Origin of the sequence: Pseudomonas sp. WS 5059 (assembly GCF_012985525.1) — a bacterium.
GTDB lineage: Bacteria > Pseudomonadota > Gammaproteobacteria > Pseudomonadales > Pseudomonadaceae > Aquipseudomonas.
Window position 1 is genome coordinate 1,031,372 of the sequence record NZ_JAAQWO010000001.1, and the last position, 57,357, is coordinate 1,088,728.

Annotated in this window: 50 protein-coding genes and 1 pseudogene (1 of these 51 running past the window's edge); 23 read left to right on the forward strand and 28 right to left on the reverse strand. The window is 62.9% G+C overall.

Going from position 1 to position 57,357, the window contains the following annotated elements:
- The 4 genes from HBO12_RS04395 to HBO12_RS04410 form a co-directional block, all read right to left on the reverse strand.
- Window positions 1-88: the beginning of an MFS transporter gene (locus HBO12_RS04395; protein ID WP_170041555.1), read on the reverse strand. 1,136 nt of this gene lie to the left of the window's left edge; the window shows 88 of its 1,224 coding nt (coding positions 1-88); it begins with the start codon at window positions 86-88; its stop codon lies beyond the left edge, outside the window.
- 99 nt (window positions 89-187) lie between these two features.
- Entirely contained in the window at window positions 188-811 is a 624-nt protein-coding gene (locus tag HBO12_RS04400; RefSeq protein ID WP_170041556.1) for a malonic semialdehyde reductase, read from the reverse strand.
- 11 nt (window positions 812-822) lie between these two features.
- Window positions 823-1,818: a VOC family protein gene (locus HBO12_RS04405; protein ID WP_170041557.1), complete on the reverse strand. Its 996-nt coding sequence runs from the start codon at window positions 1,816-1,818 to the stop codon at window positions 823-825.
- Window positions 1,819-1,940: 122 nt separating this feature from the next.
- Window positions 1,941-2,807, reverse strand: a complete 867-nt coding sequence (locus HBO12_RS04410) for a fumarylacetoacetate hydrolase family protein (protein ID WP_170041558.1) — start codon at window positions 2,805-2,807, stop codon at window positions 1,941-1,943.
- A 226-nt stretch (window positions 2,808-3,033) separates the two neighbouring features.
- On the opposite strand from HBO12_RS04410, the gene HBO12_RS04415 reads away from it, so the two are divergent.
- Window positions 3,034-3,657, forward strand: a complete 624-nt coding sequence (locus HBO12_RS04415; protein WP_170041559.1) for a TetR/AcrR family transcriptional regulator — start codon at window positions 3,034-3,036, stop codon at window positions 3,655-3,657.
- Window positions 3,658-3,676: 19 nt separating this feature from the next.
- Here the strand turns inward: HBO12_RS04415 and HBO12_RS04420 are convergent, their stop codons facing one another.
- From HBO12_RS04420 to HBO12_RS04460, 9 genes are all read right to left on the reverse strand, one after another.
- The gene (locus tag HBO12_RS04420) at window positions 3,677-3,970 is read right to left on the reverse strand and encodes a hypothetical protein (protein WP_170041560.1); all 294 of its coding nucleotides are present in this window, start codon (window positions 3,968-3,970) and stop codon (window positions 3,677-3,679) included.
- A gap of 54 nt (window positions 3,971-4,024) precedes the next feature.
- Entirely contained in the window at window positions 4,025-5,410 is a 1,386-nt protein-coding gene (locus HBO12_RS04425; protein ID WP_463671601.1) for an OprD family outer membrane porin, read from the reverse strand.
- A gap of 35 nt (window positions 5,411-5,445) precedes the next feature.
- Window positions 5,446-6,408: an HlyD family efflux transporter periplasmic adaptor subunit gene (locus HBO12_RS04430; RefSeq protein ID WP_432755646.1), complete on the reverse strand. Its 963-nt coding sequence runs from the start codon at window positions 6,406-6,408 to the stop codon at window positions 5,446-5,448.
- Window positions 6,405-6,608 carry a DUF1656 domain-containing protein gene (locus HBO12_RS04435; RefSeq protein ID WP_170041562.1) on the reverse strand — a complete coding sequence of 68 codons (204 nt, stop codon included), beginning with the start codon at window positions 6,606-6,608 and terminating at the stop codon, window positions 6,405-6,407. The genes HBO12_RS04430 and HBO12_RS04435 overlap by 4 nt, the downstream gene beginning before the upstream one ends.
- Complete coding sequence (locus HBO12_RS04440) at window positions 6,598-8,745, reverse strand: FUSC family protein (RefSeq protein ID WP_170041563.1); 2,148 nt, start codon at window positions 8,743-8,745, stop codon at window positions 6,598-6,600. Before HBO12_RS04440 ends, HBO12_RS04435 begins: the two co-directional genes overlap by 11 nt.
- Before the next feature lie 7 nt (window positions 8,746-8,752).
- Window positions 8,753-9,700, reverse strand: a complete 948-nt coding sequence (locus HBO12_RS04445; RefSeq protein ID WP_170041564.1) for a pirin family protein — start codon at window positions 9,698-9,700, stop codon at window positions 8,753-8,755.
- A gap of 180 nt (window positions 9,701-9,880) precedes the next feature.
- Complete coding sequence (locus HBO12_RS04450; RefSeq protein WP_170041565.1) at window positions 9,881-10,534, reverse strand: hydrolase; 654 nt, start codon at window positions 10,532-10,534, stop codon at window positions 9,881-9,883.
- Between the two features lie 66 nt (window positions 10,535-10,600).
- Complete coding sequence (gene ycaC / locus HBO12_RS04455; RefSeq protein WP_032861405.1) at window positions 10,601-11,227, reverse strand: isochorismate family cysteine hydrolase YcaC; 627 nt, start codon at window positions 11,225-11,227, stop codon at window positions 10,601-10,603.
- Window positions 11,228-11,291: 64 nt separating this feature from the next.
- On the reverse strand, window positions 11,292-11,981 hold the full coding sequence (locus tag HBO12_RS04460) for an isochorismatase family protein (protein ID WP_170041566.1): 690 nt from the start codon (window positions 11,979-11,981) through the stop codon (window positions 11,292-11,294).
- A gap of 432 nt (window positions 11,982-12,413) precedes the next feature.
- On the opposite strand from HBO12_RS04460, the gene HBO12_RS04465 reads away from it, so the two are divergent.
- The 6 genes from HBO12_RS04465 to HBO12_RS04490 all read left to right on the forward strand — a co-directional run bounded on the left by HBO12_RS04465 (window position 12,414) and on the right by HBO12_RS04490 (window position 18,959).
- Window positions 12,414-13,325, forward strand: coding sequence for a LysR substrate-binding domain-containing protein (locus tag HBO12_RS04465; RefSeq protein WP_170041567.1), 912 nt, complete (start codon window positions 12,414-12,416; stop codon window positions 13,323-13,325).
- A gap of 340 nt (window positions 13,326-13,665) precedes the next feature.
- A complete protein-coding gene (locus tag HBO12_RS04470; RefSeq protein WP_170041568.1) occupies window positions 13,666-14,340 on the forward strand; it encodes a class I SAM-dependent DNA methyltransferase in 675 nt (224 codons plus the stop codon).
- Between the two features lie 13 nt (window positions 14,341-14,353).
- Entirely contained in the window at window positions 14,354-15,283 is a 930-nt protein-coding gene (locus HBO12_RS04475) for an isopenicillin N synthase family dioxygenase (protein ID WP_169955269.1), read from the forward strand.
- A gap of 23 nt (window positions 15,284-15,306) precedes the next feature.
- Window positions 15,307-16,677, forward strand: coding sequence for an NAD(P)-dependent oxidoreductase (locus tag HBO12_RS04480; protein WP_170041569.1), 1,371 nt, complete (start codon window positions 15,307-15,309; stop codon window positions 16,675-16,677).
- Window positions 16,674-17,777 (forward strand): mandelate racemase/muconate lactonizing enzyme family protein, encoded by a 1,104-nt coding sequence (locus tag HBO12_RS04485; RefSeq protein WP_170041570.1) that lies wholly within the window; start codon window positions 16,674-16,676, stop codon window positions 17,775-17,777. Before HBO12_RS04480 ends, HBO12_RS04485 begins: the two co-directional genes overlap by 4 nt.
- A 39-nt stretch (window positions 17,778-17,816) precedes the next feature.
- On the forward strand, window positions 17,817-18,959 hold the full coding sequence (locus tag HBO12_RS04490; protein ID WP_170041571.1) for an aromatic ring-hydroxylating oxygenase subunit alpha: 1,143 nt from the start codon (window positions 17,817-17,819) through the stop codon (window positions 18,957-18,959).
- 91 nt (window positions 18,960-19,050) lie between these two features.
- Here HBO12_RS04490 and HBO12_RS04495 read toward each other — a convergent pair whose 3' ends face one another.
- Window positions 19,051-19,956, reverse strand: coding sequence for a LysR substrate-binding domain-containing protein (locus HBO12_RS04495; protein WP_170041572.1), 906 nt, complete (start codon window positions 19,954-19,956; stop codon window positions 19,051-19,053).
- Window positions 19,957-20,047: 91 nt separating this feature from the next.
- Between HBO12_RS04495 and HBO12_RS04500 the strand changes: the two genes are divergently transcribed.
- The 4 genes from HBO12_RS04500 to cysC are packed head-to-tail and all read left to right on the forward strand — an operon-like array spanning window position 20,048 to window position 26,788.
- Entirely contained in the window at window positions 20,048-20,983 is a 936-nt protein-coding gene (locus tag HBO12_RS04500; protein WP_169955274.1) for a DMT family transporter, read from the forward strand.
- 37 nt (window positions 20,984-21,020) lie between these two features.
- The gene (locus tag HBO12_RS04505) at window positions 21,021-25,124 is read left to right on the forward strand and encodes an SDR family oxidoreductase (protein WP_170041573.1); all 4,104 of its coding nucleotides are present in this window, start codon (window positions 21,021-21,023) and stop codon (window positions 25,122-25,124) included.
- Window positions 25,125-25,128: 4 nt separating this feature from the next.
- Window positions 25,129-26,136, forward strand: coding sequence for an NAD(P)-dependent alcohol dehydrogenase (locus HBO12_RS04510; protein ID WP_169955276.1), 1,008 nt, complete (start codon window positions 25,129-25,131; stop codon window positions 26,134-26,136).
- A gap of 31 nt (window positions 26,137-26,167) precedes the next feature.
- Complete coding sequence (cysC, locus tag HBO12_RS04515) at window positions 26,168-26,788, forward strand: adenylyl-sulfate kinase (protein WP_170041574.1); 621 nt, start codon at window positions 26,168-26,170, stop codon at window positions 26,786-26,788.
- A 314-nt stretch (window positions 26,789-27,102) separates the two neighbouring features.
- Here cysC and HBO12_RS04520 read toward each other — a convergent pair whose 3' ends face one another.
- Window positions 27,103-27,981 carry a LysR family transcriptional regulator gene (locus HBO12_RS04520; RefSeq protein ID WP_170041575.1) on the reverse strand — a complete coding sequence of 293 codons (879 nt, stop codon included), beginning with the start codon at window positions 27,979-27,981 and terminating at the stop codon, window positions 27,103-27,105.
- Window positions 27,982-28,113: 132 nt separating this feature from the next.
- On the opposite strand from HBO12_RS04520, the gene ampC reads away from it, so the two are divergent.
- Complete coding sequence (ampC, locus tag HBO12_RS04525) at window positions 28,114-29,256, forward strand: class C beta-lactamase (protein ID WP_170041576.1); 1,143 nt, start codon at window positions 28,114-28,116, stop codon at window positions 29,254-29,256.
- A 147-nt stretch (window positions 29,257-29,403) separates the two neighbouring features.
- Here ampC and ubiT read toward each other — a convergent pair whose 3' ends face one another.
- The 7 genes from ubiT to norR form a co-directional block, all read right to left on the reverse strand.
- Window positions 29,404-29,871 carry a ubiquinone anaerobic biosynthesis accessory factor UbiT gene (gene ubiT, locus HBO12_RS04530; RefSeq protein WP_169955280.1) on the reverse strand — a complete coding sequence of 156 codons (468 nt, stop codon included), beginning with the start codon at window positions 29,869-29,871 and terminating at the stop codon, window positions 29,404-29,406.
- On the reverse strand, window positions 29,865-30,755 hold the full coding sequence (locus HBO12_RS04535; RefSeq protein ID WP_169955281.1) for a U32 family peptidase: 891 nt from the start codon (window positions 30,753-30,755) through the stop codon (window positions 29,865-29,867). Before HBO12_RS04535 ends, ubiT begins: the two co-directional genes overlap by 7 nt.
- 10 nt (window positions 30,756-30,765) lie before the next feature.
- Window positions 30,766-31,761 carry a ubiquinone anaerobic biosynthesis protein UbiU gene (ubiU, locus tag HBO12_RS04540; RefSeq protein WP_076960737.1) on the reverse strand — a complete coding sequence of 332 codons (996 nt, stop codon included), beginning with the start codon at window positions 31,759-31,761 and terminating at the stop codon, window positions 30,766-30,768.
- A 155-nt stretch (window positions 31,762-31,916) separates the two neighbouring features.
- Window positions 31,917-33,152: a molybdopterin molybdotransferase MoeA gene (locus tag HBO12_RS04545; RefSeq protein WP_170041577.1), complete on the reverse strand. Its 1,236-nt coding sequence runs from the start codon at window positions 33,150-33,152 to the stop codon at window positions 31,917-31,919.
- Complete coding sequence (moaB, locus tag HBO12_RS04550) at window positions 33,149-33,703, reverse strand: molybdenum cofactor biosynthesis protein B (protein WP_170041578.1); 555 nt, start codon at window positions 33,701-33,703, stop codon at window positions 33,149-33,151. The genes HBO12_RS04545 and moaB overlap by 4 nt, the downstream gene beginning before the upstream one ends.
- 92 nt (window positions 33,704-33,795) lie before the next feature.
- Window positions 33,796-34,443, reverse strand: coding sequence for a pyridoxamine 5'-phosphate oxidase (gene pdxH, locus HBO12_RS04555; protein ID WP_170041579.1), 648 nt, complete (start codon window positions 34,441-34,443; stop codon window positions 33,796-33,798).
- 100 nt (window positions 34,444-34,543) lie between these two features.
- Entirely contained in the window at window positions 34,544-36,061 is a 1,518-nt protein-coding gene (gene norR / locus HBO12_RS04560) for a nitric oxide reductase transcriptional regulator NorR (protein WP_170041580.1), read from the reverse strand.
- A 178-nt stretch (window positions 36,062-36,239) separates the two neighbouring features.
- Here norR and HBO12_RS04565 point away from each other — a divergent pair.
- Window positions 36,240-36,689, forward strand: a pseudogene (locus HBO12_RS04565) (hemerythrin domain-containing protein); the annotation flags it as partial.
- A 40-nt stretch (window positions 36,690-36,729) separates the two neighbouring features.
- Here the strand turns inward: HBO12_RS04565 and HBO12_RS04570 are convergent.
- Both HBO12_RS04570 and HBO12_RS04575 read right to left on the reverse strand, forming a co-directional pair.
- Window positions 36,730-37,161, reverse strand: coding sequence for a hypothetical protein (locus tag HBO12_RS04570; RefSeq protein ID WP_170041581.1), 432 nt, complete (start codon window positions 37,159-37,161; stop codon window positions 36,730-36,732).
- A gap of 10 nt (window positions 37,162-37,171) precedes the next feature.
- Window positions 37,172-38,359, reverse strand: a complete 1,188-nt coding sequence (locus HBO12_RS04575; protein WP_170041582.1) for an NnrS family protein — start codon at window positions 38,357-38,359, stop codon at window positions 37,172-37,174.
- Between the two features lie 513 nt (window positions 38,360-38,872).
- Between HBO12_RS04575 and HBO12_RS04580 the strand changes: the two genes are divergently transcribed.
- The gene (locus HBO12_RS04580) at window positions 38,873-39,574 is read left to right on the forward strand and encodes a Crp/Fnr family transcriptional regulator (protein WP_170041583.1); all 702 of its coding nucleotides are present in this window, start codon (window positions 38,873-38,875) and stop codon (window positions 39,572-39,574) included.
- On the forward strand, window positions 39,571-39,771 hold the full coding sequence (locus HBO12_RS04585) for a protein DnrP (protein ID WP_170041584.1): 201 nt from the start codon (window positions 39,571-39,573) through the stop codon (window positions 39,769-39,771). Before HBO12_RS04580 ends, HBO12_RS04585 begins: the two co-directional genes overlap by 4 nt.
- Here HBO12_RS04585 and HBO12_RS04590 read toward each other — a convergent pair.
- The 3 genes from HBO12_RS04590 to HBO12_RS04600 form a co-directional block, all read right to left on the reverse strand.
- On the reverse strand, window positions 39,765-41,606 hold the full coding sequence (locus HBO12_RS04590) for a nitric oxide reductase activation protein NorD (protein ID WP_170041585.1): 1,842 nt from the start codon (window positions 41,604-41,606) through the stop codon (window positions 39,765-39,767). The two genes, HBO12_RS04585 and HBO12_RS04590, sit on opposite strands and share 7 nt — an antisense overlap.
- A 72-nt stretch (window positions 41,607-41,678) precedes the next feature.
- Window positions 41,679-43,100: a cbb3-type cytochrome c oxidase subunit I gene (locus HBO12_RS04595; RefSeq protein ID WP_169955291.1), complete on the reverse strand. Its 1,422-nt coding sequence runs from the start codon at window positions 43,098-43,100 to the stop codon at window positions 41,679-41,681.
- A 3-nt stretch (window positions 43,101-43,103) separates the two neighbouring features.
- Window positions 43,104-43,544, reverse strand: a complete 441-nt coding sequence (locus HBO12_RS04600; protein WP_154842703.1) for a c-type cytochrome — start codon at window positions 43,542-43,544, stop codon at window positions 43,104-43,106.
- Window positions 43,545-43,956: 412 nt separating this feature from the next.
- Between HBO12_RS04600 and HBO12_RS04605 the strand changes: the two genes are divergently transcribed.
- The 8 genes from HBO12_RS04605 to HBO12_RS04640 all read left to right on the forward strand — a co-directional run bounded on the left by HBO12_RS04605 (window position 43,957) and on the right by HBO12_RS04640 (window position 54,968).
- Window positions 43,957-45,108, forward strand: coding sequence for an LLM class flavin-dependent oxidoreductase (locus tag HBO12_RS04605; RefSeq protein WP_170041586.1), 1,152 nt, complete (start codon window positions 43,957-43,959; stop codon window positions 45,106-45,108).
- A 19-nt stretch (window positions 45,109-45,127) separates the two neighbouring features.
- The gene (locus tag HBO12_RS04610) at window positions 45,128-46,192 is read left to right on the forward strand and encodes an ABC transporter substrate-binding protein (protein ID WP_170041587.1); all 1,065 of its coding nucleotides are present in this window, start codon (window positions 45,128-45,130) and stop codon (window positions 46,190-46,192) included.
- A gap of 20 nt (window positions 46,193-46,212) precedes the next feature.
- The gene (locus HBO12_RS04615) at window positions 46,213-47,271 is read left to right on the forward strand and encodes an ABC transporter substrate-binding protein (RefSeq protein ID WP_169955294.1); all 1,059 of its coding nucleotides are present in this window, start codon (window positions 46,213-46,215) and stop codon (window positions 47,269-47,271) included.
- 306 nt (window positions 47,272-47,577) lie between these two features.
- Complete coding sequence (locus HBO12_RS04620) at window positions 47,578-49,815, forward strand: TonB-dependent receptor (protein WP_170041588.1); 2,238 nt, start codon at window positions 47,578-47,580, stop codon at window positions 49,813-49,815.
- Window positions 49,816-49,967: 152 nt separating this feature from the next.
- Window positions 49,968-52,430 carry a TonB-dependent receptor plug domain-containing protein gene (locus HBO12_RS04625; RefSeq protein WP_170041589.1) on the forward strand — a complete coding sequence of 821 codons (2,463 nt, stop codon included), beginning with the start codon at window positions 49,968-49,970 and terminating at the stop codon, window positions 52,428-52,430.
- A gap of 205 nt (window positions 52,431-52,635) precedes the next feature.
- Window positions 52,636-53,397 carry an ABC transporter permease gene (locus tag HBO12_RS04630; RefSeq protein ID WP_169955297.1) on the forward strand — a complete coding sequence of 254 codons (762 nt, stop codon included), beginning with the start codon at window positions 52,636-52,638 and terminating at the stop codon, window positions 53,395-53,397.
- A 9-nt stretch (window positions 53,398-53,406) separates the two neighbouring features.
- Window positions 53,407-54,168 (forward strand): ABC transporter permease, encoded by a 762-nt coding sequence (locus HBO12_RS04635; RefSeq protein ID WP_170041590.1) that lies wholly within the window; start codon window positions 53,407-53,409, stop codon window positions 54,166-54,168.
- A gap of 11 nt (window positions 54,169-54,179) precedes the next feature.
- Window positions 54,180-54,968: an ABC transporter ATP-binding protein gene (locus HBO12_RS04640; protein ID WP_169955299.1), complete on the forward strand. Its 789-nt coding sequence runs from the start codon at window positions 54,180-54,182 to the stop codon at window positions 54,966-54,968.
- Between the two features lie 2 nt (window positions 54,969-54,970).
- Here the strand turns inward: HBO12_RS04640 and HBO12_RS04645 are convergent, their stop codons facing one another.
- Complete coding sequence (locus HBO12_RS04645; RefSeq protein WP_170041591.1) at window positions 54,971-57,286, reverse strand: hypothetical protein; 2,316 nt, start codon at window positions 57,284-57,286, stop codon at window positions 54,971-54,973.
- Window positions 57,287-57,357: the final 71 nt, after the last annotated feature.

Genomic DNA, 57,357 nt, shown 5'->3' on the forward strand with positions numbered 1-57,357 from the left:
CGATGGTGAGCAAGATGATTTCCATCGCGTCAAACAGGTACGCGAGGAAACCGCCGACAAGCACATGCCATTTGGAAAGAGGTCTCATTGCAGGATTTTCCTTATTGTTGTTGTTTTGCCAGGCCGATCGACAGGCGTGACGCGTCGCAGCACGCTCGATCGGTCTGGAGGATTTACAGGTCGTCAGTTACAGCAGCGCGCAGGCTTCGTCGAAATCCAGGCGCGGACTACGGGCAAAGAGTTTCTCGGGGTCGCCATAGCCGAGGTTGCACAGGAAGTTCGACTTGATCTGCATACCGCCAAACGCCTGCATGCCATCGGCGCCGGGGGCGAAAAACGCCTGGTCGACCTGTGCGTGGTCAAACCCGGACATCGGGCCGCAGTCAAGGCCCAGGGCACGGGCCGCGAGGATGAAGTAGCCGCCCTGCAGCGAGCTGTTGCGAAAGGCGGTGGATTCGAGCAGCTCCGGCTGGCCGGCAAACCAGTCGCGGACCGTGGGGTTGTGTGCAAACAACCTGGGCAACTGGGTGTGGAACTGCGTGTCGTAGCCGATGATCGCCGTCACCGGGGCGCTCAGGGTTTTCTCGACATTGCCTGCGCTCAGGGCCGGCAGCAGGCGTTGCCGGGCTTGGGTACTGCGCAAGAACACAATACGCGCCGGGCAGCCGTTGGCGCTGGTCGGGCCCCAGCGCACCAGATCGTATAGTTCCCTCAAGGTGTGATCATCCACCGGTTTGTCCAGCCAGCCATTCTGGCTGCGGGCCTGGCGGAACAACCTATCGAGTACCTGCTCGCTGATTACTTGACTCATGGCATCGGTCCTCAACTGCGTCGCTGACGGTCTGAAGTCGACCGGGGTACGGTCTGTTCGGCGGCACACTCCCCGCCCAGGAAAAACTCCACCGACATCGGCGGGCCCCATTGGTAGAGGCTGGCGTCGCACGCCTGGGTGTAGCCCGAGGGCGAGTCCTGGTTGAACAGGTCGCCATCGGTGAAGTGCTCGATCAGGTTGCCGGACGGGTCGCGCCAGTAGTCGAAGATCTGGCTGCCCAGCATGTGCCGGCCAACCCCCCAGAACGGCGACCAGCCTTGCAGGGTCATCCACTCGTGACCCAGGCACTGCGCATCAAAATCCTGGACTTCAAAGGACACGTGGTGGACGAAGTCCCGTGGCGCCTGGAACAGCGCGATGGTGTGATGGTCGGTCCAGGCGCTGCCACGGTTCAAGCGCAGGAAGGCCGCGCTCGGGCGGTCGCGATGCGGCTCCTCGACCACCAGGTCCGAAGGCAGCATGCCGAGCATCTGCTGGTACCAGGCCAGGTGCAGGGGCATGTCCTGCACGCCAATCGCCGCATGGCCCAGGCGCAGGACCTGGGCTGCGCCCTTGGCGGGGCGCTGCACGTCGCCAAAGCGCTGCTTGTGTTGGGCCGAGTTGAGGGTCAGCGCGGCGCGATGGGGCAGCGCGCCAACGGTTTCGATACCGTATACCAGCTCGATGCGGCGCCCCGAGGGATCCTGCAAGGCGACGTACTGCCCGCCTCCCGGGCCTTGCAGCGCCTGGATCGGCGAGGCGCCCGGCAATTGGGCGGCCTGGTGCAGGTCATCAAGGCTTTCGACGGCAAACGCGATGGCACCAAAGCTGGCGGCTGCGGCCTTCTCGGCGATGTACACATAGGGCAGCGAACAGGTACCGCGAAAATACAGGCGCTGTTCAGTCCGGTGCATGACCACCAGGCCGAAATCGGTCAGGAAACGCTCGACCACCCCAAGGTCGGGATGACGGTAGAGCACGTGGTTGATGTCTTTGATCTGCAGCACGGTAGTTGCTCCTGGGCATTCAATGGGCCGCACAACCGCGGGTCAAAACCAGGGCAGCCGGGATCGCTGCCCACCGTGGTGACGGTCGGTTGTTCGACGCTGGTGAAACCTGACGCGTGGACTCAGGCCGCTGGCGGCTCGTCGGCGATCAGGTTGCTCAAGGTGCCAAGGCCTTCGATCTCCACGGTGCAGAGATCGCCGGGCTTCATGAACAGGGGTGGGCGTCGCGCCCAGCCAATCCCGGCGGGGGTACCGGTGACGATCACGTCACCGGGCTCCAGGGTCACCGCTTCACTGAGCGCCGCAATCAGTTCGGCGACGCCAAAGATCATGTCGACGGTGTTGCCCTGCTGCACCACCGTGCCGTTGAGGCGTGTCACCAGGCTCAGGCCCACCGCGCCCGGTGGCAACTCATCGGCACTGACAAAGGTCGGGCCAAATGCGCCGGTGGCGTCGAAGTTCTTGCCAATGGTCCATTGCGGCGACTTGAATTGGTAATCGCGCACCGACGCCTCATTGAAGATCGCGTAGCCCGCGACATGCGCCAGGGCCTGCTCGCGGCCGATATGCCGGCCACCGGTGCCGATCACCACCGCCAACTCCCCCTCGTAATCCAGTTGTTCGGAGACCCGTGGACGCAGGATGGGTTCGCCATGGCCGATCAGGCTGGTGCAAAAGCGCGGGAAAAAGGTTGGGTAAGTCGGCTGTTCGTACGGGCTCTCCTTGGTGTGATCGGCGTAGTTCAAGCCGACACATACAATCTTGCCCGGACGCTCCAGCGGTGGCAGGTAACGCAGCTTCGAGGTATCCAGCAAGCGCGCGTCGCTCAAGCGCCGATGGGCCGCTTGCAACGCCTCGGGGCCGGCGTTGAGCAGGTCTTCCAGGGTGCCTGGGTAACCGCTTTCCTGTTCGCTCAAGCCCCGCAGGACGCCCGCTTGCTCAATCGCCAGCCCTTTGTGGGAGCCTTCCAGAAAATGCACGAAACGCATGATCAGTACCTCTGTTGTTTTTATGGAATGGTACGGTACGTTACCGTACCCTTTCGCCAAAAATGCGCCCAAAACAAACACGCGTCAAGGGTGATGCGCGGGCTTTTTACAAAAAATATCGCAGGATGACTGGGTGATTCTTCCCGCCGTGTGGCTGGAAGGCTTATGCAGAGCGGCGTAGGCTATGGCTTCTTTCACCGTGTTCTTTCAGGAATATCCGATTCACATGCAAACCCCTACCCCGAGGCAAGCAGCAAAACGTCAAAGTATTCTCCAGGTTGCGACTGAGATGTTTCTCGCAGAAGGCTATTCCGGGGTCAGCGTCGACGGGATCATCGCCAGCATTGGCGGCTCCAAGCGCACGCTGTACGCCTATTTCGGTGGCAAGGAGGGGCTGTTCGCGGCGATTATCGAGCAGCTGTGCGCAGAGAACGTCAGCCCGCTTACCCACATGAATCTGGCCCAGAAGCCGCTACAGGAAGCGTTGACCACCATTGCCCGGGTCTTTCTCGACGTGGTGTTATCACCCCGCACCCTTGCCCTGCATCGCCTGATCGTGTCCGAAGCCCTGCGCGCGCCGGAGGCTGCAAAGTCGTTTTTCGAAGCGGCGCCCGCCACGGCCTACACCTGCCTGGCCGAGTACTTCACCTGGGCCGAGGAAGCCGGCCTGATTATCCCGGGCGACCCGCAGACCCGCGCCAAGATCTTCCTCGATGCACTGACTGGCGACATGCAGTTGCGTTGCCTGCTGGGGCTTTGCAAAAGCCCCGGAAAACCGGCACGCGAACAACTGATCAAAGAGACCATATCTATATTTATCAATGGCTTGTCAGCTGATAAGGCCCAGTAAGACGCCTATGGGGGCGCCTTCATTTGTGGCAGATCAGCGCCGCACCCGTAATCTCGGCACCGTCGGGAGTTTCCTTACCGTCAGCCACCGCCATGCTGTCGGCCCCCAAAGCGCCAGCTTCGTTAAAGGCCATGCGCAACGTTTCATCAGCACTCGCCCCCCTGACGGTGAACACCCTGACCAGGTTGCATTGATTGGATGATGTTGCGGTGACCAGATTAACGTTGAGACCTTGCTCAGTCAGTTGGGTAGAGCACGCGCAGAGCGTGGCCATCGCCAAAAAGGTCAGAAACGCTTTGGACGGAGTCTTCATAACGGATGCTTCCCTGGGTTTGCGCGACTGATTCAACCGGCGTTTGCAAAGCCGCTAAAAAACGCTGAACGGATAATCGACAATCACCCGGTATTCATCAGCGTTGGAATTGCCACGGGTATTGCCCGGTGCGGTATACCCCTGCCCCGTGCGGTGGGCCGCCCAGCGCAGTGTGACGTTCAAGCCCTTGGCCTTGCCGCCCGGCACGGCGTAGCGCAGGGCAATGTCCCGCTCCCAGTGATGGGCATCCTTGCCGGCGGCGTTGTAGATGTAGCCGTAGCCTTTGCTGTCGGGATCGACCCGGGTCAGGTCCGCTTCGCCACGGGTATAGGAGGTACTGAGCTGGAAGTCGGGCGCGTCGATGAACGCCAGGCTGGTCTGGTACTGGATCTTCCAGGAGCGTTCCCCTGGCGCGTTGAAGTCTGCGTACTGCTGGGAGTTGTTCAGGTAGAGGAAGGTCCGGTCGTCCTGCACCACGTAGTCGAACGGCGTGTCGCCATCAACCTTCTGCAGCCCCAGGGTCAGGCTCTGGCCGGCGCCGGACAGGGTCAGGCCGCCGGTGTAGGTGTGGTTGTCAATACGCCCCAACTGGCGCTGGCCCTGGTCGCGGGTGTTGAAGTAATGCACATACGGCGTCAGCGTGACCCCTTGAGCCAGGATGAACGGTTGGCTCACACCGGCGTAGTACTGATTCCAGATATCGCTGAGTTGCCCGCCATACACCGTCAGTGTCATCCCGCCCGGCGCACCGTAGACACCCCCCAGCCAGGCCATGTGCGGGCTTTCACGATCGGCGGCCAGCCCGGCCTTGTTGCCGTTGCCATAACTGGTACCCAGGTGGCTCTGGCCACTCTGGTTGCGCAGCCGCGTGGAGTCGACCCAACCGCCGTCCAGGGTCAGGTTCTGCAGGCTGTAGTTCTTCAGCGTCACCCCGCGAAAGGTCTGTGGGAACACCCGGCTCACACCGCTGGCCACCAGCGGGTTCTCCAGGTACTGGTCACCGGCCTGCACCAGGCTGTCAAAGGCGCGCAGCTTGAGGGCCGCGCCCGCCGCCGAGAAGTCGGCCTGCGGGGCCATCTGCGAATCCAGCGGCAGCAACCCCGCCCCGCCACTGCCCCCGCCGCCGTCGAGCTTGAGTCCATAGAACCCATGCACATCCACCCCGACCCCAATCGGCGTGTCGGTGTACCCCGAACGAAAGGACAGGTACACCCCCTGCACCCATTCGCGCTGGTCCAGCCGTGACGGCGTGTTGTGGTTATCGCGGCCCAGGTAGTAATTGCGCAGCAAGCCATTGAGGGACGAACCGCTGACAAACCCCGGCGCGACCGCCAGCTCAGCCTTCTGCCGCTCATTGATGCCCGTGCTGAGGTTGTCCCGTTGGCCCAGGGAGTTATCGGCGTACACGCTCGCTGCCGACAGGGACACCGTCAGCGACATCGAAACCCGCACCAGCCGCCCCATGGCAAACCCCATCAGCGTTGCTCCTGTTGTTGCAGTACAGTCACCGTCGCCGTGGTGCCCGCCCGCAAGCGGCCCTGGCTGGCGTATTCAGGATCGATGCCGATTCTGACCGGCACCCGCTGTGCCAGCTTGACCCAGGTGTAGCTGGGGTTGATGTTGGCCAGCAGGCGACTGCCCGGAGAGTTCTCGCGGTCGGTGATGGCGAAGGCGATGCTCTGCACCGTGCCGCCAAAGGTTTCGCCGCTCATCAACTGAATCCGTACGCGGTCGCCCTCGGCGATCCGGGGCAGCTTGGTTTCCTCGAAATAGCCACTGACATAGAACGAGTCGCTGTCCACCAGCGCCAGCAAGGCACCACCGGCCGTGGCGTAGTCGCCCTGGCGCGTCAACAGGTTGGTGACATAGCCACTGACCGGCGCGATCACCCGGGTACGCTGCAAATCGAGCTCTGCCTGGGTCAATGCGGCCTTGGCCAACTGCACGTTGGCCTCGGCCAGCCCGAGATTGGCCTGGTTGCTCAACAGTTGCGCCTGGGCGACCGCCACGTCGGTACTGGACTTCTCCCACTCTTCGCCGGAGATCGCGAACCCCTGCTTGAGGGTGCGCCGCCGCCGCTCCTCGCTCTGGCGCTGCTTGAGCTGGGCTTGGCTGGCAATGATCGCTGCCTGGGACTGGCCCAGGGTGGCCTTGGCCACGTCCACCGAGCGCCGTGCATGCTCGACCGCCAGGGCGTAGCGCGCAGGGTCGATTTCCAGCAGCACGTCGCCCTTTGTCACATGCTGGTTATCCTGCACCCGCAGGCTGACGATCAGCCCGGAGACATCCGCCGGCAGCGTCACCACGTCGGCACGCACGCGCGCATCACGGGTCCAGGGCGAGCGGGTGTAGTGTTCCCAGGCGAACCAGCCCAGCACCACGGCCAGCAAGACCACCACCAGGGTAATCACTTGGGGAATGAATTTTTTCAAGATCATGGGGTTCCCATCACTAAAATCACCACCGCACATACGCAGACATACAGGGCGCCCTCAAACAGCGCCTCATGCCAGACCAGCCGCAACACGCCGAGGCGGCGCAAACCCCAGTCCAGCAGCATGAACACTGGCAGCGCCAACAACAGGACCTGGGCAATCGGCGGCAGGTACACGCCGCCCACCTCGAAATCAATCGGCAAGGGCCGGCACTCCTTCTTCCACGGGTTCAAGAAATTCGCGATAGCGCTCAAGGAACGACGCCACGATCAGCAACGCCACCCGAATGCGAAACACCGACCACAGCTGCCCATGCCCTGAAGGCAACGCGCTGGCATGCAGCTGGTCCAACTCGTCGCCCAACTGGCGCAGGCTCGTGGTCAGAGCTTGCACGTCGACACCCGGCCGGCCGGCCACATAACGCCCGGACTGCTCCAGGACCGACTGCAAGCGAGCCTTGGTTGCAGGCGCGAGCAGCGTATTGTCCTGGCCTTGTTGCTTGAGCTGGTTCAGGGCGATCCCCAGGGCCATGCACGCCAGGCTGACCTCGAACAGCGCGTTGGAACGCCGGTCGTTGGCCGCCGGCAACAGCCCCAGCATCATGGTCAGGCGGTCCATCATCCGGCTTTCAAAGGCAAACTGGTGGGAGTCCGCCGTCGAGGCCCGGAGCAGCGCGTAGACCTGGCCACGGCTCTCGTCGTACAGGCGCTGGATACGCCGCGCAGGGTTAAACGCAAACACCCACGAATACACTAGCAACGACAGCGCGCACGCCCCTATATAGGCGCCAGCGAATTCGAACCACTGGCTCGCGCTGTTCTGCCAGGCCCCGATATTCTGCGGCCCTACCATCAGGAAGGTCGACAGGCCCAAGCCCATGCCGATCCCGGCGGTCATCGGGCTGGCCAGGCCTACCGCAATTACATACAGCAGCGGCGCGAGGATCAGAAACAGCATTTCCACATCGCCAATGGCCGGCACCAGCATGAACTGATAGACCGCCGAGACCACCAGGGACAGGCCAAACCCGCGCGCATAGTTCTGGCTCGCGGCCAGGGGCCGGGGAAAGGTCGCCATCAACGAACAGAGAATGCCCACCAGGATCATCCCGGCCCGGGCGCCGTCCCACGCGGTCTCGATCCAGATCAGGCCGCTGACGAACAAGGCAATGAAGGCCCGCGCCGCGTTCATCCCGGCCAGGCGCCAGTCCAGGTACAGCGGATTGCTCTGGCCCTGGCGGTGCGCACAGCTGGCCTGGCGACCGTCCTGGATGGCATCGCTGAGTTCGAGGATTTCCTCCAGTTGCTGCAACAGGCGCGCCTGCTCCCACCGCAAGGCCCACGCCAGTGCGCGCAAGGTGCCGGTCATGGGCCCGGCGCGCTGCTCGGCGTTTTTTGCCTGTTGGTCAAACCGCTGCTGGAGCGCGGTAAAGCCCTGGCGCGCTTCGGCCGACAGCGAACGACCGGCCACCGCCAACTGGTCGAGAAACGCCAGCTCGTCAGCCCGCAACTGCTGGATATCCTCCGGCAGATCGCCTTCCCAGCGCTCACCGATCAGCATGCGCTGGCGCCGCAGCACGGTCAGCCGCGAGGCCAGCAACACCAATTGATTGCCGAGCAGTTGCACCAACCCATTGGCGCTGCGCAGCCGTGGCGCATCGAAATACAGATGCCGGCGCAGGCCTTCCAGGGCGCTGATTTCCCCCAGCAACTGCATCTGGCGCTTATGAAAGTCCGCCTCGCTCTCTTCGGTGCGGATCACCGCTGCGGCGTGAGCGGCCATCAATTTCAACACCTGGTCGACCTTGGCGAAATAGCCCCGTGCAACCGCTTCCGGGCGCGCTGTGAGCAGGCTCACCAGGCATACACAGGCCACCGCCAGCAGCGTCTCGGTCAGCCGGGTGATCGCCAGCATCAAGGTGTTGTCCTGCTCCGGCACCGCCAGCAGCCCCACCACCACGGCGGTAAAACCACTGAGCACAAACGCATGGGAACTGGTGTAGCGCAACAACGTGCCGCCAGCGGTGCAGAACGCCAGCCACAACGACAGGGTGATAACAAAGGGCAGCGGCGCCTGGGGGAAAATCCCCATGATTACCACTGCCACGGCGGCACCGACCAGGGTGCCGATGATCTGCGAGAAACTGCGCTGCAACGCCATGCCGCCCAGGGGCTGGCTGACGATAATCACGGCCATCACCGACCATTTGGGTTGATCCAGGTCGAAGATAAAGGCCAGGTACAACGTCAACAGCCCGGCCGCGACGGTGCGCAGGGCAAACAGCAACACCCCGAGGCCGGGGTTGAACACAACTTTGAAATAGTTGATCAGCGGCTGCATGGGCGGCTCATGCGTGCGGCCAAGGCAGCTCAGGGGCTAGCAGACGATCGCCGTCAAACCCCTCGACATCACCAAACCGTTGCAGGTCACGGTTGTTCCACGCCAGTAAAGCCTCGACGATATCGGCCTTGTCGTGCGCAACAAAATTCCACCACAGATAAATCTCCTCGGTTAGAGGCACGCCCCCCAAGAGCAATGCACGCGAGGCTGCAAAAGACTGCAAGCTCAGCTCGCTCAAGCCACGCCCCAGATAAGCCAGCTCGTTACTGGCAAAGGTTTGACCATTGATGCTGAAGGCGCCTTCCAGCGGCAAAATGCCGTACTCGAACTGCGGATCAAGGCTCAAGTGCACACTCGCGGCGGCGTCACACCGCAGGTCGATACCCACCAGTGGCGAATAGAATCGACCCGGTGCGGTTCGGCCTGCAAAACCTCCGGCCAATAACGTGAGCTGCAAGCCTCCTTCAGCCCAGGTCGGCAAATCGGGGTAGTGGTCAAATGCCGGTGCGCAGTCTTTATCGGCCTGCGGCAAGGCGATCCATAGTTGCGCCGCATGCAGGTGATGCTCCTGCGCCAATGACTCTTCGGTGTGGGTAATGCCCCGCCCGGCCGTCATCAGGTTGACCTGGCCCGGACGAACAACCTGCTCATTGCCCAGGCTGTCTCGGTGCAGGACTTCGCCTTTGATCATCCAGGTAAAAGTCTGCAGGCCGATATGCGGATGCGGGCCGACACGCAACCCCGCATTGCTCTCAAACACCGTAGGGCCGGCATGATCGAGAAAACACCAGGCGCCAATAGTGCGCCGCTGCCTGGAGGGCATCAGCCGATTGATCGCAATCCCACCGCCCACCTGTGCAGTGCGCGCCGTAATACGCTGAATCTCGCGAACACCCTCAGCCCTCGGGCAATCAGATGACGTGGACAACTGATTGAATGGCTCCTGATTACTCATAGCTGCTCCTTTACCGCCAATTGACTTCGGATGCTGACACTGGCGCTCAGCAATTTATAAATCGGGCAAGTATTGGGGACCGCCAACAAGACTGATAAAGCTCTGCGTGCAATTCGATGCGGCGCAGGATTTGCGCAGCGCGCGGCTCCTGCACAACACGCCACTCGACATTAACTCTTTCTATCGAGTGCCTTCTTTCAGGCCCAACAGTTGCCACTCCCAGCGCAACCCTTGACCAAAGGCACCGCCCAGCTCAGCAAAGAGCTTGGCCACCTCACCTGCCGTTTCTTCATGGGACCAGTCGCGTTGCAACTCACTGATGTAGACCGCCGCCGTCAGCGGCCGGGCACCGGCTTGTACCATGCGTTGTACACCCCGCTCATGGCCTTCGGTGCTGCCCCCGCCCGCGGCATCGGTGACGATATACACCTCATACCCCGCCGCCAGTGTGCTCAACACCGCGAAGCTCAGGCAGACCTCAGTCCACAAGCCCGCAATCACCAGCTTTTTCTTGCCGGTGTCCTCGACCCACTTGCGCACCCGCGGGTCATCCCAAGAGTTGAGGCCAGTACGGTCGATCGGTTGCTGTTCGGGAAACACCGCCTGCAGCTCCTGGAAAATCTCCTGGCGCTCGGCGTAGGCCGTGGTCAATAGCGTGGGAACATTGAAGATCTTCGCGCCCTTGGCCAACAAGGTGGTATTGGTGACGACCGTATCCGCCGAGTGAGAACGCACTGCCAACAGCTGAAGGTACTGATGGTCAATCAACAGCAATGCGTGATTGTCAGCGTTCAATAGCGGGTCATTGGCTGGAATTTGGTGGTGTTTTTGCATCTGGACGCTCCTCGTCTCGGGCTGAAGTGGAGGCCGCCTCTCGCAGCGCAGCCCCCACGCCTGGGCTTACTTGCCCTCGGTCAACGCGTTGTAGCTGGTGAACAGGTTGCGATAGTCCGGGATGTGGTTGGAGAACAAGGTCCCCAGGCCTTCGATATCGTTGCGCCAGTCGCGGTGCAGCTCGCACGCCAGGCCGAACCAGGTCATCAGTTGGGCGCCGTTGGCGGTCATGCGGGCCCAGGCCGATTGCTGGGTCAGTTCGTTGAAAGTGCCGGAGGCATCGGTCACCACAAACACGTCATAGCCTTCGGCCAGGGCCGACAGTGCCGGGAACGCCACGCACACCTCGGTCACCACGCCAGCGATGATCAGTTGCTTCTTGCCGGTGGCCTTGATGGCCTTGACGAAGTCTTCGTTGTCCCAGGCGTTGATCTGCCCAGGGCGGGCAATGTACGGCGCGTCCGGGAACAGGGCCTTGAGCTCGGGCACCAGCGGGCCGTTGGGGCCGGTTTCGAAGCTGGTGGTGAGGATGGTCGGCAGCTTGAAGTATTTGGCCAGGTCAGCCAGGGCCAGGACGTTGTTCTTGAACTTGTCGGGCTCGATATCGCGGACCAGCGACAGCAAGCCAGCCTGGTGGTCAACCAGCAGGACAGCTGCGTTGTCTTTGTCCAGGCGAACGTAAGGTTTAGACATCATGATGCTCCTGATAAAAAAGGTGCTTGCCCAAATGGACCGCACCGGGGAAGGTCAGCCGTATTTACTTGCGCTGGGAGTCTAGCTCTTCGTGATTGTTTGCCACTTCCTGGGCCTTGATGTAGCTCTCGATCAGCAGTTGGTAGTGCGGCATGGCCTGGGTGTAGACGTTCGCCCACTCCTGGGCATCCGGACGGTTCCACGAGCCTTGCAGTTCCGACAGGGTGCCCATGATGTCGATCGGCACCACGCCGGCCTGGGCCAGGCGCGCGACGGTCAGGTCGGTGGCCAGTTTCGAGTGGTTGCCCGACGCGTCGACTACGGCGAACACCTTGTAGCCTTCATGCACCGCCGCGATGGACGGAAACGCCAGGCACACGCTAGTCAGGGTGCCGGCAATCACCAGGGTCTTCTTGCCGGTGGCCTTGACCGCCGCGTGGAACTCGGGGTTATCCCAGGCATTGATCTCGCCGCGCCGGGCCACGTACTGGGCATGGGGCGCCGCCTCGTGGATCTCCGGGATCAACGGGCCGTTCGGCCCCTGGGGCACTGAAGCGGTGGTGATGACCGGGATTTTCAGCAGGGTCGCGGCCTTGGCCAAGGCAATGGCATTGGCGCGCAATTGAGGAACATCAATGTCCTTGACGATCTGGAACAGGCCACTCTGGTGGTCGATCAGCAACATGGCGGTGTCGGTGGGGTCAATCGTCGGCTTCTGACCATTAAAGTTTGCAGCGTTACCTGAAGCGCTCATTTGCATTTCCTCTTATGTGGATGAACCTCCCTGCCATTACTGCCTGCCAAATGCCCGGCAGGCTCTGCACGTCCTGTGCAGATATGAATGGGTTACGACTCGCCAGGTTCGTTCGCTTTCGGACCTCAGACCTCGAAGCGCCTGGCGACAGCTGACAATTCCAACAATGGAACGCCTGCGCACAGCAATTTTTGTTAGCGCAAGGCGATCATTTTTTGCATTCCTGCAGATTTACCCTGAACGGAGCCAACGCTAATGGCCCACCCGAGCCAGTCCAGCCCACCGAGTGCCAGCCCATATGCCCCCTGCCGCTACCGTGATTCACTGCGCGTGTGTGGCCTGAAACAAACAGCGGCTCCACCTTAGTCATCACTCTAGGTGTTCGGTAGTGGTTGAATTAGACTTCACCATCTCAAAATTGGAACGATGCGCATGTTCGACCTGAATGAACTCTTCCTCTACGCCAAGGTGGTGGAGCATGGTGGCTTTGCGGCGGCCGGTCGGGCACTCAACATGCCCAAGTCGACCTTGAGCCGCCGGGTCAGCCAGTTGGAGGCGAGGCTGGGGGCACGCCTGATACAGCGCTCGACCCGGCAGTTCCAGGTCACCGACATTGGCCTGGCCTATTACCGCCACTGCGTGGCGATGACCGCCGAGGCGGAGTCGGCCGAGGACCTGATCGCCTTCAACAAGGCCGAGCCCCGTGGGGTGATTCGCCTGAGTTGCACCACCGCCCTGCTCAATTACTGGGTGGCGCCGATGCTGGGCCAGTTCATGGCGCAGTGCCCCAGCGTCGAGCTCAACGTGAAGAGTTTCAACCGTAAGGTCGATGTGATCAGCGAGGGCTATGACATTGCGCTGAACCTGTGCTTCCCACCTTTGGAAAGCAGCGACCTGGTGATGAAGCTGCTCGCCAGGAGCACCCAGGTGCTGGTAGCGAGCCCGGGTTTTTTACAGGAGCATCCACGGCCCCAGGTCCCTGCCGATTTGTCAGGACTGCCGACCATCTGCTGGGGCAACCCGACAGCGCAGTACGTCTGGGGCCTGACCGGGCAAGCAGGCGAGACGGCCGAGATCTGCCACGCACCACGGCTGATCAGCGATGACATGCCCACCCTGAAAAGCGCGGTGCTCCAGGGCGTGGGCGTCGCCAACCTGCCGCTGGCGGTGGTCGAGGATGAGATCAGACACGGGCGCCTGATCAGCCTGCTCCCCGATTGGCGCCCCACCGAAGGCGTGATCACCGCCGTCTTCCCTTCAAGGAGGGGACTGTTGCCGTCGGTGCGCACGTTGATCGACTTTCTGGCGCAGGCGTTTGCCGCGCAGCAACAGCAGCACAGCTGAGGGCGCGCCCAAGGTGAGGAAGTGTGACCGCGACCACCAACCGTGTTTCCAGGCCCCCTGCTCGGCCCACATCCTGCGTACCTCCCACGGCGTGAAAAGCACTGCACCCCGGGCAACCTCCCTTTATCGCCCCCGGCGTCTGTGACTGGACGCCAGTGGGGGGAATTACATCAGCGCAATAAACGCTATGTATAACGACCAGTTAACCATGTCGCGCATTTTGTAGGATAAGTCGTCTATCCCACGCTTTACACCATCGTAGTTACCGAACAAGAATGAACACCCCACGCAGTACCATTAACTAATTCAACCAGAAAAACATTTTTCCGGAGAATACAGAATGGCCAGCGAAAACTATGCAAGCAATGGCGTCGCAACTGCCCCATTAACTTCCGTGAATCAGGCACTCAACTTTGGTCGTGACTATTCGCGTCTAAAGAACTACTACGAGACCTGGTCAGCCGATTATGACAATGATGTCTCTGAAGAAAATTACTGCGGCCCCAGCATGCTCGCAGATCTCTTCGACTCATTGCACCGAGCCCCGCGGGAGCGCCAGTCGCTGCGTATCATGGATGCCTGCTGCGGCACTGGCCTGGTGGGTAAAGAGCTGATGCTACGGGGGTTTGCGCCGGTAGACGGGTGTGACCTGTCGCCGGCCATGACCCACCTCGCGCACAAGACCCAGGCCTACGCCAGACTGTATGGCGGGGTGGATCTTACGGAACACAATCCATTGATTGCAGATAACCAGTATGACGCGACCTTTTGTTGCGGTGCGTTTATCCAGGGCCACTTACCCATCGAGGCGATCCATGAACTTATGCGCATTACCACTCAGGGTGGAGTGATTCTGTTCAGTACTCGCTGTAGTTTTTATCAAGACGAACACTTTGATAAATTCCTGGACAAGTTAACCGCCTCTGCACAACTTTGTGCACTGCCCTCCTTTATGAACGCTGCTTACTTAAACGACGTGCAAGCCCACTACTTGGCGTTCGCCGTCAACAAATAATCAGGAGTCGAACATGGATGTGCTCAAAAGTATCTCCCTTGAGCGCCTTGCATCGACCCAAGCAGATTATGAAGTCAGCCGTTTGCGCGATTGTTGCGTCAATGATGGATTCTTCTACCTGGCCGATCATGGTATCCGGCTCTCGTTGATAGAGGATGCCTTGGCCACGGCGCGCCAGTTCTTTGCGCTGCCACTGTCGATCAAAAAGCAGTTCGGCCAGGACCGCCAAGTAGTCAGCCCCAAGACGTGCCGTGGGTATGTCGATACGTTTGGCGAGACCCTGCATGCGCCCACCGGCCCCGACCGCAAGCAGCATTTCGACATGGGCCGGGAAGCACCGGCCTGCGACTTGCCTTTTACCGGGCCGAACCTGCTGCCCAGCGACGACCAGGCGCCCGGATTTGCCATGGCCATGCTGGCTCTGCAACACGAAGTAATGAGCCGCGTAGTGCCCGCGCTGTTGCGCGGCCTGGCCCGGTCCCTGGGGCTGGATGGCGAATTTTTCCAGGGCTTTTTTTCCGACCCGGTGTTGATCCAGCGCGCCCTGTATTACCCGCCGTCGGGCAGCGGCGCGGGCAAGCACACCGATAACGGCATGTTCACCTTGCTGTTCCAGGACCCGCGAGATGCCTGCGCCCTCAGCGCGTTTTCCCAGGGGCGCTGGATCGACGTGCCGTGCCGCAAACACGAGGTGGTGGTCAATCTCGGCGATATGTTGATGAAGTGGAGCAACGGCCTGTTCACCAGTACACCGCACCAGGTCATCCACCGCGCCAGCACCGCCAGAGTGTCGTTGCCGTTTTTTGTGTACCCGAACATCGATGCGGTGTTCACGCCCCTGGGCGGCGACGCAACGGTCGCCTGCCAACAGGTGATGCTCGACAACTTTAATTCCATCTGGGTGTCCGGCCAGGGCGCCGGCAGGGCGCGCGAGTTCGCTTGAAGCAGCCCCACAGGAGAAGCGATATGGACAGCGCAACGCCAAGCAAAATCGCCTTCATCGGCGTCGGAAATATGGGCCGCCCCCTGGTGGAGCGCCTGCTGCACGCCGGCTACGCCGTGCAGGTGTATGACATCGACGCGGCACACGCACGCTCGGTGATCGCCGCCGGTGCCTGCTGGAAGGCCACCCCGGCACTGTGCGCCAGTGGCTGTGAGGTGGTCGTGACCTGCCTGCCTCTGCCCCATCATGTACTGGAAAACATGACCGGGCCGCACGGCGCGCTGGCCGGGATGGCGGCGCATTCGGTGTGGATCGACACCTCCACCACCGACTACCACAACACCCGCTACATCGCCGGGCTGGCCCGGCAAAAATCCATCTACAGCCTGGAAGCCCCGGTCAGCAACCTGTCGCACATGGGGGTGGATTTCGCCAACGTGTGCTTTTACATCGGGGGCGATGAGCGCGGTTATCAATTGAGCCGCAACGTGTTGGAGACCATGGGCCGCAAGGCGTTTTACGTGGGCGAGATCGGCGCCGGGCAGTCCGTCAAGCTGCTGACCAACCTGCTGTTCTACGCTGCGACCGCCGTGTGGGCCGAGTTACTGGTATTGGCCAGGGCCCATGAGATCCCGCTGCATTGGCTGTGGGATTTCGTCAAGACCTCCCGTGGCAACTGCTTTGTCAGCAACCAGTTGACCCCCTTTATGCTTGACGCCAGCTATGACCATTCCTGCACCCTGGAGATCACGGTCAAGGACATGAACCTCACCGAGGCGCTGGCCGATGAGCTGGGAGTGGCGATGCCGTTGGGGCGCATCGTCGCTGAGCGTTATCGACAGGCAGGCGCACAGTTCGACAGCCAGGACAATCACGTCAAGATCGCCGCCTTGAGCGAACAGGAAAATCGCATTGCCCTTGCCCTGCCGGGCTTCCAGGCGCCCTCGCCCTACGGAGCCAATCACGCCTACCGCCATAGCGGCGCCTTTACCGAGGATGCCTTCGGTCGCATCACTCCCACCCTGCCGCACGCGTTCCATTGCGGCATCACCTTTACCGACAATCAGAAGATCAAGCTGGCGGCGCACCTGGTGGAGTTTCTCGCTTGCATCAACCGGGTCATCCTTGGCGAAGCGGCTGAGATCGGCAGCGCCATGGGCCTGTCACCGACGCTGATCACCCAGGTGGTCAACTGGAGCTGCGGCCCCAGCTGGGTGGCCGAACACCTGGACAGCTACGAGCCGTGTTTCGACAGCATCGCGGTGGTCGAGCAAAAACGCCACGCGCTGCAACTGAGCGTGATCAACCGGATCTTCCAACAATCGATCCTGGATGCGGCCATCCCACGCCGGATACCGGGCCTGGCCCTCGCCGAGGGGGTATGTGCGCCATGAAAATAACGTCGATCAAGGTCTATCAGTTCGATGTGCCGCTCAAGGAAAAATACAGCCTCAGCGGCGGGCGCCTGCACTATGCCGCGCTGGACTCCACCGTGGTGGTGATCGGCACCGACAGCGGCTTGCAGGGGGTGGGAGAAAGCTGCCCATGGGGCGCCACCTACCTGCCGGCCTATGCCAAAGGCGTACGGGCGGGGATCGCGGAACTGGCGCCGCACCTGCTGGGGGAGAACCCGCTGTACCTGGAGCAGATCAACGAGCGCATGGACGTCATGCTGCCCGGGCACCCCTATGTAAAAGCGGCCATTGACCTGGCCTGCTGGGACATTCTGGGCAAGCACTGCCAGTTGCCGGTGTATGCCTTGCTGGGAGGCAAATTCCAGGCCTCGATTGCCTTGCAGAGCAGCATCCCCACAGGTGATCCCGAGCACATGGCGACGCACCTGCAAGCCGCCCGCCAGCAGGGTTATCGTACCCATTCGTGCAAGGTGGGTACCGGTGTCGTGGAGGATGTCGCGCGGATCAACAGCCTGATCGAGCAACGCCTGCAGGGCGAGGTGATCACCTTCGATGTCAATCGCGCCTGGACGGTGGCCGATGCCGTCGCGGTGATGAACAGCGTGCAGGACCCCACGGTGTGTTTCGAACAGCCCTGTGAGTCCATGGACCAATGCCGCGCCGTGCGCGAGCTGACCCGCAACCCGATCATCCTGGATGAGTCCATCGTGACCCTGGCCGACCTGGTGTACGCCCAGCGCCATAACATCACCCAGGTCATCGGGCTGAAAATCGCCCGGGTCGGCGGCTTGACCAAGGCCCGGCAACTGCGCGACTTCTGCCTCCATCACGGGATCCAGATGAACATCGAGGACGTCGGCGGCACGCTGGTGTCCGACAGCGCCGTCATGCACCTGGCCACCGCGACGCCGGCGCGTTTTCATCGTGCGAGCTGGAACTGTTGCCGCCACCACGATGTGCAACTGGCCACGGGCGGGTTCGATATTCGCCAGGGCCGCGCCTATGTGCAGGACAGGCCGGGGCTGGGGCTTGACCTTGACCCCCGGTGTTTCGAATCGGCGCTCGCCCAGTACAGCTGAGCCCCCACCCCTTTATCCCCGTTGATCCATGGAGGTTCCATGTCCAGCGCCCCATCGTCCCCGCACCTGGCTCGAGGCTTTGCCGCCGACCCCTTTGCATCCTTCACCTTGCCCAGCGAACACTATGTGGACAGCGGGCTGTTCGAGCAGGAAATGCAGCTGATTTTCTGCAAGACCTGGCAGTACGTATGCCACGTGTCAGCCCTGGCCCAGGTCGGCGACTATTACGTACGCGACCTGGGCCGCCAGAGTGCCCTGGTGGTCAAGGACCAGGATGGCGCCTTCAAGGCCTTCCACAATGTGTGCCAGCACCGTGCACATCGGCTCGTGGAGGGCCGCGGGCATGTGCCCGGGCTGCTGACCTGCCCTTACCATGCCTGGGCCTACAACACCCAGGGCCAACTGATCAGTGCGCGCAAGTCCGAACACGTCAAGAACTTCAGCACCGCGCAGGTGCAACTCGCACCCATCCGCCTTGAGGTATTTTGCGGGTTTATCTTTATCAACTTCGACAGCCACTGCGCCTCCATGCAAACCCTGCTGCCCGGCCTGGAGGACTCCATCCGCACGTTCGCCCCCGCACCGGAACGCTTGGTCCATGCCTACTCCAAGGACTACAGCGTGCAGTCGAACTGGAAGGTTTCGGTGGAGAACTATTCGGAGTGTTATCACTGCCCGATGTGCCACCCGACGCTGTCCATGGCCACCCTGGACCTGAAGAGCTACCACTTGGCGATCCATGAGCATTACCACGCCCATGTCAGCCACGACAGCGGTGAGAACCAGGGATATACGATGAAGCAGACCTCAGCCCAGTCCCGCCAGTTTGGCGCCTGGTACCTATGGCCGAATTTTTGCCTGGAGGTTTACCCAGGAGGCTATATGAATGTGCTGCATCACATCCCGCTCGCGGTGGACCACACCGTGCAGGTGGTCGAATGGTTCTGCGAGGCGGCCACCCCCACGCGCGAAGAACAGGAAGTCATCGACTTTGTGGCGGTGATTCGTGAAGAAGATGTGCCGCTGTGCGCCAGCGTGCAGCGCGGCTTGAGCAGTGATGGCTACCAGCAGGGGCGCTTTATCGTCGACCCAGGCCTGGGCGCCAACAGCGAACACGCCGTGCATGACATCCAGAAAAAAACCCTGGCAGCCCTCGGCCTGCTGCTCGCCGAAGATCCCTAAGGCCCGTGTAGACCGATGCCCCTGACTGAGCAGGCTTGCCGGCTCAGTCAGGGCACAAACGCTCCCCCCATGTGCTGGGCAGCGCTTAGCCTCAGTCGGCGAACGACGACTTCAACCATTCCAGCAACTGCCGGGCTGCCGGGCCCAGGTTGGCGTCTCGCCACTTGTAGACGCTCAGGGCTTGCGGCAAGTGGGTCGATTGCGCAAAGGGCCGCACCAGCTCACCGCTGGCCAGCATTCTTTCAGTGGTCCTGCGCCACCCCAGGGCAAAACCGAAGCCCGCGACGCAAGCCTGCATCATCACCGGATAACTGTCGAAGAACTTGCCCTTGGGGTCGCCCAGCTTGATGCCGTACTCCAGCAACCAATCGTTCCAGGTGCTCCAGTCCTGCGGCACCGCGACATGGTGCAGCAGCGGCAGGTTGGCCAGGTCTGCCAGGGCCAGCGATGTACTGCCAAAGGACGCGAGATAACGGGGGCTGCACACCGGGTAGATTTCGTCGCTCAAGGTAAACAACCGCGTGTGGTCACCAGATGCCCGGCCCGAGGTCTGGATGGCGATATCAAATTTTTCCGCGGTTTCGGTAATGGGCTGGGTCGATGCGTTAAGCCGCACCTCGATCTCGGGGTGCTTGTTGTGCAACGCGGGAATATTGGGAGTCAGCCAATAAAAGGCTTCGCACAGTTGCGCCACCAGCACCACTTCGCTGTTGTCCCGGCCTTTTTTCAGGTCTTCGGCTTGCGACGCAATGCCCAGGAAGGCGGTGCGCACGGTATCGCGAAATTCGACCCCCGCCGCCGTGAGGAACACCGCGCGGTTTCTACGGGTAAATAAAGCAACACCGAGAAATTCTTCGAGGGCACGGACCTGTTTGCTGATGGCTGCCTGGGTCAGGTGCAACTCTTCTGAGGCTTTGGAAAAGCTCTCAAGTCGCGCCGCCGCTTCAAAAGGCACAAGGCTGGACAGTGGAGGCAGTGAGCGTTTGAAATTATCCATAATTTTCAGTCCTTCTGCGTAACCATAAGTCACTTTAAATACAACCAGTGCTCACCCAGAATCCTTACTGCAGGCCAATCAAGGAAAACTCATGTCTGGAAGCACTACGATAACCGCCACCGATAACCGACAAAGCATTCTTATCGTGGTGGGTTCGGTATTTTTGCTGTCGGTGTCAGACGCCATCATCAAGGCGACCAGTCCCGATACGTCAATGTGGCAATTGTATGTGATCCGCTCCGTCCTGGCCTGCGCCATTCTGCTGGCGTTAGTGGTGCACATGCGCGGCGCCGCGCAGTTGCGCCCACTGTCCCCGCTGTGGGTGGTGATAAGAAGCCTGCTGCTGTCGTTGATGTGGATCGCCTTTTACGGCGCCCTGCCCTTTATCAGCCTGACCATCGCTGCCCTGGCAATCTACACCACGCCCCTGTTCATTGCGTTGTTCGCGGCCCTTTCACTGAAGGAAGACGTGACCCTGCGCAAATGGCTGGCGATCGGCCTGGGTTTTGTCGGGGTCTTGATCACCCTGGCGCCGAGCACCGAAGAATTCAATACCTATGCCCTGCTGCCGGTACTCGCCGCCATCCTGTACGCCCTCGCCGTGGTGGTGACCAAGGGCAAATGTGCCGATGAGGACCCCATGCTGCTGGCACTGGCCATGAATGCCGCGCTGCTGGTGATCGGTGTGCTCGGCAGCCTGGTGGTGATGCAGACCGGCCCGCATTTCCCGAGCAATGAAGGTTGGCGCTTCCTGATCGGCGGCTGGTCGGCCATGGGCCAGGCCGACTGGTGGATCATGATCGTATTGGCGGTGTTGATGGTGCTGGTCAGCATCGGGATCGCCAAGGCCTATCAAATTGGCGAGACCTCGATCATCGGCGCGTTTGACTACACCTACCTGATTTTCGCCATCGCCTGGGGCGCCCTGCTGTTCAACGAAATGCTCAACGGCCGAACCGCCACCGGCCTGGTCCTCATTCTGCTCTCGGGTTTCCTTGCGCTGAAAAAACCCGCTGGCGAGCTGTAGATACCTCACGTGCACAGGCCCTGCCCAGGAGCTGTTTATGCTGACGTCATCTCATCTGCCCAATGTGATTGTGTGGGCCGTTTCCAGGAGCCGCTCAACCGCCTTCGAGCGCGCCGTGATGCAACACCCGGGCGTGAAGGTGCTGCATGAACAACTGTCGGAGCCGTTCCTGGCCCGACACTTCCCGGCAAAGCATGCGCTGATCGAGCGCAACCGCCAGGCCGCGCAAGGCCCTGCGGGCATCACCCGCTACAGCCAGGCGCTGGCCCTGTTGAGCCAACGTCCGGCCGAACCCCAGCACCTGCAATGTGCCAAGGAGATCGCCTATTTCTTCGACTTCCAGGCCATCGATGGCGCCTGGTTGACCGCATTCAAGCATGTGTTCCTGGTGCGCCAGCCGCTGGCGGTCATGCAGTCGCTGTATCGCGTCAGCCAGGGCGGCGGCACCACCTATTTCGATGCCGACGAGTCAGGTTTCGATGAACTGGCACGCATTCATGGCCTGGTGCTGGAGCATTGCCCCAGCGATCACGTGCTGTACCTGGACAGTGACGCCGACTTGATGGCAGACCCCCAGGGCACCCTGCTGCGCTTCTGCGATTTTGCCGGCATCGAGTATTCCCCAAGGCTGTTGGCGTGGCAGCCGGAACAGGTCGCGCAATGGCAGTTTTTCAAGGGCTGGCATGATGACGCCGAGCGCTCGTGCGGGTTCGCCCAGGTGACGCACCCGGCCATGGATTTCCCGCCTATCGTCGAACAGACGGCCCGGGACAAGCAGGTGACTTATCGGTTTTTCCAGCTGTGCGCCAGCTGGCAACGCCAGGCTGATACAGCCGATCACCTCAAGTGCCTGCATGAACCCGCCACCACGCGGCTTCAGGTGCTGTTACTGGCCCACACCGACGAGCAGCGCCAGCGCGCCCTGCAACTGGCGGCGCATTTGCCCGACGACTATGCCCTTTGGCTGCTGGACAGCGCCAGCCACACCCTGAGCGACCAAACCCTGCGTGAACTGGCGCTGTTGCAGGACGGGCCGCTGGTGCTGCTGACGGCCAACGAGCACTTGACCTATTGCTCGCCCGAGCAGGCGCGCCAGCGGTTCCTGTGCCTGGTGGCCCCGGATACGGCCTCGGCCAGGGCCCTTGGCCTGCCACTGATTACCCTCGAGCCAAACACCCCCGCTGCACAGGGGCCGCGAATCAGTGCTCAGTTGGCCACCCTTGCGCGCAACGCAAGCCTGCACAGCCGCGCACGCCAAATCGCCAGCAACCGCTACGCCAGCGCGGCCATCGCACCGGGCCTGTCGTGGCAGCAACACTTCTTGCGCCTGCTGGAGCAGGCTCCCGAAAGCCTGGTCGCGATGACGCCCCACAGGCAGCTAAATGCGCGGCAGCTACACGCCCATGCCGTGACGCTGGCCGAGCGCCTGTCGAGCCAGTGTGCCCACGGCGGCTGGGTGGCGATCCGCCTGGACAAGGACCTGCGCAGCCTGATCAGCATGACCGCGTGCAGCCTGCTGGGCTGCCCCTACCTCGACATCCCCCATTGGTATGGGCTGGAGGCCACTGCCAAGGCCCTGGCCAATCTGCGGCCGGTGGTGGTGATCGGCGACAGCAGCAGCCTCAATGACCTGCCGCCCGGCTACCCCAGCCTGGTGTTCGATGAACTGCCCGCCACGCCCGCCCGGCCCGCCACCTTGCCCCACCGGGTACCGGGGGCAAATGACCTGGCCTACGGCCTGCTCACGTCCGGCACCACCGGCACGGCGAAGATCGTCACCATCGGCGAGCACGGCCGCCTGGACTCCCTGGCGTTGTGGCAACAGCACATCCGCCCGGGTGATCGGGTGGGCCTCAACGCCTGGATGGCCGGGTATGTGTATTACCCTATTTTCAGCGGCGCCACCGTGTGCCTGATGCCCGACGCCATGGTGCTCGACCCCCAGGCCCTGCGGGCATTCGTCGAGCATGGCCAGCTTAGCCAATTGATGATCACCCCCAGCCTGGCCGCAGGCCTGATGCACGATGAGCCCGCGTTCAAACAGGCCTTTGCCGGCGTGCGGTGCCTGTGGCTAAGCGGCGAACAACTGCCGCCGTCCACGCGGCAGAACCTGGTGCGCTGCCTGCCCAATTGCCGGGTGATCGACCTGTATGGCTCCAATGAAGCGGGCGACGTCGCGTTAGTCGCCCCCGACGGCCATCTGCAATGGACCCCTGGCACCCAGGCCTACGTGCTCGACCCGGCCCTCGATTGCACCCCACTGGGTGGCCACGGCGAACTGTACGTGCAGACCCCGGGGCTCAGCGTCGGCTACCTGGAGGACGATGCGGCCAACCGCAGCGCATTCGTGGCCAACCCACTGGCCCAGGAGTGCCCAGCGCTGGCCCCGCGGCTGCTGCGCACCGGCGACAGGGTCCGCCTGGACGAGGCCGGCGAGGTCTACCTGATCGGGCGCGCGACCACCCACCTCAAGGTGCGCGGCTTCAAGATCTTCAGCGCCGACGTCGAGCGCGTGTTGATGGCCCATCCCGAGGTGCGCAGCGCCCTGGTCACCACCCGTGGCGAAGGCCCGGACTTGCAGCTGGTAGCGTTTATCTGCGCCGTGGACTCCGGCAAGCCCCCCACTGCCGGCGCCCTGCGCCAGTGGGCGGGCCAGCACCTGCCTGCCTTCAGCGTGCCGCTGGGGTATTTTTTGGCCGCCTCGATTCCGGCAGGTGCCAGCCAGAAGCGCCTGGGCGCCCAGGCCCTGCTGCAACAGCCACTGACACCGCTGGCCGACGAGCAACCGCCGTTGACGCCGCTGCAAACCCGCCTGGCCCGGTTATGGGCGCGCTGCATGAACCTGCAAGGCGTCACCCTGGGGCCGGACAGCGACTTTATCGAGATTGGCGGAAGCCTGTTGCTGCTGGACTTGATCAATCGCATCAACCGCGCGTTCGACACCGACCTGACGATTGCCGACATCACCCGTGACTCGACATTGGCCGGGATCAGCCGGCAGTTGGCCCATCGGCTGCAAGGCGCGCCGCTTTTGGAAGTGGCCTTTTCGGTCACGGCACACGCCGAGCGTTATCTGGCGCACTTGAACACGGCCGTGGCGAACCTGCCCCAGGTGCCACCCCGCCTGGCCCGACGCACGCTGCTGGTCACCGGCGCCACCGGGTATCTGGGGCGCAGGGTGGTTGCCGAGCTGCAACACAGCGCCGGGGTGCAGACGGTGTTGTGCCTGGTGCGCGCCGATGATCCGGCCCAGGCCCAGCGGCGCATCGCCGAACTGGGCCTGACACCTGGCAGCGCACGAGTCGTGGGCCTGGCCGGGGACCTGGCGCAACCACGGTTGGGCATGTCGAGCGCGGCCTATCAAAGCCTGTGCCAGGAGGTGGACTGCATCATTCACTGCGCCGCCGACGTCAACTGGCTAAAAAGTTATGAACGCCTGGCCCAGACCAACGTCGGTGGCGTAGTCGAGGTATTGGGCCTGGCCGCCGCCAGCGGTGCGGCCGTGGTGTTCGCCTCGACCCTGCCAGAGCCGGTCCCCTCCACCGGCTATAACCGCGCCAAGCTGGTGGCCGAACAACTCGCGCTGGGTTTTTGCCAAAGCCGTGGGCTGTGCCTGAACATCCTGCGCTGCGGTGACATCAGCGCCCCCGCCAACCCGGGCAGTGGTTCATCGATCAACCAGGAAGACTATGTGGGGCTGCTGATTCGCAGCTGCCTGGCGCTCAAGGCCTGGCCTGACGAAGCCCATTGGTCGCTGAACCTGACCCCCGTGGATTATGTCGCACAGGTGTTCACCCACACCGCCCTCCACGGCCAGGCCCTGGGTTTGCCGCCGCTCCAGCACCTGTACAACCCCGCACCGAACCTGCCCTGGACGCAGCTATGCGCCTGGATGCAAACGCTGCTGGGCCACGCGCAGTTCGCGCCCCTACCCCTGGCGCAATGGCAAGCCCGACTCAAGGCGCAGGCCCCGGGCCAGGCCGTGCTGCAACGCACGCTGCTGATCCTGGCAATGATCATCGACGACTTCAGCCACTTCCACCCGCCACCGCCGCTGCTGCTCGATCACCTCAAGTGCCCGGCAATCGACGCCGAATGGACCCAGCACTATCTCGCGGCCTTAACCCTTACACAGGAGTGACCCCATGACACGCACCACCCACGGCTGGGCCGCCTATGGCCCGGGCTCGCCACTGGAACCTTTCACCTACCCGCGCCCGGACCCGGGGGCCAACGACGTGGAAATCCAAGTGACCCATTGCGGCGCCTGCACCAGTGACCTGCACCTGATTGAAGGCCATTGGGGCGAAGCCTCCCAATACCCTCAAGTGTGCGGCCACGAGGTCGTGGGGCGGGTGGTGCGTTGCGGCTCGGCGGTCACCCACCTGGCTGCCGGCCAGCGCGTTGGCGTGGGCTGGTACAAGGGCGCCTGCCTGGCGTGCGAATGGTGCCTCAAGGGCGAGGAGCAACACTGTGCGGCGGTGGTGGCGACCTGCGCCGATGGGCAAAAAGGCGGGTTTGCCGACTTCATGACCTGCGACAGCCGGTTCGTGTTCCCGATCCCCGACAACCTGCCCTCCCATGTGGCTGCGCCGTTGTTCTGCGCCGGGCAGACCGTGTTCACCGCGCTGCTGCGCGGCACCCGCCCGGGCATGCGCGTGGGGGTGCTGGGCATCGGTGGGCTCGGCCACCTGGCCATCCAGTTTGCGGCCAAGTTCGGCTGCACCGTCACCGCACTGTCGAGTTCCACCAGCAAAAAAACCCAGGCCTTGCAGTTGGGGGCCCGTCATTTCCACGGCCTGGACCCGGCCACCTTGCAGGCCCAGGAAAACACCCTGGACTTCCTGCTGGTCACCGCCTCCAACGACCAGGACTGGGAGCGCGCCATCGCCCTGCTGCGCCCCCACGGCACCCTGTGCTTTGCCGGGATGCCCGGCCCGGTCACGCTGGATATTGCGGCCATGACCTACAAGACCCTGACCGTCAGCACCGCCAACGTCGGCGGGCGCCACGACATGCTCAAGATGCTGGAATTTGCCAGCGAACATCATGTGTGGCCCCTGGTGGATATTTTTCCCACGGCGCAGATCAACCAGGCCCTCGACGCCCTACGCAACAACACCGTGCGCTACCGCGCGGTGATCGAGTTTTGACTGGCGTGCGCGCCCCCAGGAGATGCCCCTGATGCCTCCCTTCGCTCGCCCCCGGGAAACCCCGGACCTGGTGCCCCACCCGTTCGATGTCGAGCGCCAGGCCCAATGCAACCTTAAAGGGCATCGCTCATTGCTGTTGTGGTTCACCGGGATGTCGGGCGCCGGCAAGTCCTGTATTGCCAATTGCGTGCAGGCCAGCCTGCACGCGAAACAGCTGCACACCTGCCTGCTCGACGGCGACCGCCTGCGCCAGGGCTTGACCGCCGACCTGGGCTTTGCCGACAGCGACCGCAAGGAAAACATCCGACGCACCGCCGAGGTCGGCAGGTTGATGGTGGATGCCGGGGTCATCACCCTGGTGTGCCTGATCTCGCCCTTCGAACAGGAAAGACGCATGGCCAGGGCGCTGTTCGCCCCTGGCGACTTTATTGAAATCTTCATCGACGCGGCGCTGCCGGTCCTCGAACAGCGCGACCCCAAGGGCCTTTATGCCAAGGCCCGCAAAGGCCTGATCAAGCACTTCACCGGCATTGACTCACCTTACGAGCGCCCGGTAGCCCCCGACATCGTGATTGACAGCGCCAACACCTCGATCGAACACGCCGCCCACACCATCGAGACGTTTGTCCTGCGCCAACGGCTGTGGACTTGACCCACCAATGGCCACCCCTGCCAACTGAGGCGTATTAACCCTCGCCTGGTGTTTGAGACCGGTCTTATGGTCGCCGTGGCCATGGTCACGATGAACCGCGCCAACTGGCGTAACTCGCGAAAGAAAACCACCACCATGACACTTTACGCACCGCAAGTAGAGGTCAGTTGATGGGGGGCGCAATAGGAGTTAGAAGGGTCGGGGCAACCCCTAGGACTTGTCTCAGTCCGGTCCAAGGGCCGGCTTGAATCGACGAACGCCCCCCCCAGTGCAGGAGCTGGCTTGCCAGCGATGGCGTCCGGCACGCCAGGTACCTACAGGCCCGTCACCTGCTCCAACAACCATTGCTTGAACGCCTGCATCGCCGGGGTTTCGGCGCGTGATTGCAGGCGCGTCAGCCAGTAGCTACCCGTGGTGATGCCCACGTCGAACGGCTGGCGGATCACGTCCTGGGCCAGTTGGCGGGAGAACATCAGTGCCGGCGCCAGGGCCACGCCATTGCCCTGCAAGGCCGCTTCCATCATCGCCAGGGACGAGTCGAACACGATGCTGCGCGGCACCAGGGTGTCGGCGGGCAAGCCCGCGGCCTGGAACCACAGGCTCCATTCATCCGCCCGGTAAGAGCGCAACAGCGTGTGCTTCAACACATCGCCCGGGCCTTGCAATTGGCGGGCAATCGCCGGTACGCACAGTACGGTCAGCGGCGCCGCCAGCAACTCACAGGCGTGGGTGCCATGCCACGCGCCGGCGCCGAAGCGGATCGCATAATCCAGGCCTTCAGCCGCCACATCCACGCGGTTGTTGTGGGTCGACAAACGCAGGTCGATAAACGGGTAGCGCGCCTGGAAATCCGCCAGGCGCGGCAGCAACCAGCCCACCGCAAACGTGCCCACCGCGCCCACCGTCAGCACCTCGCGGTAATGCCCGGCCTGGAACTGGCCCAGGGTCTGGGCGATGCGATCGAAGGACTCGCGCAATACCGGCAACAGCGTCTCCCCTTCGCGGGTGAGCATCAGGCCACGGGGCAGGCGCTTGAACAGGGTGACGTTGAGTTGGGCCTCCAGGCTCTTGACCTGATGACTGACCGCCGCCTGGGTCACGCACAACTCGATGGCCGCCCGGGTAAAGCTCAAATGCCTGGCAGAGGCTTCGAACGCGCGCAGTGCGTTAAGGGGTAAATGGGAACGCAACATGGTCTTAACCCAAATTTTTCTAATGACTGGTGCGAGATATCATCGGTTGTCCGGGACCGGCAAACTGCCTATCTTGGCGGCGCCTGCGCAGGCCGTGATTCCCCCGACAATCCTCAAGGAAGCGACCTCATCATGTACCAACACGTGCGCAACGTCACGATTCTCAGCCTCTTGCTCGGCGCCGGCAACTGCCTGGCCGCCACCGACCTGCGCCAGGTGGTGGACGCCACCGTCAAGCCGCTGATGCAGCAGCAGGCAATCCCAGGCCTGGCTGTCGCCATCGTGCAGGACGGCAAGGCCCGATACTTTAACTACGGTGTCGCCGCGCAGGACAGCCAGCAGCCCGTCAGCGAAAACACCCTGTTCGAGATCGGCTCGGTCAGCAAGACCTTCACCGCGACCCTGGCCGGCTATGCCCAGGCCACCGGTAAGTTGAAGCTCTCCGCCCCGGCCAGCGACTACTTGCCAGCCTTGCGCGCCAGCCAGTTCGAGCACATCAGCGTACTTGACCTGGGCACCTACACCGCAGGCGGGCTGCCGTTGCAGTTCCCCGGCGAGGCGGACAATGCGCAGCAGATGATCGGCTACTTCCAGCACTGGAAAGCCACTTTCGCCCCCGGCACCCACCGCCAGTACTCCAACCCCAGCCTGGGCCTGTTCGGCTATCTGGCGGCGCAGAGCCTGCAGCAACCGTTCGACGTGGCGATGGAACAGATCCTGCTGCCCAAGCTCGGCCTCAAGCACACCTATCTCAAGGTGCCCAAGCCCCAGATGGGCTTGTATGCCCAGGGCTACGACAAGGCCGGCAAGCCGGTGCGCGTCAGCCCCGGAGCGTTGGACAGCGAAGCCTATGGGGTGAAGACCAGCCCGGCAGACCTGGCCCGCTACATGGCGCTGAACATGGACCCGACGTCACTGGAGCAGCCGCTGCAACAGGCCATCGCTACCACGCATACCGGTTACTACACCGTGGGCACTACCACCCAGGGCCTTGGTTGGGAGATGTACGCCTACCCGCTGAGTGTTGACGCCTTGGTCGACGGCAATTCCACACCCATGGCCATGGAGCCGCATCCGGTCCACTGGCTGACCCCGGCACAGCCGTTGCGCGCCAATACCCTGGTGAACAAGACCGGCTCGACCGGCGGTTTTGGCGCCTATATCGCTTATGTACCGAGCAGAGGCATCGGCGTGGTGATCCTGGCGAACAAGAACTACCCCAATGCCGAACGGGTGAAAGCCGCCCACGCGATCCTGCGGGCCATGGAGCAATAGCCCAGCTTTTCTGAACCCGTCATCTTGCCAATGTGGGAGCGGGCTTGCCCGCGATGGCGGTGGCTCAGTCGACATATCCGGCGACTGACACACTGCTTTCGCGAGTAAGCCCGCTCCCACAGGGGCGCAGCTACGCGGGCTTGATCTTCAGGCCGCCAGGCCCTTGCCGGCCCGCTCCAAGTTGCGCCACAACCAGGGCGGCAACACGTCTGGGTCGAGGCTGTCGATCAGATTCTTCAGGCTCAAACCCAGCTCCGTGTCACCCTCGATCACCAACCGCCGGCGGAAGAACAAGGTATCCGGATCCTCCTGGCGGCTGGCCAATAACAGGAACTCGCGCCAGTTGCCGCTGATGGTCACCTGGGCCTGGGCCTGTTCGGCGATGCGCAGTCCGTCGCGGCCCAGGGTCAAGTACCAGCGCAAGCCCAGGTCGGGAATGCGCAGGCACATCCAGCGCCCGCGCAGCAGTTCAAAACCGCCATCGCGCAAAGGTTCGGCCAGGCAGCGGTTCAGCGCCTGTTGCAAGGCCAGGCGCTGCACCACGAACGGCACCTTGCGCATCAACGGCAGTAAGCGGTCGGCGCCCTTGAGCAGCCATTGCTTGCGATTCAGCACAGTCCCACCTCCTCGACCCGCAACATCCCGGCCTGGCCATGCCAGTAGCCATTGCAGCCTTCGACAAACACCGGCGGCGTGGCGCCCTGGCGGACCCGGTCAAAGGCTTCGACGATGCCCACCATACCTTGCGCCCGTGGGCTCAGGCGCAGCAGGTCGGCGCCGCAACTGATCAGCCCCGGGTAATCGGCCAGCAGGTTGGTGACCTCCGCCGACAGAGTCTGGATACCATTCAAGGTAAACAGCGCCTGCCCTTCCTGGCTGGTCAAGGCCATGCCATCGGGGTAGTTGAGGCAGCAGAACTGGCAGTCATCCTTGGGCCGGTTTTCCGCCCGCGCCGTAAAGCAGCGCGCCGAATAGGCCAGGGGCAGATGCCCATAGGCGAAGACTTCGACTTGCGGCAACGGCCGGCCCAGTTCACGCACCTGCTCCAGCACATCGCCAATCAGCGCCGCCGAACACTCCACCGGCGGCACCCAGCGCATCATCCCGGCATCCAGCAGTTGCACCAGGGCATGGCCGTTATACAGATTCAACGCCGGCCCACCGACAAAGGGCAGCTTGCGCTCGGCGAGCAGCTGCACGGCGCCCATGTCATTGGCCTCGACCAACACCTCGCCGTTGTCACACAGGCGACGCAGGCTCGACAGCTCCGAGGCGGCCTCGATCAGGGTCAGGCTCGACAGCACGATTTGCGCATGGCCCGCCGACTGCAATTCGCGGCCCAGGCCCAACCACTGGTCGAGGTTGAACGCGCGGCGCTTGGAGCACACGGTTTCCCCCAGGTAGATCACATCCAGCGGCAGGCTGGCCATCTCGCTGTAGAACTGCCCCAGTTGTTGCTTATCCCAATAAAACAGCACCGGTCCCAGGCTGAGTTTCATGTGCGGTTCCTCATTGCCACGAACGATGGTAGGCGCCCAGGGTGGTCTGGCTGCCTTCGGATAGACCGGCCAGCACGCTGCGCCACTGGTCCTTGACCACAAAGCGTTGCGGCGCGCTGCGGTGCGCGTCCAGTGCCGCACGCCAGACCCCGGTGACTTGCTCGACATACGCCGGGCTGCGCTGGCGGCCTTCGATTTTTACCGCTTCGACGCCCATGGCGATCAACTCGGGGATCAAGTCCAGGGTGTCGAGGCTGGTGGGTTCTTCGAGGGCATGGAAGCGCTTGCCATCGACCATGAAACGGCCCTTGCACAGGGTCGGGTAGCCCGCCGGTTCGTCCGGTGTGTAGCGGTCGATCAGCACTTCGCTCAGGCGCGCGCTCAGGCCATCGGCATCTTCGCTCCAGCGCACCGCCTTGGCCGGCGAGCACACGCCGCACAGGTTCGGTGACTCACCGGTGATATACGAAGACAGGTGGCAACGGCCCTCGGCCATGATGCACAGGCTGCCGAAACCGAAGACTTCGATGGGCACCGAACTGCTGGCGGCTACGTGTTTGACCTGGGCCAGCGACAGCACCCGGGGCAACACCGCGCGGCGGATGCCATAGCGCTCGGCGTAGAACTGCAACGCCGCCGCATGGGTCGCCGACCCCTGTACCGAGAGGTGCAAGGCCATCTGCGGATGGCGGCTGCTGGCGTACTGCAGCACCCCCGGATCGCCGGCAATCAGGGCATCCACGCCATGGTCGGCAGCACGGTCCACCGCCCGTTGCCAGCGCTCCCAGCCCTTGGGCTGCGGGTAGGTGTTGACCGCCACATACAGCTTGCGCTGGTGCTGGCGGATGTGGGCGACGGCGCCGTCGAACTGCTTGTCGTCCATGTTCAGCCCGGCAAAATGCCGGGCGTTGGTGTCATCGCGAAAACCCACATACACCGCATCGGCACCTTGGCGCACGGCGGCTTTAAGCGCAGGCAGATTGCCTGCCGGGCAGACCAGTTGCATGGTTGATCCTCATCAGAAAATTCATCATCAACACCGCATATCCCTTGTGGGAGCGGGCTTGCCCGCGATAGCGGTGTGTCAATCACCGTAAATGTCGACTGGTAGGCCGCCATCGCGGGCAAGCCCGCTCCCACATTGCTCACCACCCTCCCTGGTTATTGCATCAGCTCGGCAAAAGACACGAACCGCACCAGCCCGCCCTTCTCCACCAACTGCTCACGATCCACAATCGCCAGGCCATCGGCCCAGCACGCTGCGCTGAGCATCGCCGAGCTTTGCCGGGGGTGCAGCGTGACCCGCGCCTGGCCGTCGATGCCCGGGGTCAGGCGTGCGCGCAGGTATTGGCGGCGGCGGTTGCGCTGGGCCCAGGTAAAGTCGGCGGGCAGCAGCATCGGCACCGGGGTGACGTCAGTCACACCCTGGGCGCGCAACAGGAACGGGCGCACCACCACCAACGCGGTAATCAGCGCCGCCGAAGGGTTGCCGGGCAAGCCGATCCACGGTTTGCCGGCCACATCGCCAAAGGCCAGGGGTTTGCCCGGCTGGATTGCCAGGCGCCAGAAATCAACGCGCCCCAGCTCCTTGATCGCCTGCTTGAGGTGATCTTCCTCGCCCACCGACACCCCGCCAGACGTCAGCAGCAAGTCGCATTCCGAGGACGCCAGGGTCAACGCATCGCGGCTGACGGCCAGTTCGTCGGCCATCACCCCATAGTCATGTACCTCCACGCCCCAGCCTTGCAGCAGCGCGGCCAGGCAATGGCGATTGCTGTTGTAGATTTGCCCCGGCGCCAGGTGATCGCCCGGCTCGCGCAGTTCATCACCGCTGCTCAACAGGCACACCCGCAACGGCCGATAGACCTTGACCTGGGCCAGCCCGGCCGCCGCCAGCAGGCCCAGCTCCTGGGCGCGCAGGCGCTTGCCGGCCGGCAGCAGCAAGGCGCCCTGGGTCACTTCTTCACCCTGCTTGCGCACATGCTCGCCCGTGCGCATCGGCGGGCACCAGATGCGTTGGCCGTAGACCCGGCAACGCTCCTGGGGCACCACGGTGTCAGCCCCGGCCGGCAAGGGTGCGCCGGTAAAAATGCGCATGGTCTGCCCACTGCTCAACGCTGTGGCTGCGCCCTCGCCAGCGGCGATGCGCCCGGCCAGGCGCAGGTAGCCGCCCTCGGCCGGCAAGTCGGCGGCGCACAGCGCGTAGCCGTCCATGGCACTGTTGTCCCAGGCCGGCAGGTTGACCGGGGAAAAGATATCGCTGGCCAGCACCCGGCCCAGGGCCTGGGCGGTTTTCACCTGCTGGGTGGACGGTGGAGGGGGTGCCTGCGCCAGCAGGCGCTCGATGGCCTCGTCCACCGGGATCAGTTCGCCGCTTTCACACACCGAGGTGCTCATGACCGCGCCTCGCAGGGTTCCAGCGCTTGCGCGGCTTGGGCTTTGAGGTGCTGGGCGAAGTTGCACGGCCCGGTGCGGCTGTCCAGCTGCCCCAAGAGGATCTTGTCCCAGCCCGTGCGGCAGGCCCCGGGCGAGCCGGGCATGCAGCACACCAGCACGCCATTGCTCATGCCGGCCAGGGCACGCGATTGCAGGGTCGACATGCCGATCTCTTGCAGGGACACCTGGCGAAACAGCTCGCCAAAGCCTTCGACATGCTTGTCCAGCAATGGCAGCACCGCTTGCGGGGTGTTATCGCGCGCGGTAAAGCCGGTGCCGCCGGTGGTGAGGATCACTTGCACCTGGGGGTCGGCAATCCATTGCGAAATCCGCGCGCGGATCTGGTAGATGTCGTCCACCACCAGGGCCCGGTCGATCAGCGCATGCCCGGCCCCTTGCACGCGGTCGCACAGGGTTTGCCCGGAGGTGTCGTTGTCAAAGTTGCGGGTATCGCTGATGGTCAATACGGCGATGTTCAGTGAGACAAAATTGCGTTGAGTCAGATGTGCCATGGTGAAAATCCCGGGATAAATGAGCAATGGCCCCAGCCTGCACCGCAAAGGCCGGCGGGCCTATTCCTCCGAGGAGGTACCTCTAGGCGGATTCAGGGGGCCAGGCGACTGCGCTGCCAGGTGCCGTCGTGCCGGCGATAGTCGAGGCGGTCGTGCAGGCGGTCGGGGCGGCCTTGCCAGAACTCCACGCGCTCGGGTTGCAGGCAATAGCCGCCCCACTCTGCCGGGCGCGGCGGTGGTTGCCCGGCAAAGCGTTGGGTGACATCACGCAGGTGCCCTTCCAGCTCGGCGCGGTGGGCCAGGGGCTGGCTTTGCGGCGACGCCCAGGCGCCGATCTGGCTGGCCAGCGGGCGCGATTGGAAATACTCGTCGGACAGCTGTGGCGCCAGGCGTGCGACCGTGCCTTCGATGCGTACCTGGCGCTCCAGGCCGGGCCAGAAAAAGGTCATGGCCGCGCTGGGGTTGCTCGCCAGTTCCTGGCCCTTGGCGCTCTGGTAGTGGCCGAAAAAGGTAAAGCCCTCGGCACCAAAGCCCTTGAGCAAGAGGATCCGGCAATGGGCACGGCCCTGGGCATCGACCGTGGCCAGGGCCATGCTGTTGGCCTCCACCGGCGCCACTTCGGTCTTGCGCGCCTGCTCCAGCCACTGGCCGAACAACACGAGGGGATCGTCCTGTACCAGGTCATCCCGCAAACCGTACAGGGTGTAGTTGCGGCGCATCTGCGCCAGGGAAAGGGGCATGGGGCGAACCTCCGGTCAATTCGCCACAGTCTGATCAGCCGACGCCCTGCGCACCTTGATCGCGATCAACTGCGCGCCGCGGCATGGGGTCGCAGCCCGGCTACTTGAGCCCCAGGCGCCGCGCCAGTTTGTGCAGGTTGCTGGAGTCCAGGCCGAGCATGCGCGCAGCGCTGGCCCAGTTATCGCCGGACAGGCTCAAGGCCTGGCGCACCTTCTGGCGCTGGCAGTCGTCCACCGCATCGCTCAAGCTCTGGAATGCTGGCGCCGGCACTTCAGGCACAGGGGCCTGGGCCAAGGTGGCGCTGTCGAGATCCAGCAGCTCGGCTTCCAGGGTCATGATCTGGTTGCGATTGCCGCCACGGCTCAACTGCTTGAGGGCAGCGCGGCTGATCACGTGTTCCAGCTCGCGCACATTGCCCGGCCAGGCATAACCAAGCAGGCTCTGCTCGGCTGCCGGTGACAGGCGCAAGCCGCGCAGGCCCAGGCGCGCGCGGTTGAGCTCCAGGAAGTGCCCGGCCAGCAGCAGCACATCGTGGCCGCGCTCGCGCAATGCCGGGATCGGCACCGGGTACACCGACAGCCGGTGGTACAGGTCGGCGCGAAACAGCCCTTGGCGAATGCTCTCGGGCAGGTGGCGGTTGGTGGCGGCGATGATCCGCACATCCACATGCAACGGCTTGTCGGCGCCCAGGCGCTGGATCTCACCGTTCTGCAAGGTGCGCAGCAGTTTGGCCTGCACACTCAACGGCAACTCGCCCACTTCATCGAGGAACAGCGTGCCGCCGTTGGCCGCGTCAAAACGCCCGGCGCGGTCGCTGGTGGCGCCGGAGAACGCGCCTTTGACATGCCCGAACAACTCGCTCTCGGCCAACGACTCCGGCAGCGCCGCGCAGTTGACCTGGATCAGCGGCTTTTTACTGCGCCGCGACAGGCGATGCAGGCGCCGCGCGAACAGCTCCTTGCCGACCCCGGTTTCGCCAAGCAGCAACACCGGCAGGTCCGAATCGGCGAGCACATCCAGCTCGTTGAGCAACTGGTGCAGGACCGGGCTCTGGCCGAGGATTTCGCCATCTTCGACCCTGGGCAAACCCGCCAGCGGTTCATGGCGTGACAGGCGCAGGCTGCGGTTCTCCTGCTCCAGCCGCGTGACCCGCACCGCAGCCTCGATCTGCAACGTACAGCGCTTGAGTTGCTCGCGGGCATTGGCGTCGAAGGTCCCGGCGTGCAGGGCATCCAGGGTAATCGCGCCCCAGGGCCGGCCCTCGACGAACAGGCTCACGCCCATGCAGTCATGCACCGGCAGCGGTTCGCCGACCTGGGTGTCCAACAGCCCGTCGTACGGGTCCGGCAGGCGGCTGTCGGGCTCGAACCAGGTCGGCTCGCGGGACGCCATGATCGCCGCCAGTCGTGGATGCTGGGCAATCACAAAACGCCGGCCGAGGGCCTCATGCACCAGCCCCACCGTGGCCACCGGACGCAGGCTGTCGTCGCCATCCAGGCGCAACAGGCCCACGGCGCCGCTATGGAAATATTCGCGCAGGGTCTGCACCAGGCGTTGCAGGCGCACCGCGTTGGGCAATTCGACAATCAGGTCGGCCGACAGACTTTCACGCAACATGGTCATTACTACCCTTGTATGGTCGGTTCTACCGTGCAGCATCAGGGTGATCCTGACCACTACAAAAAATTAAATGCGGTTTTTCAATGGGTTGGCAATGGCACACGGCATGCAATCAGCGGTGTATCTGTTCACTTGATGAGGAAAGCCGATGAACACCATCGCCCCGGACAGCCTGCCCCAGGCGCAACTGATCGAACATTTGCTGGAGCGCTACCACGCTCGCCACCGCGAGCAACTGCCGGAACTGATCCGCCTGGCCAGCCGTGTGGAGCAGGTCCACGGCCATCACCTGGCGTGCCCCAATGGCCTGGCCGACCTGCTGCGGGATATCGAACAGGAATTGGAGGGCCATATGCTCAAGGAGGAACAGGTGCTGTTCCCGATGCTGCAAATGGGCATGGGCCCCCAGGCCGCGCCGCCGATCCAGGTCATGCGCTATGAGCATGAACAACACGGCCAGGCCCTGGAGCAGTTGCTGGCGCTGACCCATCGCATCCAGCCGCCCGCTGACGCCTGCAATACCTGGCGTGCCCTGTATCACGGGCTGGAGGTGTTTCATGGGGATTTGCTGGAGCATATTCATCTGGAAAATGACGTGTTGTTTGTTCGTGCGCTGACAGCCTGACCCCTGCCTGTAGGCGCGAGCTTGTTCGCGCCTACAGGACTCAGCGCAGCATCAGCTTGGCCAGGATCACGATCAGCACCATATGCCCAAGGATGCTGCGGCGGATCCACACCGCCCGCAGCGGGCTCAGGCGTTTTTGCGCCAGCCAGTACGCGAGCAACAGGTAATGCCCGATGATGCTCAGCGCCAACACGATCTTCAGGCTCAACATCGCCGAAAACTGGCTGGCCCAGGGCGCGCCCAGCACGCCGCGGTAGTGCCAGGCCAGGCCGATACCCGCGCCATACAACAGCACCACCACGCCATGCAGCACCTGCCGCGAACGCCGGGCAATCGCCTGGTCGCTGGTGAACTGCGCCGACCACGCCAGCTCGTCACGGGCGCGGTGCCAGATAACCACCTCAAAGAACAGCGTGCCGATAAAGGCGATGGCCGCCAGCAGATGCACGATCAATAACCACGAATAGAGCATTCCCGTTCTCCTAGCCCGGATGGCCGTCAACCCGCGCACGCCACAGCATTGGGGCATAGCGCCATAGATACACACCCAGGCCCAGGGTCCAGCACAGGCCCGCCAGCCACAACGCGGCATACGGCCAGATCAGCACCAGCAGCACCCGGCTCAGGCAGGCCAGGTTCAATAGGCTGAAGGCCAGGGTCATGCCCTTGGGTGGCGTCAGTGGGCGCCCGGTATGGCCCAGGCTGACCCGCGCGATCATCGCCAGGATCAACCCGCCCATCGCCCCCACCGTCAGCGCATGCACCGCCAGGCTCGGGTTCAGCGGCACGCCGAAATGCCACAGCGCCATGCCCAGGCAAGCCACGGCCAGCCAGGCATAGGCCAGGTGCAGCGACCACAGCAGCGGCACGCGCCACAGGCCTGGGTCGTGCCAGCGCACCAGGCGCAGCAGATGACCGAGCCCCAGCAGGGCAAACACCAGGCCAACCCAAAGGCTGGGCATCAGCGCCACACCGCTGGCATACAGCAGCGCCACCAACGCCGAGCCTGCCAACAGCAGGTAATCCAGCCACGGCCAGGGCTTCACTGCTTCAGTACGCCCCAGGCCGCGCTGGGTGAAGAACGGAATCACCCGCCCGCCGATCAAGCCCATCATCGCCGCCACCAGCCACAACCCGGTCAACACCGCCTGGCGCTGCCAGCCTTCGTCACCGCGCAGCAGGCCATACAGGGACAGGCCATCGGCCAGGGTCAACAGCAGCAGCACCAGCACAATCGGGTAGTTGCGTTGTTGCCGCACTTTCCACAAGGTCCAGCCCATCAGCCCGGCGACCGCCAGGGGAAAGCTCAGTTCCAGCACAGCCAACAACGGCCATGGCAGGTTGAACAGCCACGCCAGGCGTGCGCCCAGCCATAACCCGGCCAGCACCGCGAGGGGCGCGCCACTGATGCCGGGGCGGCCGGTCCAGGTCTGCACCGCCGTCAGCAGGAACCCGCCGATGATTGCCAGGGCGAAACCGAACAGCAGTTCATGTCGATGCCACGCCAGCCAGCCACCCGCCGGTTGCCAGCCCGCATCGCCGGCCAGGGCCAGTAGCCACAAGGGAATCGCCAGCAGCGCCAACAGGCAGCCACCGAGGAAAAATGGCCGGAAAGCCAGGCGAAACAACGGGGTTATCGACATGGCCTTGCGTCGATCCAGCACGTGCATACCACCACTCCTCAAGTCATTGCCGGCCCGATCATCCGGGATTGCCCGCCCCTGGCCCTTGTCGCAGATCAAGCAGGGCTCCTGGGCGGCGCACTATCCTGGGGGCCGTCGCAGGATAAGCGTTGCAAAGGCCGGGCCGAATGCCCCGGTGCGCCGCCCTACACCTGTAGGAGCTGGCTTGCCTGCGATGCAAACACCTCGGTCTGGTGGGTACACCGCAGCGATGCCATCGCTGGCAAGCCAGCTCCTACAGGAGGTTAGCGTTGCCTAGGAGGGTTTAAATGACCATTAGAGGGTTATTTAAACCCACAAAGGCAGGGTCATTCTGACCATGCGGGCGCTACAGCCCAGGTTTTACACGGCCCGTGCCTTGGCCCAGCTCTTGCTCTAGCCGGTTATCCCTTATTACTGCCCCCACGGAGTCCCCATGAAAAAAGTCATCCAGCCCCTGGCCTGGTTCGTGATTCTCGGTTCGATGATGGCGGCGGCCAGTGGCCTGTCGTTGTGGCTTGTATGATCAGCGACACGCCGAGGGTCCTGCACCGCGTGCATCATCAGATCCTGCGCAGCCATCACCTGTTCGAGCCGCTCAACGAAGAGCAGATGGACGAGCTGATGGCCAGCAGTCAGTTGCTCAGTGTCGACAAGGGCGAGCCGCTGTTCCGCCAGGGCGAACCGGCCGATGGCTTTTACTTTGTGATTGCCGGCGCGGTGAAGATCTACCGCCTGACCCCGGACGGCCAGGAAAAGGTCTTTGAAGTGATCGGCGAGCGGCAGACCTTCGCCGAGGCGATGATGCTGATGGACACGCCCAACTACGTGGCCTGCGCCGAGGCGGTGTGCCCCACGCAGTTGTATCGCCTGTCCAACGCCACCTATATGCGCCTGCTCCACAGCAACAGCCGCCTGACCTTCGCCCTGCTGGGCAAGTTGTGTGTGCGCCTGCACCAGCGGGTCAACGAGATCGAGACCCTGTCCCTGAAAAACGCCACCCACCGCGTGGTGCGCTATCTGCTGACGCAACTGGTGCGCCTGCACAGCGTCGACAGTTCGTTCGAACTGCCCATGGCCAAGCAGTTGATCGCCGGGCACTTGTCGATCCAGCCGGAGACGTTCTCGCGGATCATTCGCCGGCTGATCGATGAAAAAATCATTACCCAGGACGGTCGGCAGATCGCCATTCTTGATCGCCTGCGCCTGGAGCAATTTGAATGAGCACAGCGCGAGTCTGCCTGTATTGCCAGCATGCCAACCCGCCACCCCACGCGGCCTGCGAACGCTGCGCCATGCCCCTGCCCGCCTCCACCGCCAGCCTTGAGGCGCGGCGGCTCAAGCGTTTCCAATGGTTCTGCCTGGGGCTGGCGGTGTTCTGCATCACGATGTTCTTCTGGCTGCCCCGGGACTTTTACTGATCTTCGGTCAACTGCCGGTAGAGCTGCGGCAAGCGCAGCGGCAGTTGTTCCGGCTGGCGGATCAGGGTGTAGCCGTGGGCGCCGAACATGTACGGCAGGTACTCCCCGGCCTGTTTATCGATCGTGATGCAGAACGGCACCAGGCCCTGGCGCCGCGCTTCTAGCACGGCCTGGCGGGTGTCCTCCACGCCGTAGCGGCCCTCGTACAGGTCCAGGTCATTGGGCTTGCCATCGGTCACAATCAGCAGCAGTTTGCGCCGTTGTCTACAGGCGCCCAGGGTCTGGGTGGCCTGGCGGATGGCGGCGCCCATGCGTGTGTAATAACCCGGTTTCAGGCCCTGGATGCAGCCGCGGGTGTGGTCGTCGTAGGGTTGCTGGAATGACTTGAGCTGTTGCAGGCGCACCTGCTGGCGACGCAAGGACGAAAAGCCATACAAGGCAAACGCATCGCCCAGGCCCGCCAGGCTTTCGCCAAACAGCAGCAGGCTGTCGCGGATCACGTCGATGACCTTTTGCGTATCGTTCAAATGGGCGTCGGTGGACATCGACAAATCGGCCAGCAGCAAACAGGCCAAGTCGCGCCGGGTGCGGCGCTGCTCCTTGAACAGGCCACGCTCGGCGCATGCGCCGTGCTGGCGCTCGACATAAAAATCCAGCCACGCCTGCAGGTCCAGTTCCGCGCCCTGGGGCTGTTGGCGCAACCATTGGCGGTCGGTACGCAGTTGCTGGAACTGGCGGCGCAAACGCGCGGCCTGGGGCAGCAGGCGAGCCGGCAGCGGCTGGGGCGCGCTGTCGCGGGGTTGCAGCAGTTGCAGGTTGACGAAGTTGGCTTGCAGGCGCTGCTGACGGTAGTCCCACTCCGGCAGCTTGATGCCTGCGCCCAGGGGGATGTCATCGACATCGGCCGGCGGCAAATCCAGGTGCAGCTTCAGCCCGCCGCTCTTGCGCACGCGCTGGCGTGACAGGCTCAACTGGTCGAGGTCTTCGGCGACCCGCGCGGCATCTTCGTCTTCGGAGTCGTCGGCCCAGCGGTCCAGATCGACGTGCTCGGTCCAACTGAACAGGTTTTCCAGGCGCACCACCAACAGGCCACCGTCGCGGCTGTTGTCGTCGACACGGTTGGCCTGCTTGGGCGCGCCCTGTTGTTCGCCAGGCCGCGTCGTCAGGTCGTCGCCCTCGTCGTCCTGATCTGCGGCCTGTGGGCTGTGCAGGTGCAAGGGTGGATACAGCCACAGCGGCAACGGCCAGGCGGCGCGCTCGCTACGGGGTAGCTGGCGCACGCTGCCGGGTTCACGCAGGGCCTTGCGCAAGGCCTTTTCCACGGCGGCTTCGGCGGGGTTGAGGGTAGCGGGATCGGGGCGCAATTGCAGGTGGGCGTCCACCAGGCGCTGATAGCTGGGGAGCATGGCCGGGTAACGCTGCAACAGCAGCCAGGTCCAGCGCTGGTTATCCCGGGCCCAGTGGGTCATCGGCCCGGCATGGGCGGCCAGCAGCGCCAGCCAGCGGTACAGCTCCAGGTTCAGGGCCACCGAGGGAAACACCGCCAGGCTTGCCGGCAGGCGCAGGCGATGGCCGTCGCACGAGGCCAGGGGCGCCTGCCGGCAGGTGCCGGCGATGCGCATCAACAGGTTGCGGCGCAGCAGCAGGTCGCGCTCGCTGGCGGCTTCCACGGCTATCCCATGGGCACCGCCCAGGGCGCGGAACAACAGGGCCAGGCTGCGCTGGCGGTCGACCAGATCGACCCGCGCCTCGGGGAAGTCGGCACTGGCGCGACGGGTGATAAAGCGGTGCCAGACACTGCCGACCCACTCTTCCAACTCAAGGGTAAAGGCCATGTGAAGTGCTCCAGACGTAAAACGGCCCGCAGTACCTGCCGGGCCGCCCTCTTGGGGATTAACGTTGACCGCTCAAGCGGTCACGGGGGTGGCAGAGTCCAAGCCTTTGCCCCGCTGCCGGAAGCTCCACAGGTAGCAGAGCAGGCCCAGCAGGAACACCACGCCACTGGCCAGCCGTGCCCAGAACAGCACCGTCAGGTGGTCCATGGTGGCCATGAACGGCAGCGCCACACCGTCCACTTGCCAGCGTTGCAACCAGACCTGCACGGCACCGGCAGCGGTGAGGAACAGGGTGATCATCACCATCGACAGGACCATCATCCAGAAGCCCCAGATCTCCAGGGTCTGGGAGCGTGCATCCGGTGCTTCACCGATACCGCGCAGGCGGGGCATGGCGTAGCTGATCAAGGTCATGACGATCATGGCGTAGGCGCCGAAGAACGCCAGGTGGCCGTGGGCGGCAGTCAATTGGGTGCCGTGGGTGTAGAAGTTGACCGGTGCCAGGGTGTGCAGGAAGCCCCAGACCCCGGCGCCGAAGAACGCGGTGACCGTGGTGCCCTTGGCCCACAACGTGGCCGCCCGGTTCGGGTGCTGGCGCCGACGCTGTTTGACCATGGTGAAGGCGAACATCACCATCGCCAGGAACGGCAGCGGCTCCAGGGCCGAGAAGATCGAGCCGACCCACAACCACACCTCGGGCGCACCGATCCAGAAAAAGTGGTGACCGGTGCCGATGATCCCGGTGATCAGGGCCATGGCGATGATCACGTACAGCCATTTTTCCACGACCTCGCGGTCGACGCCGGTGACCTTGATCAACACAAAGGCGAGCATCGAACCCATGATCAGCTCCCACACGCCTTCAACCCAAAGATGCACCACCCACCACCAGTAGAACTTGTCCCGCGCCAGGTTGCCGGGGTTGTAGAACGAGAACAGGAAGAACACCGCCAGGCCGATCAGCCCGGTCATCATCACCATGCTCACCGTGGTCTTGCGGCCCTTGAGCAGGGTCATGCCGATGTTGTAGAGAAAGCCCAGGCACACGACCACGATGCCCATCTTGGTGATGGTCGGCTGCTCCAGGAACTCCCGGCCCATGGTTGGCAGCAACTCGTTGTGGGTCAGCTTGGCCAGGGCCGCGTAGGGCACCAGCAAGTAGCCGAGGATGGTCAACACGCCGGCGACGGCGAACACCCAGAACAGCAGGATTGCCAGCTTGGGGCTGTGCAACTCGCGGTCGGCCTCTTCCGGCACCAGGTAATAGGCGGCGCCCATGAACCCGAACAGCAGCCAGACGATCAGCAGGTTGGTGTGGACCATGCGGGCCACGTTGAAGGGGATCAACGGGAACAGAAAGTCGCCGACCACGTATTGCAGGCCCATGATCAAACCGAACAGCACCTGGCCCAGGAACAGGATCAGGGCGAATACAAAGTAGGGTTTGGCCACGGCCTGGGATTGGAATTTCAGATATGGATTGACGGTACGCATCCCTTAGCCCTCCTTGTTTGGCGGCCAGCCATTGGTGTTGATCTTCGAGCTCCATTTGAGGAACTCGGCCATATCGTCCACCTCCTGGTCGCTGAGGTTGAATTGCGGCATCGCACGCCGGCCGGGAACGCCCAAGGGTTGCATCTTCATCCAGGCGTGCAGGAATGGCTTGAACGCTTCCTCGCCGCCGCGGCGGTTGAACACATTGCCCAACTCCGGCGCAAAGTACGCACCCTCGCCCAGCAGGGTGTGGCAGCCGACGCAGTTGTTGCGCTCCCAGACGCCCTTGCCGCGTACCACCGATTCGGTGAGTTGGTCCTGGTTACTGCGCGAGGGAAAGGTTTGTTCGGTGTGGTAGGTCAGGGCCAGGAATATCAGGAAGAAGAACACGCTTCCTCCGAAGTAGATATTCCTGGCCATGCCCTTGGTGAAGGTCTCTGACATGGTCGCTTCCTCATTGCTTGGCAGGGGCCATGATAGAAAGCCGGGGGGTAAAAGCTGCTTGATGGCGATCAAGAAATGCCGATGGTTTTGGTCGGGTATTGATTGTCGAGACGTGCGCGTCCCTGTAGGAGCCGGCTTGCCGGCGATGGCGGCGATGGCGGCGGCCCAGTCAATACCTGTGTCGACTGATACACCGCCATCGCTGGCAAGCCAGCGCCTACAAAAGTTTTGTGCTGCCCGCTGAACAGCCACTGCTGCTCAGGTGTTGCTACAGACGCAATCCCCACATCGCTCCTGCCCCCCATCCGCAGGCATCCCCCCGCCCGCAGGGGCCGCAGCCGCCATGGCATGGCCGTTGCACTCGCTGCTGCAACAGGTCCTCGCACCTTGCATGACTGAATCAGGAGCATCCATGAGCACTGAATTTTTCTGGCGCCTGCCGCTGGGCACCGATGGTCCGCAGTTGACCACTGACAAACACAACCGGGGCAATGCGCAATACCGCCCCGGCCATATCGCCCCGGGGCGCTTGCCCAATGGCGAGCCGGACGGTTTCACCTACATCGACTACATCGCCCAGGTGGCCAAGGCCGCCGAGTTGGCCGGCTTCGAAGGGGCATTGCTGCCCACCGGGCCCGAGCCATGGATCGTCGCGGCCGCGCTGGCCCGGGAAACCCGGCGTATCAAGTTCCTGATTGCCTTCCAGGCCACCTGGACCCTGCCCGCCTACGCCGCACAGCAAGCAGCGACCCTGCAGAACCTGAGCCGGGGCCGCCTGGACTGGAACATCATCACCGGTGGCAACCCGGCCAGTCAGCGGGCCAATGGGGATTTCCTCGAACACGACCTGCGCTACAAACGTACCGGGGAGTTCCTCGACATCATCCAGGGCCTGTGGGAGCAGGAAAAGTTCTCCTATGACGGTGATATCTACCAGTTGGAAAACGGCGCCCTGCCCCCTGGCCTGCACCATGAGCGCAAACCGGGGGTGTACTTTTCCGGGTTCTCCGATGCCGCTCTGGACGTGGCCGCCAGGCATGCCGATGTGTACCTCAATTGGGCCGAGCCCATCGACAAGCTCAAGCCGCATATCGAGCGGGTGCGTGAGTTGGCCGACAAACAGGGGCGCAGCGTGCGCTTCGGCCTGCGGGTCGACCTGTTTGCCCGGGAGACCGAAGAGCTGGCCTGGAAAGACCTGCGCCGCCAGTTCGACAAACTCGAAGGCCAGGGCAGCGTGCTCGCCAAAGGTTTCACCAACGGTTCGGATTCGGTGGGTGCGGCGCGCCAGACGGCCTATCACCAGAATGTCGACCGCTTCGACGACCTGATCATCGGCCCCAACCTGTGGGCCGGGTTTGCCAAGGCCAAGCCGGGGCCCACCGTGGGCCTGGTGGGCAGTCACGAGAACATTGCCGAGCGCCTGGTGGAGTACCGCGACGCTGGGTTCTCGACCTTTATCCTCGCCGGCAACCCGCACCTGGAAGAGGCCCTGCGCATTGGCCAGGAAGTCTTGCCGCTGGTGCATCGACAGGCGGCCACCCAACCTTTGCGCGCCAGCGCCTGACTGCTGCGGGAGACCCTGAATGAGCCAACACCTCGATACCCTCTGGTACACCCGCTGCCCGGTGCCCACCGGGCTGGGGATTGCCGTGCAAAAAGGCTGGCTGCAAGAGACCGTCGGCGCCCTGGGCGCCGAGGTGCAGTCGCTGCGCGAGTCCAACGACCAGGCCGTGCGCGAGTCGCACTTTGATCACAGCTTGCGCAACTCGGTGCGCCATGGCGGCAATATCCCGGCGATCTGGGCCCGTGCCCAGGGCCGCGAGACCCGGGTGATCGGCTTGTCCTGGGCCGATGAAGTGCAATTGATCCTGACCCGCCGGGGCAGCGGCATCCAAACGGTCAAGGACCTCAAGGGCCGCACTTTCGGCCTGCCCGACTGGTCCGGCGCGCAGATCGATTTCACCCGCGCCCAGGCCTTGCGCGGCCTGGAAAATGCCCTGTCGCTGGAAGGCTTGCAGGTCGGCGATGTGAAGCTGGTGAACTTCCGGTATGGCGGCACTTTCAGCGACAGCCCGGTGCGCAACATCGCCGGCACGCAGGTCTCTGCACCGCTGGCCGAACGCAACCTGGAGTTGATCGGCCTGCTGCGCGGCGAGGTGGATGTGATCTTTCTCAAGGGCGCCAGCGCTGCCCAGCACGCCCATGACTTTGGCCTGCACACGGTGATCGACACCGGTTCGCACCCGGACCCGCTGATCCGCAGCAACAACGGCACGCCGCGCACCCTGGCGGTGGACCTGAACCTGTTGGACAACCACCTGGATGTGGCCACCGGTATCCTCGATTCGGTATTGCGCGCCGAGCAATGGGCCCACACCCACCCGCAAGAAACACGGCGCTACCTGGCCCGGGAAACCAACAGCAGCGAATACTGGGTCACCGCCGCCTATGGCGAGGATGCCCACCTGCGGCTGCATACGGCCCTGGATGAACAGGCGATTGCCGCGCTGCAGGACTTTGTGCAGTTCCTGCACCGCTGGCGCTTTATCCCCAACAGCTTTGATGTGCGCGCCTGGATCGATGCGCGGCCCCTCAACCACCTGACATCGTTGCAGGAGCCCGGCTTGCCGGGTTCCTACAGGGCATAGGGATTTGAACGAAGACCTTTATGAGCAAACCACTCGATACTCTCTGGTACACCCACAGCCCGGTGCCCACCGGGCTTGGCATCGCGGTGCAGTCCGGGCGACTGGCCGAAGCCTTCCAGCCATTTGGCACCAATATCCAATCCCTGCGCGAGTCCACCGAGCGCGAAGTACGCGAAGCCCACTACGACCACCACCTGAAGAACTCGGTGCGCCACGGCGGCAATATCCCGGCCATCTGGGCCTACTCCAGCGGGGTCCAGACCCGTGTGCTGGGGCTGTCGTGGAGCGATGAGGTGCAGTTGATCCTGACCACCGCCGAAAGCGGCGTGAGAAGCGTGCGCGACTTGAAAAACCGGCGCTTCGGCCTGCCCAAGTGGGCCAACGTGCAGATCGACTTCACCCGCGCCCAGGCCCTGCGCGGCCTGGAAAACGCGCTCAAGCTCGAAGGCCTGAACGTGGCGGATGTGGAGTTGGTGGACTATCCCTACGGCGGCACCTACAGCGACAACCAGACCCAGTACGTGTACGGCACCCCGGCCAGCCTCGGGGTGAGCCGCTTCAGCCGGCGCAACAACGAGCTGATCGGCCTGCTGCGCGGCGATATCGATGCGATTTTCCTCAAGGGCGCCCACGCCGTACACCTGGCCAATGAGTTCGGCTTGCATGTGGTGGTCGATACCGGCTCCCACCCTGACCCGTTGATCCGCAGCAACAACGGCACGCCGCGTACGCTGACGGTAGATACCCACCTGCTGCACGAGCATTTCGATGCCAGCGTGAAGATTGTCGATACGGTATTGCGCACCGAGCAATGGGCCTGGGCCAATCCCGACGAGACCCGGCGCTTTCTCGCCCAGGAGCTGAACACCAGCGAGTACTGGGTGACGGCGGCCTATGGCGAGGATGCCCATCGGCGGCTGCGCACCACCCTGGACTCCCGCTCGATCGAGGCCTTGCAGGACTTCACCGATTTCCTGCATCGCTGGCACTTCATCCCACGGCATTTCGATGTGCGCGACTGGATCGACTTCAGCGTGCTGGAAAAAGTCATCGGCTCCACCTCCCGCGTCGCAGTCTGACCCCCTCAACCCCTTTAGGAGCCGGCTTGCCGGCGATGACGCCCCTGAGTGATGCAGTGCTTTCAAGGGCGCCATCGCCGGCAAGCCGGCTCCTACAGTGTTGGCCACGCAGCACTTTCTGTGCTGCTCCAGCAGCACTGGCCACGCAGTTTTTGCTGGATCCTCGACAGCCCGGATTCGCCGCGTTTAATCACGTCCAAACAAAAACTTTTTATCCTTAAATATCAATAACATAAATACACGTATCGGGATTGGCACGATCTCTGCTCTAGCCCCTTCAAGGACACTTTTCCGGGGGAGATTTACATGCACAAACTTAATCCAATCACCAAGGGCTTGTGGCTCGCATTGCTGTTCACTGGCAGCGATTACGTGCTGGCAGCCGACACTGAAAACGAGCCGGCACTCAAGACCGTCACCGTCACCGCGCAACACCGGGAGCAGACCTTGCAAGAGGTGCCGGTGGCCGTGTCGGCGGTCCAGGGCACCAGCATCGTGGCCGACGGCGTGCGCTCGATGGGCGACATCACCACTTTCATTCCCAACGCCTCGGCGAAGAACCCCGACGGCGACGGCCGCCCACGCTGGTACATCCGCGGCCTGGGCACCGGCGACACCGGGGCGGCCACGGTGTACCCAGTGGGCATTTATGCCGATGACGTTTACCTCAACGCACCGATTGCCGGCGGCGGCCCGCTGTTTGACCTGGAGCGCATCGAGATCCTGCGCGGGCCCCAGGGCACCCTGTATGGCAAGAACACCACGGCGGGCGCGGTGAATATCATTTCGAAAAAACCCGCGTTCGACACTGACGGTTTCGGCACCATCGGCTTTGGCAGCAAGAATGAAAGGATCCTCAGCGGCGCCCTTGGCGGCGCGCTGGTGGACGAAAAACTCGCCGCGCGGATCTCGCTGTACTCCGAGGAGCGCGACGGCTTCCAGAAAAACCTGGTGGACGATCACACCTACGGCGACGTCAACAAAAAGGCCGTGCGCCTGCAGTTCCTTGCCCAGCTCAACCCGGACCTGGACGCGCTGCTGAAGATCCACAGCCGCGAGTTCAAGGGCGACGGTTCCAACGGGGCGCTGACCCTGGGCCGCTACTACAACGTCGGCTACCAGCGCCCCGAAGGCCGTAATATCGCGCTCAACGTCAAGGACGATTCCAAGCTCAACCATGACGGCACGTCCCTGACCCTCAATTGGCACCTGGGCGACTACACCCTCACCTCCATCAGCGCCTATGACTACATTCGCGGCCAGTCCAGCAGCGATGCCGACTACACGCCCTATGAGGTCAACGGCACGTCCACCAGCGATAACAAATACACCCAGTATTCCCAGGAAATCCGCCTGGCCTCGCCGCAGCAGGAAACCTTGCGCTGGCTGGCCGGTGCGCACTACTTCCACGAAGACCTGGACAGCAGCGGCGGACGTTTCATTGCCCCCGGCCCGACGCCCAATGGCACCGGTTCCAACCAGATCAATGGCGCGACCGACCTGCGGGATCTCAATTACGACCACAAGACCAACAGCTACGCGCTGTTTGGCAACCTGACCTACGACCTCACCGACAACTTCACCGTGACCGGCGGCCTGCGCTGGACCCAGGAAAAGAAAGACATCGATCTGAACCTCACCCAACTGACCCGCAATACCGCCAACGGCCCGCTGGTGCCCTTGGCCGGCAGCGGCACCAATGGCAGCCGCCAGGAGAACAAGACCTGGGAAGCCTGGACCTACGATGTCACGCCCGAATACCGGATCAATGACAACGTACGGGTGTTCTTTCGCTATGCCCACGGCTTCCGTTCCGGTGGTTTCAACACCGGGCTGTCCACCAGCCTGGCGCAGTTGACCACGGTGGACCCGGAACAACTCGACGCCTATGAGTTCGGGGTCAAGTCCGAGTGGTTCAACCGCCGCCTGACCGCCAACGCGAACATTTTCTACTACGACTATTCGGATATTCAGGTCAACCTGCTGACAGTCAACAACGGCGTGCTGACCACGGCCCTGACCAATGGCGCCAAAGGCAAGGTCAAGGGCGCCGAGCTGGAACTGGAAGGCCAGCCCACCGACTCCCTGCACCTGCGGGCGGCGGTGTCGTTCCTCGATACCGAATACACCGACTTCAAGAACACCAACCCCAACACCGGCGCGGTCACCGGTGACTACAGCGGCAACAGCTTTGTGCGCTCGCCGCGCAATGTGGTGTCGGTGGGTGGCGACTACACCATCGCGCTGCAGATCGGCGGCAAGTTGGTGGCCGGGGCCGACGCCAGTTTCCGCGACAAGGAATACTTCCTCGCCGACCGCCAGAGCAGCGCCGACAAGACCCTCAGCCAACCCCACTACACCCTGGTCAATAGCCGCCTGAGCTGGTACAGCGCCGATGAAAAACTCAGCGTCACCGGCTTCGTCAACAACCTCACTGACCGCCGCTACCAGGTGCATGGCCGGCCAAACGGTGGACTGGGGCAGTACGTGATCACCTACGGCGACCCACGCACCGTGGGCGTGAGCGTGACCAGCCGTTTCTAAGCCCAAGCCCCTCTCCCAAACAACACAGACCCACTGTAGGAGCCAGGCTTGCCTGCGATAGCGTCCTTGAGCTCGCCATCGCAGGCTTGCCGGGCTCCTACAGGTGATCTGCATTGTTTGGAGGGCCAGCCTTGTTTGAAAGGAATACGTTTATGTTCCAGCACACTCCACTGGCCGGCGCCATCGCGCTGGTCCTGGGCAGCCTTGCCGTGCCCGCCATTGCCGCACCAATCCAACCCACGGCCAAGACCGACCACCTCGACACCGTGGTGGTACTGGGCACCCGCCGCAGCGACCTGACCGCCCTGCAAAGCGCCGCGCCGGTGGATGTGCTGTCCGGCGAGCAACTGCAAGAGACCGGCGCCAGCGACCTGTCTGGCGCGCTGACCGCCCTGTCGCCGTCGTTCAATTTCCCGCAGTCACCCCAGGGTGCCTTCGCCGGCTCTATCGCCCAAGGCGCATCGCTGCGCGGCCTGGCGTCGGACCAGGTGCTGGTGCTGGTCAACGGCAAGCGCCGCCACAGCAGCGCCAATATCACCCGCCAAAGCCTGGTCAATGGCCGGGGCGCAGCGGCGGTGGATTTGAGCCTGATCCCCCTGAGTGCGATCCAGCGCGTGGAGATCCTGCGTGACGGCGCGGCGGCGCAATACGGCTCGGATGCCATCGCCGGGGTGATCAATATCGTGCTCAAGGAAAACGACGACGGCGGCAACGTCGGCTACCGTTTTGGCGGCTATGACAAGGGCGATGGTATCCAGCGCAAACTCAGCGGCTGGAAAGGCTTCAGCCTACCCAACGACGGTTTCCTGACCCTGAGCTTCGACGCCGGCAGCCAGGATCCGGCCAGCGACACCAACCCCGACAACCGGATCTTCTATCAAGGTTCCACCAGCATCAACACGCCCCGGGAACAGAACAACCGCTACCGCACCTGGCGCTGGGGCTCGGGCAATGTCTCCGACCAGTACAACTTCGTGGCCAACAGTGAGATTGGCGTCGGCGACGGCCTGACCGCCTATGGGTTTGCCACCTACGCCCACAAGAACACCGACGCCGAAGGATTTTTCGACCCGCCGACCACCCTGCGCAGCAACTACGGCAGTACCGCGTTGCAGCGTTACCCCGACGGGCGCCTGCCGGTGACGCGCTACAGTCTGCAGGACTATGCGGTGACCGGCGGCCTGCGCTACGAACACGAGCAACTGGGCAAGTTCGACCTGGCGCTGAACCACGGTAACAACACGCTCGAATCCACCGATCGCAATGCGATCAACCCCAGTTGGGGCACCAATAGCCCGGCGAATATCTACACCGGCCAGCGCGAAAACGAGCAGACCAACCTGACCCTGGACTGGGTGCGCGACTTCCCCACCGACCTGCTGTTCAAGCCGCTGACCCTGTCCGCCGGCCTGGCCTGGCGCAAGGAGAACTACCAACTGAGTGCCGGTGATGCGGCGGGCTGGCAGAACGGGCCGCTGTTCAACACGGTCGACCCGATCACCGGGCGCCGCATCCCTGGGTATTACTCGGGCATCACCCAGGTCGATGCCGCGTCCCTGGAGCGCAAGGTGCTGGGCGCCTATATCGATGTCGAAGGTCAGGTCACCGAGAAATTCCAGGCCGGGGTGGCAGTGCGTACCGAGCACTATTCGGACTTCGGCGACACCACCAACGGCAAGCTGTCGCTGCGCTACGACTTCACCCCACAGATCGCCGCGCGCGCCACCGCCAGCACCGGCTACCGCGCGCCGTCGCTGGTGCAGAGCGGCATGTCGTCGTTCAGCGTGCAGGTGGTGGAACAGCCGCCCGGCAGCGGCAACTATGTGGAAGTGCAGCAACGCACCCTGCGCGCCGACAGCCAGGAAGCGCGGTTGCTGGGCGGCAAGGCACTCAAGCCCGAGGAGTCCACCAACTACTCCCTGGGCCTGGTATGGCGCCCGCTGGACAACGCCTCGGTGACGGTGGATGCGTACCGGATCAATATCGACAACCGCATCACCCTCTCCGACCAACTGCCGTCTGCGGTGGTCACGCCGATTTTTGCCGGCACGCCCTACGCCAATATCCAGAGCGCGGCGTTCTACACCAACGTCGCCGATACGCGCACCGATGGTATCGAGCTGACCGGCAACTATCAGTGGAACCTGCAGCAATGGGGGCGCCTGAACCTGAGCAGCGGCTTTGCGAAGAACCGCACCACAATCACGGCGTTGCGCGACGTGGGCAATATCAAGGGATCGCAGATTGTCGGGCGCAACACCCAGGGCCTGATCGAAGAAGGCACGCCAGAAACCAAACTGACCCTGAGCGCCAACTGGCTGTATGAGAACTGGGGCCTGACGGTTGCCCAACGCCGCTATGGCCAATGGATCAGCCGCAATGCCACCAACCCCAGCCTGGACCAGACCTACAGCCCGCAGTGGGTCACGGACGTGGACCTGTCGTACACCTTCGACAAGGGCCTGAAGGTCTCGGTAGGCGCGATCAACCTGTTCGACAGCCACCCGGACAAGGCCGATGGCGCGCAGTTGTACGGCGTGCCGATCTACTCGATCACCAGCCCAGAAGGTGCCCAGGGCGCGTTCTACTACACCAGCGTGAGTTACGACTTCTAGACGCGACTGCTGAACGGGTGTTGCCACAGCAGCACCCAACCACCATTTCCCCCTGTCGGAGCCGGCTTGCCGGCGATTGCGGCCTCATGCCCTGCGCATGGCAGAAGGGCGCCATCGCCGGCAAGCCGGGCTCCTACAGGGTTTACGGGTTTATGGCACATGTCTTGCGATGGTGGCTGGGTACTTCGCTGAAATAAGACCTGCCATGCGCCTGAATCACTTACTGAACCCTCTTACCTGGCTGATCTCCCCCCTGGCCTTGCTGGCAGTGTGGGCGTGGGTCGCGCACCTGGGGCTGTTCCCGCGCAACCTGCTGGTGCCGCCCGCGCAGGTGCTGCAGACCTTTGCCGATCTGCTGGCCAGCGGCGAGTTGCAGGAACACCTGGGCAACAGCCTGTCACGGCTGGGCATTGGCTTTGCTATCGGCTCGCTGTGTGGCCTGGGCTTTGGCGTGTTGATGGCTTTGTCGAAAACCGTCGAGGCTTATTGCGGGCCGCTGTTCCATACCCTGCGCCAGATCCCCAGCATCGCCTTGATTCCGATGTTCGTGCTGCTGTTTGGCATCGATGAAACCTTCAAGATCATCATCGTGGCCAAGACCGCGTTTTTCCCGGTGGCCCTGGCGGCCGGCGAAGGGGTCAAGGGCATCCCGCGCAGCTACTTCGAGGTCGCCGACGTGTACCGCCTGCGCTGGCCGAGCTTTGTGCGCCTGGTGGCCCTGCCCGCCGCCGCGCCGCCGATCATCACCGGTTTTCGCATCAGCCTGACCCGCGCCTGGGTGGTGCTGGTGGCCACCGAGTTGCTGGCGGCCGACAGCGGCCTGGGGCAGATGATCGAGATGGCCCGGCAGATGCTGCGCATCGACATTGTGATGGTCGGGGTGGTGGTCACCGGCGTGATCGGCTTTGCCATCGACTACCTGTTGCGCCATATCGAACAGCGCCTGTTTCGCTGGCAGACGCGCTAGGAGCCCTCTATGACGAACCTGCTGAAAAAGTCCCGCGGGCTGTTGCTCCCGCTGCTGCTGGTCCTTGCCTGGGAATACGCCTCGCACCAGGGCGCGGCCGGTGCCTATGCGTTCGTGCCGCTGTCGGCGATTGGCACGGCCTTGCTGGATATGCTCGGCAACGGCGAGTTGCTGGTCAACCTGCTGGCGAGCCTGGCGCGCACCAGCAGCGGCCTGGCCCTGGGCATTGTGTTCGGCGTGGCGTTGGGGGTGCTGATGGCGTTGTCCAGCGTGGCCAACCGCTTGATCGGGCCGCTGTTCCATAGCATTCGCCAGGTGCCGATGCTTGGCTGGATCCCGCTCATCGCCATGTGGTTCGGCAATGGCGAGTTTTCCAAGGTGCTGATCGTCAGCCTGGCCGCGTTTTACCCGATGGTGCTGAACACCTGGCAGGGCTTTACCCATGTCGAGCAGCGTTACCGCGAAGTGGGCCTGGTGCTGGTGCTGAGCCCCGTGCAGCGCTTCACCCAGGTGCTGCTGCCGGCCGCGCTGCCGAGCATCGCGACCGGCGTTTTGCACGCCCTGGCCTTTGCCTGGGTCACGACGATTGGCAGCGAGTTATTCCTGTCTTCCGCAGCGGGCCTGGGCAACTTGATGATGAATGCCGAGGCCGGCTCGCGCATGGAAGTCATCGTGCTCTGCGTGTTGTGCATCGGCCTGCTCGGCTACCTCATGACCCTGTTGTTTAACCGCCTCGTGCGCCACCTGCTGCGCTGGCGCCACCTTCGTTGAAAGGCCCTGACATGAATGCAATCGCTCACCACGCCTTACACCAGCACCTGCAAACCGGCGCCTTGCAGATTCGCGGCCTGAACAAGGCCTACCGGATCGAAGGCCGCTCGTTGCCGGTGCTGCACAATATTCACCTCGACGTGCAACCCGGCGAGTTCGTCAGCATCGTCGGCGCCAGTGGCTGCGGCAAATCCACCTTGCTGCGCCTGATTGTCGGCCTGGAGGCCGAGTACGAGGGCGATATCCTGCTCGATGGCAAACGCATCGCCGCCACCAGCCTGGAGCGCGGCATCGTGTTCCAGGACCACCGGTTGTTCCCGTGGATGACCGTCAGCCAGAACATCGCCCTGGCCCTGAAAAACCATGACCTGCCCCAGGCCGAGAAAAACCGCCAGGTGGCCGAGCACATCGCCCTGGTCAACCTCAGCGGTTTCGAGAATGCGTACCCCCATCAGTTGTCCGGCGGCATGGCGCAACGCGCCGCGATTGCCCGGGCGCTGATCAACAAGCCCAAGGTCCTGCTGCTGGACGAACCGCTCGGCGCCCTCGACGCCCTGACCCGCGTGCACCTGCAACGGGAACTGCAGCGCATCTGGGTGCAGCAGCGCTGCACGGTGCTGATGGTCACCCATGACATCGAAGAAGCACTGTACCTGGGCGACCGGGTGATTGTGATGGACGCCCATCCGGGGCGGATCAAGCACGAGATCCGTGTCGACCTGCCCCACCCACGGGATCGTGCTTCAGCGGTGCTGCAACAGCACAAGCGGCAACTGCTGGAGGAGCTGACAGGCCACTGAGGTCAGCCCGCCGCAACCTTCAGGCGCTGGATCTGTGGCGTGTCTGTGGATGATCCCGGCTTGCGCGGGTCAATGACACTCATCATCACCCCATCGCTGGTGATGAATACTGGCCGTGACTTGCCTTGGTCTTTCGGGTCATTGGAAAAAGCCCCCTTGAACTCGACGGACCGGCGTTGCTCGGCAGTGCCGCCGTCCAAGGTCACCTTCAGATCCCCCGCGGGCGTCACCTGCCAGTCCGAGATTTGGGCGTCGGTGTAGTCCAGTTGAACGGTACTGCCCTGCAGGTCTTCTATGTGAACACTGCCTGACCCCTTATTGATGATGTACGTATTGCTGCCGCCTTCAGCGACCACCCTGGCCCCCCCATTGATCACCACGACATCGGCCCCCTTGCCTGTGCGGGCAATGTCCTCGCGGCCATTGAGGGTCAGCAAATTATTCTGATCATCACCTTGAACATAACTTTCGCCGTTCTTCACCGTGGTGACATTGGAAAAGTTCTGCACACTGGCGTTTTTTTTCACCCCCTCGGTGTTGGATTTTTCAGTTTTTACCGAGACGGTATGGTCTTTCAGATTAATGACATGCCCTACGTAGCTGACACTTTCTTTCTTTCCAACATCGTCGCGTGGCGAACTTAATTCTCCAGAAAAAACCAGGGTGTTACGTCCCTCGCCACCCTCCAGGGATATTTGCCTGGGACTGAAATCTTTGTTTCCCGTTTTCTCGACCTCCCGCGCCCGCTCCAGTGTCTGGCGTGCATCGGCATTCATGACCACCGTGTCATCAGCGCGCCCGCCACTGACCACCTTCTTGCCGGTACCTAGCAAGAAGACGTTGGGTTTGTTTTCCACCCCTCTTACATAATCATCACCACCACCCAGGTCCCATAACGTGGCTTTTCCATCACCCAACTCGCCTTCAACCTGTTTGACCGGTTTGCCGTTAAATGATGAATAGCTTTCATCCACGCCTACCCGGTCAGTGCCATCACGAACCGCCACCGACGGGACCTTGCCGGGTACTGGAATCAGATTCAGCAGCCAGGTGACCGGCGAAAACCAGACTCTTGGCGTCAGTGGGACTTTGCCGTCCACTTGCTTGACCTCAACCTGCGACGAGCCGTAGACCACCCGCTCGAAGGTGTTCTTTGCATCACCGCTCAGGAACGCTTTATAGCGAGCTTGGCGTTGCTCATCGATTTCGTGGGTGTATTGGGTCTGCAGGTAAGGCTTGAGCACATCAAATCCAGGCTCCAGACCCAGGAACGCCCTCACACCGGTGACGGCCTTTTGTTCGCCCGAAAGCGGCGTGACCTTATCCAGCTCTTCCACGCTGCGCACGGAGTGGTAAATCATCTGGCTCATCATGAGCGTCCCGGCCACGACCAGGCCCACCGGCCCAGCCGACGCCGCCCCCATCATGAATGCGGCGCCCAACGTTACCGAGGTCGCGGCGTTGGCCACCGCGAAAGCACCGTCAACATAATGGTCCTGGGCTTGAGCACCGCTGCTCTTACTGGCCTTTTTAAAGGAATCGACAGCACTGTAGATATCAAACGGCACGCTGACCGCCGCACCCGCCCCGGTGCCGACTTTGCCAATCAGTTGCCCAACACTCGACGCTTTAAATCCCATGATCGAAGGCGCAGCCTTATGAATGACACTTTGCCCCAACTTGTTGAGCGAAGCCCCAATCGCGTCGCCCCCATACTGGGCAGCCACTGCACCTAAACTGATACTGCCTTGGGTCACGTCTCCATTGTGAAAAGACTCTATCGCGCTGCGCAGCCCCTGGAATGTACTGAATGCCTGGAAACCCAAGCCCGCAGCCCGCGTTTTTCCAAACTTGTCCACCCCACCTGCATCAAAGAAATTCGCAGGCATCGCTTGTTTAGTGCGAACCATCTCTTGAATCTGAGCCGAAATCTTGTGCACTTGCTGCATCTGCTTTTCGAAGTTTTCAGGCACCTTCGAAACTTCGGTACTGGGGATCAGCGGTCCAGCGGACGGATCACGATGAATCGCAATTTCAAAGAACAGCTTGGTTGCCTGGTCACTGAACCGGACATCACCGGAACCGGACCATGCCTTGAAACGCGCAAAATCAATTTGCAGGTTATTGGCCAACAGCTTGCCATTCGGGTCACCTGCAGGCTGGGCATCTATCGGCTTGCCGTGGATATGGATGCCCATTTTGTAAAGATCGACGCGACTGATATCCAGGGTGCCGATACGGATCGGCGGCTGGCTGTCATCGAGGGCCTGAAGGCGCTGCACTTCCCCCGTATTGTTGATGACAGTGGGTGCAGCCATCCTGGCAAGAGGCGTCCCCCCTGGTGTGTGGCAAACAACTGGCGATCGCGCTGCATCTCTTTGTCGATGTA

Excerpts from the sequence above, each read along its gene's own strand:
- HBO12_RS04400 (WP_170041556.1), bottom strand. The coding sequence starts at position 811 with ATGAGTCAAGTAATCAGCGAGCAGGTACTCGATAGGTTGTTCCGCCAG.
- HBO12_RS04410 (WP_170041558.1), bottom strand. The coding sequence starts at position 2,807 with ATGCGTTTCGTGCATTTTCTGGAAGGCTCCCACAAAGGGCTGGCGATT.
- HBO12_RS04415 (WP_170041559.1), top strand. The coding sequence starts at position 3,034 with ATGCAAACCCCTACCCCGAGGCAAGCAGCAAAACGTCAAAGTATTCTC.
- HBO12_RS04420 (WP_170041560.1), bottom strand. The coding sequence starts at position 3,970 with ATGAAGACTCCGTCCAAAGCGTTTCTGACCTTTTTGGCGATGGCCACG.
- HBO12_RS04425 (WP_463671601.1), bottom strand. The coding sequence starts at position 5,410 with ATGTCGCTGACGGTGTCCCTGTCGGCAGCGAGCGTGTACGCCGATAAC.
- HBO12_RS04430 (WP_432755646.1), bottom strand. The coding sequence starts at position 6,408 with ATGATCTTGAAAAAATTCATTCCCCAAGTGATTACCCTGGTGGTGGTC.
- HBO12_RS04440 (WP_170041563.1), bottom strand. The coding sequence starts at position 8,745 with ATGCAGCCGCTGATCAACTATTTCAAAGTTGTGTTCAACCCCGGCCTC.
- HBO12_RS04445 (WP_170041564.1), bottom strand. The coding sequence starts at position 9,700 with ATGAGTAATCAGGAGCCATTCAATCAGTTGTCCACGTCATCTGATTGC.
- HBO12_RS04450 (WP_170041565.1), bottom strand. The coding sequence starts at position 10,534 with ATGCAAAAACACCACCAAATTCCAGCCAATGACCCGCTATTGAACGCT.
- ycaC (WP_032861405.1), bottom strand. The coding sequence starts at position 11,227 with ATGTCTAAACCTTACGTTCGCCTGGACAAAGACAACGCAGCTGTCCTG.
- HBO12_RS04460 (WP_170041566.1), bottom strand. The coding sequence starts at position 11,981 with ATGAGCGCTTCAGGTAACGCTGCAAACTTTAATGGTCAGAAGCCGACG.
- HBO12_RS04465 (WP_170041567.1), top strand. The coding sequence starts at position 12,414 with ATGTTCGACCTGAATGAACTCTTCCTCTACGCCAAGGTGGTGGAGCAT.
- HBO12_RS04470 (WP_170041568.1), top strand. The coding sequence starts at position 13,666 with ATGGCCAGCGAAAACTATGCAAGCAATGGCGTCGCAACTGCCCCATTA.
- HBO12_RS04475 (WP_169955269.1), top strand. The coding sequence starts at position 14,354 with ATGGATGTGCTCAAAAGTATCTCCCTTGAGCGCCTTGCATCGACCCAA.
- HBO12_RS04480 (WP_170041569.1), top strand. The coding sequence starts at position 15,307 with ATGGACAGCGCAACGCCAAGCAAAATCGCCTTCATCGGCGTCGGAAAT.
- HBO12_RS04485 (WP_170041570.1), top strand. The coding sequence starts at position 16,674 with ATGAAAATAACGTCGATCAAGGTCTATCAGTTCGATGTGCCGCTCAAG.
- HBO12_RS04490 (WP_170041571.1), top strand. The coding sequence starts at position 17,817 with ATGTCCAGCGCCCCATCGTCCCCGCACCTGGCTCGAGGCTTTGCCGCC.
- HBO12_RS04495 (WP_170041572.1), bottom strand. The coding sequence starts at position 19,956 with ATGGATAATTTCAAACGCTCACTGCCTCCACTGTCCAGCCTTGTGCCT.
- HBO12_RS04500 (WP_169955274.1), top strand. The coding sequence starts at position 20,048 with ATGTCTGGAAGCACTACGATAACCGCCACCGATAACCGACAAAGCATT.
- HBO12_RS04505 (WP_170041573.1), top strand. The coding sequence starts at position 21,021 with ATGCTGACGTCATCTCATCTGCCCAATGTGATTGTGTGGGCCGTTTCC.
- HBO12_RS04510 (WP_169955276.1), top strand. The coding sequence starts at position 25,129 with ATGACACGCACCACCCACGGCTGGGCCGCCTATGGCCCGGGCTCGCCA.
- cysC (WP_170041574.1), top strand. The coding sequence starts at position 26,168 with ATGCCTCCCTTCGCTCGCCCCCGGGAAACCCCGGACCTGGTGCCCCAC.
- HBO12_RS04520 (WP_170041575.1), bottom strand. The coding sequence starts at position 27,981 with ATGTTGCGTTCCCATTTACCCCTTAACGCACTGCGCGCGTTCGAAGCC.
- ampC (WP_170041576.1), top strand. The coding sequence starts at position 28,114 with ATGTACCAACACGTGCGCAACGTCACGATTCTCAGCCTCTTGCTCGGC.
- HBO12_RS04535 (WP_169955281.1), bottom strand. The coding sequence starts at position 30,755 with ATGAAACTCAGCCTGGGACCGGTGCTGTTTTATTGGGATAAGCAACAA.
- ubiU (WP_076960737.1), bottom strand. The coding sequence starts at position 31,761 with ATGCAACTGGTCTGCCCGGCAGGCAATCTGCCTGCGCTTAAAGCCGCC.
- HBO12_RS04545 (WP_170041577.1), bottom strand. The coding sequence starts at position 33,152 with ATGAGCACCTCGGTGTGTGAAAGCGGCGAACTGATCCCGGTGGACGAG.
- moaB (WP_170041578.1), bottom strand. The coding sequence starts at position 33,703 with ATGGCACATCTGACTCAACGCAATTTTGTCTCACTGAACATCGCCGTA.
- pdxH (WP_170041579.1), bottom strand. The coding sequence starts at position 34,443 with ATGCCCCTTTCCCTGGCGCAGATGCGCCGCAACTACACCCTGTACGGT.
- norR (WP_170041580.1), bottom strand. The coding sequence starts at position 36,061 with ATGTTGCGTGAAAGTCTGTCGGCCGACCTGATTGTCGAATTGCCCAAC.
- HBO12_RS04570 (WP_170041581.1), bottom strand. The coding sequence starts at position 37,161 with ATGCTCTATTCGTGGTTATTGATCGTGCATCTGCTGGCGGCCATCGCC.
- HBO12_RS04575 (WP_170041582.1), bottom strand. The coding sequence starts at position 38,359 with ATGCACGTGCTGGATCGACGCAAGGCCATGTCGATAACCCCGTTGTTT.
- HBO12_RS04580 (WP_170041583.1), top strand. The coding sequence starts at position 38,873 with ATGATCAGCGACACGCCGAGGGTCCTGCACCGCGTGCATCATCAGATC.
- HBO12_RS04585 (WP_170041584.1), top strand. The coding sequence starts at position 39,571 with ATGAGCACAGCGCGAGTCTGCCTGTATTGCCAGCATGCCAACCCGCCA.
- HBO12_RS04590 (WP_170041585.1), bottom strand. The coding sequence starts at position 41,606 with ATGGCCTTTACCCTTGAGTTGGAAGAGTGGGTCGGCAGTGTCTGGCAC.
- HBO12_RS04595 (WP_169955291.1), bottom strand. The coding sequence starts at position 43,100 with ATGCGTACCGTCAATCCATATCTGAAATTCCAATCCCAGGCCGTGGCC.
- HBO12_RS04600 (WP_154842703.1), bottom strand. The coding sequence starts at position 43,544 with ATGTCAGAGACCTTCACCAAGGGCATGGCCAGGAATATCTACTTCGGA.
- HBO12_RS04605 (WP_170041586.1), top strand. The coding sequence starts at position 43,957 with ATGAGCACTGAATTTTTCTGGCGCCTGCCGCTGGGCACCGATGGTCCG.
- HBO12_RS04610 (WP_170041587.1), top strand. The coding sequence starts at position 45,128 with ATGAGCCAACACCTCGATACCCTCTGGTACACCCGCTGCCCGGTGCCC.
- HBO12_RS04615 (WP_169955294.1), top strand. The coding sequence starts at position 46,213 with ATGAGCAAACCACTCGATACTCTCTGGTACACCCACAGCCCGGTGCCC.
- HBO12_RS04620 (WP_170041588.1), top strand. The coding sequence starts at position 47,578 with ATGCACAAACTTAATCCAATCACCAAGGGCTTGTGGCTCGCATTGCTG.
- HBO12_RS04625 (WP_170041589.1), top strand. The coding sequence starts at position 49,968 with ATGTTCCAGCACACTCCACTGGCCGGCGCCATCGCGCTGGTCCTGGGC.
- HBO12_RS04630 (WP_169955297.1), top strand. The coding sequence starts at position 52,636 with ATGCGCCTGAATCACTTACTGAACCCTCTTACCTGGCTGATCTCCCCC.
- HBO12_RS04635 (WP_170041590.1), top strand. The coding sequence starts at position 53,407 with ATGACGAACCTGCTGAAAAAGTCCCGCGGGCTGTTGCTCCCGCTGCTG.
- HBO12_RS04640 (WP_169955299.1), top strand. The coding sequence starts at position 54,180 with ATGAATGCAATCGCTCACCACGCCTTACACCAGCACCTGCAAACCGGC.
- HBO12_RS04645 (WP_170041591.1), bottom strand. The coding sequence starts at position 57,286 with ATGGCTGCACCCACTGTCATCAACAATACGGGGGAAGTGCAGCGCCTT.